Origin of the sequence: Paenibacillus sinopodophylli, assembly GCF_005930355.1 — a bacterium.
GTDB lineage: Bacteria > Bacillota > Bacilli > Paenibacillales > Paenibacillaceae > Pristimantibacillus > Pristimantibacillus sinopodophylli.
The window spans coordinates 57,672-115,342 of the sequence record NZ_VDBO01000010.1; the positions used below are offsets into that span (position 1 = coordinate 57,672).

The 57,671-nt window shown below is 47.0% G+C and carries 48 protein-coding genes (2 of these 48 cut by a window edge); 16 read left to right on the top strand and 32 right to left on the bottom strand.

The window, feature by feature from the left end:
• From pstA to FGT79_RS24095, 5 genes are all read right to left on the bottom strand, one after another.
• Positions 1–417 carry the 5' end (the start) of a phosphate ABC transporter permease PstA gene (gene pstA, locus FGT79_RS24075; protein WP_138755403.1) on the bottom strand. It extends 459 nt beyond the left edge of the window, so only the first 417 of its 876 coding nucleotides appear in the window; its start codon is at positions 415–417; its stop codon lies beyond the left edge, outside the window.
• A 1-nt stretch (position 418) separates the two neighbouring features.
• Positions 419–1,282: a phosphate ABC transporter permease subunit PstC gene (gene pstC / locus FGT79_RS24080; protein ID WP_425465045.1), complete on the bottom strand. Its 864-nt coding sequence runs from the start codon at positions 1,280–1,282 to the stop codon at positions 419–421.
• A gap of 190 nt (positions 1,283–1,472) precedes the next feature.
• The gene (locus FGT79_RS24085) at positions 1,473–2,474 is read right to left on the bottom strand and encodes a PstS family phosphate ABC transporter substrate-binding protein (protein WP_138755405.1); all 1,002 of its coding nucleotides are present in this window, start codon (positions 2,472–2,474) and stop codon (positions 1,473–1,475) included.
• A 100-nt stretch (positions 2,475–2,574) separates the two neighbouring features.
• Entirely contained in the window at positions 2,575–3,834 is a 1,260-nt protein-coding gene (locus FGT79_RS24090) for a methyl-accepting chemotaxis protein (RefSeq protein WP_138755406.1), read from the bottom strand.
• A gap of 308 nt (positions 3,835–4,142) precedes the next feature.
• A complete protein-coding gene (locus FGT79_RS24095) occupies positions 4,143–6,218 on the bottom strand; it encodes a beta-galactosidase (protein ID WP_138755407.1) in 2,076 nt (691 codons plus the stop codon).
• 121 nt (positions 6,219–6,339) lie between these two features.
• Between FGT79_RS24095 and FGT79_RS24100 the strand changes: the two genes are divergently transcribed.
• From FGT79_RS24100 to FGT79_RS24115, 4 genes are all read left to right on the top strand, one after another.
• On the top strand, positions 6,340–7,188 hold the full coding sequence (locus tag FGT79_RS24100; RefSeq protein WP_138755408.1) for an AraC family transcriptional regulator: 849 nt from the start codon (positions 6,340–6,342) through the stop codon (positions 7,186–7,188).
• Positions 7,189–7,333: 145 nt separating this feature from the next.
• Positions 7,334–8,521, top strand: coding sequence for a M20 family metallopeptidase (locus tag FGT79_RS24105; RefSeq protein ID WP_138755409.1), 1,188 nt, complete (start codon positions 7,334–7,336; stop codon positions 8,519–8,521).
• A 27-nt stretch (positions 8,522–8,548) separates the two neighbouring features.
• Positions 8,549–9,307, top strand: coding sequence for a threonine/serine exporter family protein (locus FGT79_RS24110; protein WP_246096593.1), 759 nt, complete (start codon positions 8,549–8,551; stop codon positions 9,305–9,307).
• Positions 9,308–9,331: 24 nt separating this feature from the next.
• The gene (locus FGT79_RS24115) at positions 9,332–9,772 is read left to right on the top strand and encodes a threonine/serine exporter family protein (RefSeq protein ID WP_138755410.1); all 441 of its coding nucleotides are present in this window, start codon (positions 9,332–9,334) and stop codon (positions 9,770–9,772) included.
• 98 nt (positions 9,773–9,870) lie between these two features.
• Here the strand turns inward: FGT79_RS24115 and FGT79_RS24120 are convergent, their stop codons facing one another.
• Positions 9,871–10,734 (bottom strand): lipoate--protein ligase family protein, encoded by an 864-nt coding sequence (locus tag FGT79_RS24120; protein ID WP_138755411.1) that lies wholly within the window; start codon positions 10,732–10,734, stop codon positions 9,871–9,873.
• Between the two features lie 201 nt (positions 10,735–10,935).
• Between FGT79_RS24120 and FGT79_RS24125 the strand changes: the two genes are divergently transcribed.
• A complete protein-coding gene (locus FGT79_RS24125; protein WP_138755412.1) occupies positions 10,936–11,802 on the top strand; it encodes a helix-turn-helix domain-containing protein in 867 nt (288 codons plus the stop codon).
• Positions 11,803–11,859: 57 nt separating this feature from the next.
• Here the strand turns inward: FGT79_RS24125 and FGT79_RS24130 are convergent, their stop codons facing one another.
• The 3 genes from FGT79_RS24130 to FGT79_RS24140 all read right to left on the bottom strand — a co-directional run bounded on the left by FGT79_RS24130 (position 11,860) and on the right by FGT79_RS24140 (position 15,515).
• A complete protein-coding gene (locus tag FGT79_RS24130; protein WP_138755413.1) occupies positions 11,860–12,579 on the bottom strand; it encodes a response regulator transcription factor in 720 nt (239 codons plus the stop codon).
• Between the two features lie 107 nt (positions 12,580–12,686).
• The gene (gene pnpS / locus FGT79_RS24135; RefSeq protein ID WP_138755414.1) at positions 12,687–14,462 is read right to left on the bottom strand and encodes a two-component system histidine kinase PnpS; all 1,776 of its coding nucleotides are present in this window, start codon (positions 14,460–14,462) and stop codon (positions 12,687–12,689) included.
• Positions 14,463–14,534: 72 nt separating this feature from the next.
• Positions 14,535–15,515, bottom strand: coding sequence for a bile acid:sodium symporter family protein (locus tag FGT79_RS24140; RefSeq protein WP_246096594.1), 981 nt, complete (start codon positions 15,513–15,515; stop codon positions 14,535–14,537).
• A gap of 111 nt (positions 15,516–15,626) precedes the next feature.
• Between FGT79_RS24140 and FGT79_RS24145 the strand changes: the two genes are divergently transcribed.
• On the top strand, positions 15,627–16,769 hold the full coding sequence (locus tag FGT79_RS24145; protein ID WP_138755415.1) for a YfbR-like 5'-deoxynucleotidase: 1,143 nt from the start codon (positions 15,627–15,629) through the stop codon (positions 16,767–16,769).
• A 58-nt stretch (positions 16,770–16,827) separates the two neighbouring features.
• Here the strand turns inward: FGT79_RS24145 and FGT79_RS24150 are convergent, their stop codons facing one another.
• The 5 genes from FGT79_RS24150 to FGT79_RS24170 form a co-directional block, all read right to left on the bottom strand.
• On the bottom strand, positions 16,828–17,022 hold the full coding sequence (locus FGT79_RS24150) for a hypothetical protein (RefSeq protein ID WP_138755416.1): 195 nt from the start codon (positions 17,020–17,022) through the stop codon (positions 16,828–16,830).
• A gap of 9 nt (positions 17,023–17,031) precedes the next feature.
• Positions 17,032–19,935, bottom strand: a complete 2,904-nt coding sequence (locus FGT79_RS24155; protein ID WP_138755417.1) for a DEAD/DEAH box helicase — start codon at positions 19,933–19,935, stop codon at positions 17,032–17,034.
• On the bottom strand, positions 19,932–21,539 hold the full coding sequence (locus FGT79_RS24160) for an SWIM zinc finger family protein (protein WP_138755418.1): 1,608 nt from the start codon (positions 21,537–21,539) through the stop codon (positions 19,932–19,934). The genes FGT79_RS24155 and FGT79_RS24160 overlap by 4 nt, the downstream gene beginning before the upstream one ends.
• A 161-nt stretch (positions 21,540–21,700) precedes the next feature.
• Positions 21,701–23,455 carry a sensor histidine kinase gene (locus FGT79_RS24165; RefSeq protein WP_246096595.1) on the bottom strand — a complete coding sequence of 585 codons (1,755 nt, stop codon included), beginning with the start codon at positions 23,453–23,455 and terminating at the stop codon, positions 21,701–21,703.
• Between the two features lie 112 nt (positions 23,456–23,567).
• Positions 23,568–24,242, bottom strand: coding sequence for a tetratricopeptide repeat protein (locus tag FGT79_RS24170; protein ID WP_138755419.1), 675 nt, complete (start codon positions 24,240–24,242; stop codon positions 23,568–23,570).
• A 214-nt stretch (positions 24,243–24,456) separates the two neighbouring features.
• Between FGT79_RS24170 and FGT79_RS24175 the strand changes: the two genes are divergently transcribed.
• On the top strand, positions 24,457–26,031 hold the full coding sequence (locus tag FGT79_RS24175) for a catalase (RefSeq protein WP_138755420.1): 1,575 nt from the start codon (positions 24,457–24,459) through the stop codon (positions 26,029–26,031).
• 181 nt (positions 26,032–26,212) lie between these two features.
• Here the strand turns inward: FGT79_RS24175 and FGT79_RS24180 are convergent, their stop codons facing one another.
• The 6 genes from FGT79_RS24180 to FGT79_RS24205 form a co-directional block, all read right to left on the bottom strand.
• A complete protein-coding gene (locus FGT79_RS24180; protein ID WP_138755421.1) occupies positions 26,213–27,520 on the bottom strand; it encodes a GHKL domain-containing protein in 1,308 nt (435 codons plus the stop codon).
• Positions 27,521–27,946: 426 nt separating this feature from the next.
• Positions 27,947–28,171 (bottom strand): helix-turn-helix domain-containing protein, encoded by a 225-nt coding sequence (locus tag FGT79_RS24185; RefSeq protein WP_006040330.1) that lies wholly within the window; start codon positions 28,169–28,171, stop codon positions 27,947–27,949.
• A 122-nt stretch (positions 28,172–28,293) separates the two neighbouring features.
• Positions 28,294–28,950 carry a class D sortase gene (locus tag FGT79_RS24190; RefSeq protein ID WP_246096596.1) on the bottom strand — a complete coding sequence of 219 codons (657 nt, stop codon included), beginning with the start codon at positions 28,948–28,950 and terminating at the stop codon, positions 28,294–28,296.
• Between the two features lie 12 nt (positions 28,951–28,962).
• On the bottom strand, positions 28,963–29,397 hold the full coding sequence (locus tag FGT79_RS24195) for a GtrA family protein (RefSeq protein WP_138755422.1): 435 nt from the start codon (positions 29,395–29,397) through the stop codon (positions 28,963–28,965).
• On the bottom strand, positions 29,390–30,391 hold the full coding sequence (locus tag FGT79_RS24200; RefSeq protein WP_138755423.1) for a glycosyltransferase family 2 protein: 1,002 nt from the start codon (positions 30,389–30,391) through the stop codon (positions 29,390–29,392). The genes FGT79_RS24195 and FGT79_RS24200 overlap by 8 nt, the downstream gene beginning before the upstream one ends.
• Positions 30,392–30,450: 59 nt before the next feature.
• Complete coding sequence (locus FGT79_RS24205) at positions 30,451–34,254, bottom strand: phospholipid carrier-dependent glycosyltransferase (RefSeq protein WP_138755424.1); 3,804 nt, start codon at positions 34,252–34,254, stop codon at positions 30,451–30,453.
• A gap of 326 nt (positions 34,255–34,580) precedes the next feature.
• Here FGT79_RS24205 and FGT79_RS24210 point away from each other — a divergent pair, with 326 nt between their 5' ends.
• On the top strand, positions 34,581–35,708 hold the full coding sequence (locus FGT79_RS24210; RefSeq protein WP_138755425.1) for a glycosyltransferase family 2 protein: 1,128 nt from the start codon (positions 34,581–34,583) through the stop codon (positions 35,706–35,708).
• A 196-nt stretch (positions 35,709–35,904) separates the two neighbouring features.
• Here the strand turns inward: FGT79_RS24210 and FGT79_RS24215 are convergent, their stop codons facing one another.
• A complete protein-coding gene (locus FGT79_RS24215; RefSeq protein ID WP_138755426.1) occupies positions 35,905–36,987 on the bottom strand; it encodes a hypothetical protein in 1,083 nt (360 codons plus the stop codon).
• A gap of 17 nt (positions 36,988–37,004) precedes the next feature.
• Positions 37,005–38,114, bottom strand: coding sequence for a polysaccharide biosynthesis C-terminal domain-containing protein (locus FGT79_RS24220; protein ID WP_138755427.1), 1,110 nt, complete (start codon positions 38,112–38,114; stop codon positions 37,005–37,007).
• A gap of 302 nt (positions 38,115–38,416) precedes the next feature.
• Between FGT79_RS24220 and wecB the strand changes: the two genes are divergently transcribed.
• The 3 genes from wecB to FGT79_RS24235 all read left to right on the top strand — a co-directional run bounded on the left by wecB (position 38,417) and on the right by FGT79_RS24235 (position 41,387).
• A complete protein-coding gene (wecB, locus tag FGT79_RS24225) occupies positions 38,417–39,544 on the top strand; it encodes a non-hydrolyzing UDP-N-acetylglucosamine 2-epimerase (RefSeq protein WP_138755428.1) in 1,128 nt (375 codons plus the stop codon).
• A 66-nt stretch (positions 39,545–39,610) separates the two neighbouring features.
• Positions 39,611–40,594, top strand: a complete 984-nt coding sequence (locus tag FGT79_RS24230; RefSeq protein ID WP_138755429.1) for a polysaccharide biosynthesis protein — start codon at positions 39,611–39,613, stop codon at positions 40,592–40,594.
• Positions 40,595–40,658: 64 nt separating this feature from the next.
• Entirely contained in the window at positions 40,659–41,387 is a 729-nt protein-coding gene (locus tag FGT79_RS24235; RefSeq protein ID WP_246096604.1) for a glycosyltransferase family 2 protein, read from the top strand.
• Between the two features lie 169 nt (positions 41,388–41,556).
• On the opposite strand, the gene FGT79_RS24240 is transcribed toward FGT79_RS24235, so the two are convergent.
• From FGT79_RS24240 to FGT79_RS24250, 3 genes are all read right to left on the bottom strand, one after another.
• Complete coding sequence (locus tag FGT79_RS24240; protein ID WP_246096597.1) at positions 41,557–42,870, bottom strand: nucleotide sugar dehydrogenase; 1,314 nt, start codon at positions 42,868–42,870, stop codon at positions 41,557–41,559.
• Positions 42,871–42,958: 88 nt separating this feature from the next.
• The gene (locus tag FGT79_RS24245) at positions 42,959–44,254 is read right to left on the bottom strand and encodes a UDP-glucose dehydrogenase family protein (RefSeq protein WP_138755431.1); all 1,296 of its coding nucleotides are present in this window, start codon (positions 44,252–44,254) and stop codon (positions 42,959–42,961) included.
• Complete coding sequence (locus FGT79_RS24250) at positions 44,251–45,243, bottom strand: sugar phosphate nucleotidyltransferase (RefSeq protein WP_138755432.1); 993 nt, start codon at positions 45,241–45,243, stop codon at positions 44,251–44,253. The genes FGT79_RS24245 and FGT79_RS24250 overlap by 4 nt, the downstream gene beginning before the upstream one ends.
• 201 nt (positions 45,244–45,444) lie before the next feature.
• On the opposite strand from FGT79_RS24250, the gene FGT79_RS24255 reads away from it, so the two are divergent.
• The 4 genes from FGT79_RS24255 to FGT79_RS24270 all read left to right on the top strand — a co-directional run bounded on the left by FGT79_RS24255 (position 45,445) and on the right by FGT79_RS24270 (position 48,972).
• A complete protein-coding gene (locus FGT79_RS24255; protein WP_138755433.1) occupies positions 45,445–46,470 on the top strand; it encodes a glycosyltransferase family 4 protein in 1,026 nt (341 codons plus the stop codon).
• Positions 46,464–47,153, top strand: coding sequence for a glycosyltransferase family 2 protein (locus tag FGT79_RS24260; protein ID WP_138755434.1), 690 nt, complete (start codon positions 46,464–46,466; stop codon positions 47,151–47,153). Before FGT79_RS24255 ends, FGT79_RS24260 begins: the two co-directional genes overlap by 7 nt.
• 83 nt (positions 47,154–47,236) lie before the next feature.
• The gene (locus tag FGT79_RS24265) at positions 47,237–48,226 is read left to right on the top strand and encodes a glycosyltransferase (protein ID WP_138755435.1); all 990 of its coding nucleotides are present in this window, start codon (positions 47,237–47,239) and stop codon (positions 48,224–48,226) included.
• The gene (locus tag FGT79_RS24270) at positions 48,223–48,972 is read left to right on the top strand and encodes a glycosyltransferase family 2 protein (RefSeq protein ID WP_246096598.1); all 750 of its coding nucleotides are present in this window, start codon (positions 48,223–48,225) and stop codon (positions 48,970–48,972) included. The genes FGT79_RS24265 and FGT79_RS24270 overlap by 4 nt, the downstream gene beginning before the upstream one ends.
• 53 nt (positions 48,973–49,025) lie before the next feature.
• On the opposite strand, the gene FGT79_RS24275 is transcribed toward FGT79_RS24270, so the two are convergent.
• Positions 49,026–49,751 (bottom strand): YhcN/YlaJ family sporulation lipoprotein, encoded by a 726-nt coding sequence (locus FGT79_RS24275; RefSeq protein WP_138755436.1) that lies wholly within the window; start codon positions 49,749–49,751, stop codon positions 49,026–49,028.
• A gap of 161 nt (positions 49,752–49,912) precedes the next feature.
• Between FGT79_RS24275 and FGT79_RS24280 the strand changes: the two genes are divergently transcribed.
• Positions 49,913–50,920: a ketoacyl-ACP synthase III gene (locus tag FGT79_RS24280; RefSeq protein ID WP_425465044.1), complete on the top strand. Its 1,008-nt coding sequence runs from the start codon at positions 49,913–49,915 to the stop codon at positions 50,918–50,920.
• A 78-nt stretch (positions 50,921–50,998) separates the two neighbouring features.
• Here the strand turns inward: FGT79_RS24280 and FGT79_RS24285 are convergent, their stop codons facing one another.
• The 6 genes from FGT79_RS24285 to FGT79_RS24310 all read right to left on the bottom strand — a co-directional run.
• On the bottom strand, positions 50,999–51,253 hold the full coding sequence (locus tag FGT79_RS24285; RefSeq protein ID WP_138755437.1) for a hypothetical protein: 255 nt from the start codon (positions 51,251–51,253) through the stop codon (positions 50,999–51,001).
• On the bottom strand, positions 51,240–51,554 hold the full coding sequence (locus FGT79_RS24290) for a hypothetical protein (protein ID WP_138755438.1): 315 nt from the start codon (positions 51,552–51,554) through the stop codon (positions 51,240–51,242). The genes FGT79_RS24285 and FGT79_RS24290 overlap by 14 nt, the downstream gene beginning before the upstream one ends.
• On the bottom strand, positions 51,554–51,898 hold the full coding sequence (locus FGT79_RS24295; protein ID WP_138755439.1) for an alpha-helical endospore appendage domain-containing protein: 345 nt from the start codon (positions 51,896–51,898) through the stop codon (positions 51,554–51,556). Before FGT79_RS24295 ends, FGT79_RS24290 begins: the two co-directional genes overlap by 1 nt.
• A gap of 27 nt (positions 51,899–51,925) precedes the next feature.
• Entirely contained in the window at positions 51,926–52,216 is a 291-nt protein-coding gene (locus FGT79_RS24300; RefSeq protein WP_138755440.1) for a nucleoside-diphosphate sugar epimerase, read from the bottom strand.
• 64 nt (positions 52,217–52,280) lie between these two features.
• Positions 52,281–53,675 carry a glycosyltransferase family 2 protein gene (locus FGT79_RS24305; protein WP_138755441.1) on the bottom strand — a complete coding sequence of 465 codons (1,395 nt, stop codon included), beginning with the start codon at positions 53,673–53,675 and terminating at the stop codon, positions 52,281–52,283.
• A 399-nt stretch (positions 53,676–54,074) separates the two neighbouring features.
• Positions 54,075–57,671, bottom strand: partial view of a WIAG-tail domain gene (locus tag FGT79_RS24310; RefSeq protein WP_138755442.1) — the 3' portion only. 1,914 nt of this gene lie beyond the right edge of the window; 3,597 of the gene's 5,511 nt are visible here — the last part of the coding sequence; its start codon lies beyond the right edge, outside the window; it ends in the stop codon at positions 54,075–54,077.

Here is a 57,671-nt window from a genome sequence, read left to right on the forward strand (position 1 = left end):
GAGAAGTCTAACGAACAGGGTTAAGCCAAGAATTCCGTATACAATAGACGGAACGCCAGCAAGCGTACTAATATTCAGCTGAATCAAGCGGGTAATACGGCCCTTCTTCGCGTATTCCTCGAGATAGATGGCCGCGCCTACGCCGAAGATGAATGATATAGGCGCCATAATTAGAAGCATATAGATCGTACCGACAAGAGCCGACTTCATGCCGGATCCATCCGCTTTCCGAGAAGGAAAGTTAGTGAACAAATCAGGCTGTAATCTTGAAATACCGTCGATAAGAATATCAATAATTAGCGCGCACAAGGCAAGTACGCCGATAGAGGTTGCTATGACGAATAAGATATGAAGCATCCAGTCTGTTTTGCGGCGATTCGCAATTTGCTTCCGATTCGCATCTTGAAATATGTTCATCTTAGTACTCCTCCCTGAATTTTCTTGCAATATACTGGGCAAGAATATTGAGTAGGAACGTAATGACGAACAGCGTCATGCCGACTGCGAAGATCGATCCATACTCTATCGTTCCATGTGGCGTATCCCCAAGGCTGACCTGAACGATATATGCGGTCATGGTCTGGATGCTCTCGAGCGGATTTAAGGTCATGTTAGGTGTTGAACCAGCCGCGACAGTAACGATCATCGTCTCGCCGATTGCCCTTGAGAATGCAAGTACCGCAGAAGCGACGATGCCGGAGAAAGCAGCTGGCACGACGATTTTCAGAGCAACTTCAAATCTTGTAGCACCAAGGGCATACGCCCCGTCACGCAAAGTACGAGGAACAGCGGACATTGCATCCTCGCTCAGCGAGCAAACCATCGGAATAATCATGATGCCGACCACGATGCCTGCGCTTAGCGCATTGAACACGCCTGCGCTGTTGAAGATGCTTTGAATAAGCGGCGTTACCAAACTGAGCGCGAAATAACCATAAACAATTGTCGGTACGCCTGCGAGCACCTCTAGAATCGGTTTAATAATCTTGCGAACCCGCTTTGGTGCATATTCAGACAAATAAATAGCACTAGCAAGACCAAGCGGAATGGCGACTAAACAGGCAATAAGCGTAATCATTAGCGTGCCTGATAAAAGTGGAAGGACGCCGAAGCTTTTGGGCGGGATTAACGGTGACCATTTGGTACCAAACAAGAAATCAAAGATCGGTATTTTCTGAAAAAACTGATAGGTTTCTGAGATGAGTGTGACGACGATGCCTATCGTAGTTAGAACGGATACAGATGCACATAGGAACAATAGGATCGGCATCACTTTGTTCATGATGCTAACGCGATTATTTTTGAAATTGTAGTTTTCTTTGCTGAGTGTTTGTTTGTTATTGACCGTTTGCAGCCCTTGCCTTGGCATTGCGGCGTCCTCCTTCTTGCCTTTACAATTCGTTTACATATGTGCCGAGAAAAATGTGATGTCCCTCAAGACACCACATTTATTTCACCCAGCCTGCTTGCTCTTATTGAAGTTTTGCTGCTTCTGCTGCATATTGCTCGTCTGGAAGGGAAACATAACCAACTTCGCCTGCAAATTGTCCAATGTTGTTGATGTAGTAGTCCGCGAATGCTTTCACTTCTGGACGCTCAAGCTCTTTCTTGTTTACATAGATGAAGAGTGGACGGGACAATGGAGCGTAGCTTCCGTCTTTAATGGTATCGTATGTTGGTGCGATTGCGCCGCTTCCGCCGTCAACTGGAACAACTTTCAATTTGTCTTGGTTTTCTTCGAAGTAAGCGAAACCGAAGTAGCCAATGCCGTATTTGCTGCCTGCTACACCTTGAACAAGCGCGTTGTCATCTTCAGAGAAGCTGATTGCTTTATCATTGCGGATACCTGCTTTTTCAAGAATTGCTTCGTTAAAGTAGTCATAAGTACCGGAATCAGCACCTGGTGAGAACATTACGATTGGCTCAGCCGGGAAAGAATCACGAACGTCTTTCCAAGTTGCAACTGTGCTGCCCGTTACGAAAATCTTGTTAAGCTCTTCAACCGTCAAGTGGTCGATAAAGTCATTATCTTTGCTTACGACTACGGACAAGCCGTCAAATGCTACAGAAAGCTCTGTGTACTCGATGCCTGCATCTTTACATGCTGTTGCTTCTTCATCCTTGATTGTACGGGAAGCATCTGCAATTGCGATTTCACCAGCGCAGAACTGTTTGAAACCGCCGCCTGTACCGGATACACCTACAGGAACGCGTACATCTTTATGCTCTTTGTTGAACTCTTCAGCTGCTGCTTCCGTAAGTGGGAACACGGTGCTGGAACCATCGATTTTAATTTCGCCTGACAGTTTGACTGCGTCATCCGCAGGTGCGTTTGTTGCTGTATTATTCGAAGAACCTGTATTTTCTGAACCTGTATTAGCACTGTTTGTATTATTGCCGCATGCAGACGCAAATGCGAGCAACACCACCATTGACAACATCAAGATCCCCTTAAATCCCTTTTTCTTAAACAACTCTACCACTCCTCTTATTTTGTCTCTTAGGGTCATCCCCTGTGCCTCTTATACTACTAGCCGTTTGTAAACCTCGTATTCTGTTTTTGTAAACTCCATGTTAAAAATACGATTGCTGCAGTTTTTCCATTTCTCCGGCGACATGTACCGCTTGCTGAAGTGCTTGTTCCGACAACAAACCGATTTGTTCACTGCTTTTGCGGTTATTCGCAGCAGCTCGGAATAGGCGATTAAAGGCTTCTACCGCCTCGCTCACATGCGCTTCGCTGGCAAGTGTCTCTTCGCGTCCAGCATGTGCCTGTGCTGTCGTCTGACCAATAGCGTCCACAACTGTTCCCGTCAGCTTCGTAATCTCATTCGCGAACTGTTTGGTTTGGGTTGCCAGCTTCATAACTTCACCAGCGACCACCGCGAAGCCAAGTCCATGCTGTCCTGCGCGTGCAGCTTCTATAGAAGCATTAAGGGCGAGCAAGTTGCTTTGATCCGCAAGCTCCTTGATTTGAGAAGATACTTTGCTGATCGAGCCAGCTTCCAACTGCAAGTTGTTCATCCGTTTCTCCTGCTGCAGGGAATGGTCCGCTATTGCTCCGAAAGCTTTCGTAACCTTATCCAACTCATTCTTGCCTGTAAGCGTCAACTCCACCATTTCCACAGACAATGACTCGCCTTGCGAAGTTGATACACGTACACTGCTGACCGCTTCTTCGATTTCCTTCACACGCTTCTCGGCAGAGCGAATCGTATTCTTTTGAACATCTACTGCTTCCTGCTGAAGCATTCTAGAGAGCTTCAGCATATCGGAGACCGTTAATACACCTGCGAGCCTGTTGCTTGCTGTAACAATAACGCAATCGTAGAGCACCCTGTCATGGCGGCTTAATGCACTGTCAATCAACTGCTGCGGCTCATCCTCATGGTCAACAACAAGAGGAGAAGCATCCATCAGCTTTGTAATCGGTTTGTCGTCGTACAGATCAGCGCTGAAACGGTGACCCAGCTTTAAGAAAAAATGGTTTCGCATCATTAATCCGATCGGAGCCCCTTGCTCGTTCGTCACAATGATACATTCGCTTTCTGGATGCTTTTTGAACACCGAGATGGTTTCCCGGCAAGTTCGCTCAACGCCTATAGTCGGAGCTTGTCGCAAAAAATGCTTCAGCTCCACCTTCTGCGAAATTGCCGTCTTTGGAGCCTCGAATGGCTCAACTTCCGTTGGCAGGTCGCTCTTCTCCTCTACTTGCTCGGCTTGCCCGGCCTCCGACTGCAGACTATTTTGTCCGTTAAGTGGTGCGTTCGGATCCATATTCTCGCCTTTCTCATTTACCGAGCGGTTTTCTTTTTCCAGAACAGTAGCTGTCACTCGCCATCACCCTTCCTTCTATTTCCTTCTGAACCCACTATAGGTCGGAAGCATCAACAGTAATAAGTAGAATTGTTTTCGGAATGTTAAATTCGACAATTTTTTATTTAAATCCAGTAAACCCCACTAACGATTACGGGATATGCCTATGCCAAATTAACTATCACCTTCAGCAACGAGTATAGCTGAGGACGCATCCCATCGTTCTCTGCCTTACATTGTTCCTTCATTAGATAAAACAAAAAAAAGACTGTGCGTACCTAAGCAGAAATCTGCAAGGTACCGCACAGTCTATTAATCAATAAGCTTTATGCTTGCGCCGAAGCCCTTTTCAAAACTCGAACGCTATTTGCACCGAGCTCGATTTGGCCGCCAGCAGCAGCACCCGTCAACAAATCAGAATACTCACGTCCATCAAGCTCAACCTTCGTGTCGTTCGCACTGAAATTGGAGACGAACACGTAATCGCTTTGACCATCTGTCCGCAATTGTGCAGTTACGCCTTGCGGAAGCTCCGTATTCAGTACACGCTTAATGCCTTCTTGCTCAACGATTCGTGCAAACAAATCATTCGTAAAGGCCGCTTCATTACGAGAAGCAATATAATACGCTTTGCCTTTGCCAAGACGATTCACGGTCAAAGCTGGACGCCCTGCGTAGAAATCCTCTCCGTATACAGCAAGTGCTTCTGCTCCCTCTAGATGGATAAGATCACATAATTCGCGTGCCGTATATTCACCACTTAGTCCAAGTGAATTGCCATCACTCAGCACAACGCGATTGGAATCATGGTCATGCAGCGAGTCGATCTCCTCCGACCAAATGCCAAGCGTCTTGCGAAGCGGTCCTGGGAAGCCAGACAGGAAACACAAATCGTTCTCATCGACGATTCCACTCCAGTAGGTTGCAATGAAAGTTCCGCCTTGTTCAACGAATTTTTCGATGCGCTCTCCCACGCCTGGACGAACCATATAAAGCATCGGTGCAACGAGCACCTTATAGGAATCAAAGCTGCACTCGGAATCAATAATATCGACCGAAACACCCAAATCCCAGAACGGACGATAATGACGCTTCGCCGTTTCCTCATAATGAAGGCCGCCATTGCGAGGACCTTGTGAATCCTTCACAGCCCAACGGTTTTCCCAATCATAAATAAGAGCAACCTCCGGCTTAACCGTCGTGCCGACAACCTCCGTCAGCTTCTCAAGCGTTTCTCCGAGCTCCGCAACGTCGCGGAATACTCTTGTGTGCTCATGACCGACATGGTCAACGACCGATCCATGAAGCTTTTCACTTGAGCCTCTGCTCTTGCGCCATTGGAAATATTGAACCGTGTCCGAACCATGCGCAACCGCTTGAAGCGAGGATAGCATATGCATACCAGGGCGCTTCAATTTGCTTACAGGCTGCCAGTTCGTCATGCTTGGCGTGCTCTCCATCAGCATGAACGGCTTACCGCCGCCGAGTGAACGGAATATATCATGATTGAAGCCGATCCAAGCTGCCAGCTCGCTATCATCTTCACCATTATCATGCCAAGTTGGATAAGCATCCCATGAAATCATGTCAAGCAGCTCCGTGAACTTCCAATAATTAAGCGGCTCGAAATCAAGCATAAAGTTTGTTGTAATCGGAAGCTCGCTATTTTTTGCACGTAGCGGCTCGATCTCATTCCGGCAGAAATCAACCGTTTGGTCTGTTACGAATCTTCTCCAGTCAACGTTCTGAGCGTGAACCGCTTTCTCGCCGCGCTCCGTCGGGGACTCGATTTGGCTGAAGTCGGTATACGTATGGCTCCAGAATGTCGTCCACCACGCATCGTTAAGCGCGTCGATCGTTTTATATTTATTTTCCAACCAGCCGCGGAATGCATCCTCACAATAATTACAATGGCATTCGCCGCCGTATTCATTGGAGATATGCCAGCCAATAACGGCGGGATGATCGGAATATCGTTCAGCAAGCTTTGTGTTCATAATCGTGACCTTCTCACGGTATACAGGAGAGCTGAAGCAATGATTGTGGCGTGCGCCGTGCAAATTGCGAATACCATTCGGAGCTACGCGCAGCACCTCCGGATACTTCTGAGACATCCATATCGGACGAGCGCCGCTTGGTGTAGCGAGCAAGGCATAAATGCCGTTTGCAGCAAATGTATCAAGAAGCGTATCGAGCCAGTCAAACGTGAATACGCCTTCCTCTGACTCAATGGCCATCCATGCGAATATACCTACAGACATGACATTACAGTGTGCCAGCTTCATGAGGCGAATATCTTCTGCCAGCACTTCAGGGTATTTCTGCCACTGATCCGGATTATAGTCTGCACCATGCAGCATTTGCGGAATTTTCGAACTAATCGGCGGGAATTTCAAAGTCATTTCAGCGACCTCCAGTTTCATCTTGATTGCGATTGTTATTGGGTATACTATAATGATATTCATATTATAACTCGTTCATATCGTTAACTATATAATAGTATTTTCGCATTACTTTAAAAATATGAAACAAGGAGTTGTCATTATCGATACGATGGTTTTTCCGATACTAACAGAGACGGACACGATGCTCCCTGTCTATTTGACAAGTATCGGGCATTGGAGCAACCAAGAGTCGATTGATCGGCCGAATGGGTACCCTCATTTTCAGTGGCTGCAGGTAATTGACGGAAGCGGCGAGCTTCATGTAGGCGATCAGCGAATGACCGTTCGCGCTGGGCAGGGCTTCTGCTTATTCCCGAATGAGCAGCATCGTTATTTCTCCATTCAAGAGCCCTGGGATGTCATCTGGATGAGCTTCCGCGGAGATTTGTCGGATAAGCTGTTCAGGCAAGCTGGAATTGTACAATCCGGCGTCTATTCTACAGCTGATCATGATATGATTGTTACCCATATGAAAAACATTTACGCCATGACGCAATCCGGACGAGCCTTTCTTGGCCTTGAATGCTCGAAGCTCGTTTACATGTTTTTACTCGATTTGATGAAGGTTATACTTGTTAGCTCGAATTCCGTGGAGCAAAACTATTTGAAGCTGCAGCCGGTGCTACATTACATAGAGACGCATTATAATGAGCTCATAACGATCAAGGATCTGGCAGGCTGCATGGATGTAACACCTCAGTATTTATGCTTGCTGTTCAAGAAGTCGCTCAAGATGCGGCCGATGGAATACGTCAACCGTGAACGAATCAATCGGAGCAAGGAGCTCATGTTCCGCGAGAGCGATATCAAAATGCATGAGATCGCCCAGCGCGTCGGCTTCGACTCCCCTAGTTATTTCAGCTCCGTTTTCCGGCGGTTGGAAGGGCTGAGCCCTGAGCAGTTCAAGAAAATACACGGCATGCGCTAGCAGACGAGTGACTGCACAAGCTTAGTATGCTCTGTAAGATCGCATACTTTCTTACCGACACAAACTGAGGCCGCTGTTTGTACATATATGTGTTTACGGGCAAACTTCGGCGCTTCAACTCATAATTAGGAGGTATGCAATCCATATGACGAATAAACAGCTTGTCTTTGATGAAATAGACCAGTACGCAGAGGAATTCCGCTGCATTTCGCGCTCTATCGGCAACCGCCCCGAGCTTGGTCATGAGGAGTTTTTTGCAGCTGAGCTGCTGACTGCTGAGCTGTCAAAATACGGGTTCGAGGTTGAGCGAGGCATTCTAGCTATCGAGACATCTTTCATCGCTGTATTCGATACGGGCAAGCCAGGACCTACGGTCGGCTTCTTATGCGAATATGATGCGCTTCCGGAAATTGGTCACGCCTGCGGCCATCATCTTATTTGCTCGATGAGCGTCGCAGCTGGCGTAGGATTGAAAGCCGCTCTGCTTGACAGTGGACTTGGCGGAAAAATCCGCATCTATGGCACACCTGCCGAGGAAACACGCGGTGCAAAGGTACCAATGGCAGCAGCCAGCTTATTCGATGACTGCGATTTTGCATTGATGGCGCATCCGTATCATACCTTCGAACAGTCTGGCGAATCCCTTGCGATGGATGCGATTCAATTCGAATATAAGGGACTTGCAGCACATGCAGCCGCAAGCCCGGATGAGGGAATTAATGCCCTCGATGCGGTGCTTCAACTGTTCAACGGCATTAATGCCCTACGTCAGCAAATACGGAGCGATGCCCGCATTCACGGCATCATCGACAACGGGGGCAAAGCGCCGAATATTATTCCGGATTACGCCTCAGCGAAATTTTATGTGCGCTCTGCCACACGCGCTTACACGAATGAATTAGCAGCTAAAGTCCTTCGTTGTGCTGAGGGAGCGGCTCTACAAACAGGCTGTACGCTTGCAACCAACGCGTTCGAATACGCCTACGATGAGCTGCTTACGAATGAAGCGTTGTCCGAACAATTTAACGCGAATCTCATCGAAGCAGGCATTAGACCAGAGCAAATTGAAATCGGCAAGGATCACGGCTCACTGGATCTAGGAAATGTATCGGTTCGCTGTCCAGCCATTCATCCGTACGTCAAAGTCGTACAGGAGCGGCTGCTGCTTCATACCGTAGCATTCCGTGATGCCGCGATGACGGATTATGCACTGGATGGTATGCTCTTTGGCGCCAAAATGCTGGCAGCTACAGCTTACGATGTATTTGCTGATCCCGCCCTGCTGGCACAGATCCGTTCGGAATTCGAGCAACAGGCTAGGCGCAGCAATTAATACGCTTACCTAAGGAGGCAGGCCTCATTGAGCCAAAGCATGATCAACAGTCATGAAATTACGCAAATCTGCTTATTAGCCGGCAAAATTATTTTGCAAAACGGCGGAGAAACCTATCGGGTCGAAGATACGATGGTACGCATTGCAGCCGCCTACGGCATTGAAAATTCGCATAGCTTCGTCACGCCAACTGGCATCATATTCGCCATTGACGGCTCCTCGCAAATGACGAAGCTGATTCGAATTAATGAGCGATCAACTAATTTGCTAAAAGTGTCGCTCGTTAATGACATTTCCAGACAAATAAGTACAGGCAAGCTGCCGGCAGGCGAGGCGCACCGCATGCTTCAAGAACTCGATACGCAGGCATTTACCTATCCGTCTTGGCTGAAAATAGTCGCAGCTGCTATTGCGAGCAGCTGCTTTCTCATTATGTTCCAAGGAAGCTGGCGCGATGCATTGCCTGTTATGCTGGCCGGCGGTATTGGCTTTGCCTTTTTCCTTCAACTTCATCGCGTGGTTCCAATTAAGTTTTTCGCTGAGTTTATTACCGCGCTGCTAATCGGCACCTTATCCGTATTTTTTGTCCATAAGGGCTTCGGCACCGATCTGGACAAAATTATTATCGGCTCGGTCATGCCCTTAGTGCCCGGCTTGCCTATTACAGCTGCTGTTCGCGACCTAATGGCCGGTCATCTCGTATCGGGGCTGTCCAAAGGAGCGGAAGCGTTTCTCACCGCATTCGCAATCGGAGCAGGCATCGCGGCCGTACTTTCTTTTTACTAATTCGAATGATGGAGGTGCATCATCATGATGATGCTTGAACAACTGGCAACCAGCTTCATCGCATCGGCTGCCTTCGGTTTGATCTTCAACGCCCCGAAACGAACATTGCTTCACTGCGGCGCTGTCGGGATGATTGGCTGGTTCATCTATATAGCTTGTACGCAGATGAATCTCGATGCGATCCCATCTACCTTAATTGCTGCATTTGTCGTAACAGTCATCAGCCAGCTCTTCGCCAAGCTATACAAAACACCTATTATCGTATTCAGCGTATCAGGCATCATTCCGCTAGTTCCAGGCGGACTTGCATACGATGCTATGCGCAACGTAGTAGAGGATCATTACGACATCGCCGTACAACTGGCCGTCAAAGCTTTTATGATATCGGGGGCTATCGCGATCGGACTTCTGTTCTCGGAGGTCATTAATCAAATTATACGTAAATCAGAACGGAAGCCTGGATAGCGGCAAATGTATGTCACAGGAAGATTGCTCAACATCCCTTCGCGAACAAAGATAGTCTGGGCAAATATGCAGCTATGCTCGCAAAATCACAGCTCCACCTAACGTGCTTCAATCGCATATCTGGAACGAAGTACATCAGCCATAGCTAGGATTTGCGGTCTCGCAGGCAGCTCGAGCTGGTAATCTTCAGTTATCATTCCTGAGGCCAATTGCTGTAACATCACAACCTGCTTGAGCTCATTCACGAAAGCTTGTACCGCTCCGATTCCCGCCTCTGCTCCAAGACCTGTCAACTGTTCCAAGCTGGCTGTGCGATTATCTATAACAAGCGGGAACTCATTCGCTGCTGCTCCAGCAGCAGCCTGATCATAGAACGTACGTACCAACCTCGCCCGTTCCTGACCATCCCCCGCTGCAACGATGAACGCCTGCACAATGAAGGCATGCGTCTGCCTGCGCTGTGCAATCCCGCAAAACTTCAGCCCGTTTATGCTCAGATCAAATTCTCCCGGACAATAAGCACCTTTAATTTCTCCCTTATCAACACGGTATCCCGTTCCTCTGAGTACATGCCGTATCAAGTTGTACATCCGCTCGAAGTCGTTATGAAAGTGAAAGGAATCTACCACAGGCTTAGGCATAATCAAGGAAATATTAATAACGCCTGAATCAAGCGGAACCGCTGCCCCGCCTGAATTACGAACGGCCGTAGACCAGCCTTCAGCCACGAATCGGCGCTCGGCTTCTGCAGCAGACGGAAGCCGGCTGTCACGAAGCCCCATCACAAGTCCTTTCGGATGTCGCCAGATGTGGCAAACCGCAGGTCCACCCTGTCCTGTCTGCCTGCAAAGCAGCTCGTCAAGCGCGAAGGAGTAAAGCACATCCGGCTCATCCAGCTCGTTTATTCGGTCAAGCAGCACTATTTTTCCCAAGTCAAGTTCGTCGATTTGCGTTTGGTCCATTTGTTGTTAACCAGCCTCTCCTGCAATGAATCCGATCATTCATCTTCCTCTCCTATTCTAACGATAATGGAATGATCATGCATCATACACTTGCTTTCAGTCAAAGTATGACGAATAATGCAGCTATTTGTATTGCTAATAGTGAGCGCTTTCCATACAATAAGGGTATTGTCATGCAGCGCCAAAGGGGGAAGCAGCAACATGGAAGCAATAAATGAGAAGGTAGCCTATGAGAATCCATTGCTGTCGCTGCGTATATTTCAAACGATCCGCGATCTCGATGGATTTACCAATTGGCATTATCATAAACAGCTTGAGCTGTTGTTTATTCTAGAAGGTGATTTAGATGTCTATATCAAAGAGGAATGCTATCATCTAACAAGCGGAGACGTTATGATTATCGGTGCATCCGAGCTGCATCGCGACCGCAGCTATCATCTGGTTGATTATATTGTGCTGCAATTCGATCTTGAGCCTTTTTTTGATCAAAGCACGATTCCTTATATGCGCTATTTCTCGGAAACCCAGTTGCCTCTGAGCAAAGCAAATTACATTTTTCAGGAAAATCAAATAGTTAAAGAGCAAACCGCAGCATATATTCAGCAATTATTGAAAGAAGCTGATTGTAAAGAAACGGGCTACGAGCTGGCAGTCAGCGTGCTCATTAAACAGATACTGCTCATTCTGCTTCGCCATGACAGCCGAAAAGTGCTTATAGAGCAAGACAACTTTGACCGCATTCGCCTCAAGCCTGTGCTCGATTATATCGAGAACCACTTGACTGACCGTATTCAAGTCGAGGAGGTTTGCAAAATCGCCAATATGAGCTATTACTATTTCGTCAAATATTTCAAAAAGACGATTGGGCTTTCTTTTACGGAATACGTCAATTATCGGAAGGTGAAGTGGGCAGAGCGAATTCTGCTAACGAAGGATTTGAGCATCTCGGAGGTAGGCGAGAGGATCGGCATGCCGAATATGGCTCATTTCTACAAAATGTTCAAGAAATACAATGATTGCTCGCCTAAACAGTTCCAGCGTAAAATGCTTGTCTGGAATCGGCAGTAGCAGCCATAGCATGCATAACAACCCGTAGAAACCGATAGAAAAAGCTCGTCCTCCCTATTATTTCGGGGTAACGAGCTTTTTTGGCATTACAAGTTTATATCCTACGCCACGGATGGATTCAATTTGCACCGATTGCTGGCCAAGCTCAAGCTTCTTCCGCAGCGAGCTGACATGAACATCTACCGTACGCTGGCCGCCGATATAATCGAAACCCCATACGACATTCATGAGATCATCCCGCGTAATCACCATGCCGGGGCGCTGTACTAGATATAGCAGCACCTCGAACTCCTTAGGTCTAAGCGGAATGGTCTCACCGCCCAGAATAACCTCATACTTCTCAGGATAGATCGATAAATCCCCAGCAGTAATCACTTTCTCCGTCGATTCGATCGGCTTGCTGTCATCGAGCTGTGTCCTGCGAAGCACCGCGGATACACGAGCAAGCAGCTCCGCTACACCAAACGGCTTCGTAATATAATCGTCGGCTCCATGCTTTAAGCCTTGCACCACTTCTTCTTCCGCATTGCGTGCTGTCAGAATAATGACAGGTGTTCTTACCCCGTTCTGACGAAGGCGATTCAGAATTTCAAAGCCATTCATGCCCGGAAGCATGATATCGAGAATGACCAAATCGAAATTGCGCTGCAAAGCGGTTTGCAAGCCTTCACCGCCATGATCAATAACGGTCGTTTCATAGCCCTCTTGGGTCAAATTGTACGACAGAAGCCTAGCCAATGTCGGTTCATCTTCTATTACGAGCACTTTATGCGACATGTTACCTCCAGCTTGGCGAATGGCAGTGCCATAGGCACCGCCTTCGCATATTTAAAACTTTTACACTTAGTTTATCATGGTTTCATGAAGAATAGGTAAATCTTTTTCTATTGCAGTACAGGAAGCTCGATTGTGAATGTCGTGCCAACCCCTACAGCACTCGTTACAGAGATCGTTCCTTTGTGCAGCTCAACTAGATGCTTAACGATGGATAAGCCAAGCCCCGTGCCGCCTGAGCTGCGAGAACGTGCCTTGTCCACACGGTAGAATCTCTCGAAAATACGCGGCAAATCCTTTTTCGGAATGCCAATTCCTGTATCACTAATCTGAATGCGAATGTAATCATCACCGATGCCTTCCACATGCAATGACACCCGTCCGCCCTCGGACGTATAGTTAATGCCGTTGGAAAGTAAATTCATCATGATCTGACGCAGCCGGTCTTCATCCGCTTCTACATACAAGCCTGGCTCTATGCTCATGCTAAGCTCAATCCGTTTGCGCGCAGCCTCCGATTCCATCAGTTTAATCGACTTATCAACGAATGTGTCGACCTCCACAGGGGAGAATACGAGCGGAACACGGCGAGACTCGATCTTGGAGAGCTCCAAGATGTCGCCGATCAGACGGTTAAGACGATCACTCTCATCAAATATAATTTGCAGGAATGAGCGAGCTGTTTCTTCATCGTTCACCGCACCGCCGAGCAGCGTTTCTGCAAAACCTTTTACCGCGGTGATCGGTGTCTTCAGCTCATGGGATACGTTCGCGACGAACTCACTCCGCATCCGCTCCAGCCTGCGAATCGCCGAAACGTCCTGCAGAACGAGAAGCACGCCAGAGAATTCATTGCCTTCAGGATGAATCGGCACTAGATTAAGCTCAAGCAGCCGCTCCTCCGGGAAGTAGAACGTAATTTCCTCGCGCAGATGCTCCTTGCTCTTCAGGCCCTCCTGAATCATTTGAGAAAGCTCATATTGCTGCTTGGCTTCGGCATAGTGACGTCCAACCAGTTCTCGAGCTGAGAATCCGAGCACTTCCTCTGCGCGCCGGTTCATCAGCACAATTTTACCACTACGGTCGATCATTACGATGCCGTTAATCATATTGTCGAGAACGCTCTCCAACTGATTCTCATTCTGCTGAATTCGAGTCATCTGAACCTGCAGACTGTCAGCCATCGCATTAATAGCGTTGCCCAGCTCGCCAATTTCATCCTGCTTCGTCACGTTTACTCTCGCTTTGTAATCCATGTTCTTAATTCGCTTAGCCACTCTTGTAATCTGCTCAAGCGGACGCGTCAAGCTAAGTGCGAGGCGGTAGCTGATAAGCGCCGCAATCAGAAACAGCACAAGCAGGCCTGCAAACAGCAGCAACGCTAATTGATTGATGCTCTCGTCAACCTCTTTCAAGCTCATAGCCAGCCTGATGACATCTGGAGCTTGATTCGGAACGACCTCCACCGGAATGGCTACGTACATCATATTTTGCTTAATCGTATCGCTGGCCCTGATCGCTCTGCCCGATCCTGATTTCAATGCTTCTTTAACTTCAATTCGGTTCAAATGATTATCCATTTCATCTGGGTCACCGTCCGAGTCGCCAAGAACTGCTCCATCATTGCGGATAAAGGTAACTCTTGCGCCTGTGTAGCGCTTTAGCTCCTTCGCTTCTTTCGAGTAATACGGCTGAAGCTCCGACAGCTCGCCCGATTTCCATTCCATTTTGGCCGAAATAATTTGCATCTCACGTACCATATTGTCCTCGAGTGCATTAATATGGTTTTCTTTGAATGTTTTGACCATAAACAACCCTGCTGCTATGACCGACAAAGCAATCATTGCGATCATAATAAGCGTCAGCCTGGTTCGAAAGCTGTTCATCTTGTTCACTCCCCACGTTTTTTGAAACACAGAACACCTTCGTTATTAGCTGTTTTCCCTAATATACAACGTTTATCGTACATGGGTAGCCGCCGTTTCACCACCCTTGCCTTTGTTAAGTTTTTGTAAAACGTAATGATGCACCGTCGCGAGCGGCTGCTGGATAAGTATCGATAGCACCACGGGTACGGCAGCCAGTGGACTGAAATAGCCAAGTGCGAGCACGATGCCAAGCGAAATATTGCGCATTCCCGTAGCATAGGAAACGGTGATCTGCTGTTCATTATTGCGCAGCGCAGCAGTTCCGATATAACCGAAGGCATAGCACAGACCTACTAGCACAATAACAAGTGGCACCAGCACCGCGATATCCTGCTTCAGCTTGTCCAGATGCGGCGCGATCGCCGACGCATTGAGCGCGACAACTGCAACGAAGAATAGCTTCGAGAGCGGTGACGTGTATGGAGCAACAACCTGTTGAATACGCGCGCGGCTGAAATAGTTGAGAGCAACACCTATTATAGTAGGAAGAACGATGATGATGAGCAAATCCATCACAATCGGACCAGCCTTCACCTCTACAGCCGATTTGAAAAACAGATGGATGCCCGCAGGTACGACCAGTGGACTAAGTGCTGAATCCAGCACGACCATCGCCAGCATAAGCGGGACGCTGCCACCGGACATCCCGACCCATAGCACCGTAGAAACACCGATTGGTATAATCGTAAACAGCACAAGTCCAACGACATATGGAGAATCCGCACCGAAGGCTAATATGCCAAGCCCGTAAGCTGCTAAGGGCGAGAGTACATGTGCAATAAGGAAGGTCAGCGCCATAATGCCTGGCCTTTTCATCACGACACGCAGCTGGTCTAAGCCGCAGCCGATTGCCATCGTGAGTGTGATATACGCGAATAGATAGGGAACCGATTGAATAAAGGGCTGCAGTTGAGAAGCAAATAGGAATCCGAGCACCAATGAGCCTGGAATAAGGATAAACATCCATTTTTCAAAATAACGATTAAAGGCCAAACCGAACTCACGCATCATCTATCCCTCATTTACCTCATCTAGTCGTATTTGTACATAAGCTATATAATAGCATAGTCAAACCGTACTTGAGCGGAATCTCTTGAACTTCACGTGCTAAGGAGCCGATATATGAAGAACGGAAAATTCACCAATACGATTATTCGCATGCAATATGTGCCCAGATGGAGCGAGCATGCACCGCGCTTCGAGGACAATGCATCCGCTCACAGCTTCAGATGCGCCGCCTTATCCATTATGATTGGGATCATTGAGGAGAAGATGGGCAAGGAGCCGATCGACAAGCTCAAGCTGCTTGGCAGATGCCTCTGGGGCGATCTAAATAATACGGGCACAGGCTCAATTAAGCATGTCACCAAAAAAGAATCGCTTGTGATGAATCATATAAGAAGCTATGAGCAAGAGCTAAGCAAGGAAATCGTCTCCTATCTCTCGAAATCGCTGCAGCCGCAAGCATTCGACTATATTGTACATGCTCAGGATGATACCCATATCGGTCGCCTAGTGGATGCAATCGACACACTCGATGCTTACTTATTCTGCCACCGAGAATCGCGTTATGATTCGAATCCATTCTTTCATGCCAAGTATCAAGAGCTTGAACAGACGCTTGAAGCTACTGGACTGACCTCGATTCTATGGCTACTGGAAGAATATAAGAAGCAAACAGGCTTATATGAGTTTATCCAATACATCGTCGGACTCGATACGGTGAAGAGATGGAATGGCAGCTATAATCTCGTGCCTGACAATGACGCGACACATTCCTTCCGTGTTGCATCGCTCGCTTTGTTCAACGGCCTGCTCGAGAGAGAGCGCTTCGGCAACAAAACCATTGATTTATACAAGCTGCTTGCTAAGGCTACGCTTCATGATCTGCCAGAAGCGCTGTCTGGCGATGTCGTCTCGAATTTCAAGCATAATAATCCGGATATCAAGCTCGCATTCGAGCAATATGAGAAGGAAACCGCGCTGTTTATGATCAACAAGCTGCCCGAGCTTTTTCATGAGGATATGCTTGAGTTTATTGCCAATAGCAAATCGGATGATTATATAGGTGAAATGGTGGATATTGCGGACAAGCTGGATGCTTTGATCAAAGCTAGCCTCGAAATGCGCAATAACCCTCATTATGCTGATACCTACTACAATCAGCTCGTTAAGGTTCAGCACCGGTACGAGAACCCTTGCGTTATATTCTTTCTTGCCTATACGCTGCATGATTTAACCTATGCCAATCTAATTGGACAATAAGGTAAAAAAATAGCCTGCCTAGGTTATCATTCCCAGGCAGGCTATAAAGGATTAAGCGTTAATCGTAACGCATATCTTTCGTAATTCCTTTAATGACTTCATAGAAACGCTGCCATTCCGGATTGGCTCCCTCATCGCTGCGTTGCTCCGTCAAGGCTTTCTCTTCCTGCTGCAAGGAATGCTCAGCCTCTAACACTTTGGCGCTATCAAGCTGCAGCTTCTCTTGCTTGGCACGCAAGCTTCCATCCACCATTTATACCCCTCATCCCTTTAACCAGCCTTTTCGAAGTGCAAAGAGCTCCCTTAGATCATCGGTCGTCATTTCCGTAATCCATTGCTCCGATTGACCCACAACTTGATCATTAAGCGATTGCTTGCGTTCGATCATCTCATCGATCTTCTCTTCCAGCGTACCGAGCGTAATGAACTTGTGCACTTGAACCTGCTTCGTCTGCCCGATGCGGAATGCGCGGTCAGTCGCTTGGTTCTCTACGGCAGGATTCCACCAACGATCGAAGTGGAACACATGGTTCGCCGCTGTAAGATTCAGCCCCGTTCCTCCGGCTTTCAATGATAGCACAAAAGCACAGCAAGGCTCTTCCGCATTCTGGAACTGCTCAATCATCTGGTCTCGCTTCGCCTTAGGCACACCGCCATGCAAATAAGGTACAGGCAGGCCGAGCTTCTCCTCCAGCATCTGCTTTAATTGATGTCCCATGTCGATATACTGTGTGAAGATGAGACACCGCTCGCCTTCCGCAGCGATTTCTTCACACATTTCAAGCAGCCTTGCCACTTTATTGGATCGTTCGATCTCCCATAGACCGGGTTTTTCTTCTCCGCTAAGCAAAGAAGGATGATCACAAAGCTGTTTAAGCTTCGTTAGTGCTGCAAGAATAAGACCTCTGCGCTGCATCGCCCCCAGCTTATCGAGTTTTTCAAGCAGATCGGCGACCAAATTCTCATACATAACGCCTTGCTCAGCCGTTAAAGTCATATAGGTTTTGAATTCATTCTTATCCGGAAGCGAAAGCTGAATGTTCGGGTCCTTCTTCACCCGTCTAAGCATAAATGGCGTAACCCAGCGCTTGAGACCAGCGATCATCTTCTCATCACGGTTTTTCTCAATTGGAGCAACGACTTCCTTACGGAATTCATTGATATTGCCTAAGTAGCCTGGATTAATGAAATCGTAGATCGACCATAGCTCAGTCAGCCTGTTCTCCATCGGCGTCCCTGTCAACGCAATGCGATGCTCTGCAGGCAGGCGCCGGATAGCTGTCGATTGCTTCGTATACACATTTTTAATATTTTGTGCTTCATCCAGACATAATGCATCCCAATCGACGAGACTCAAATCTTCTTCATCCAGCTGTGCAAGCGAATAAGACGTAATAACCAAATCCGCCTCTGCTACAGATTCGCGGAAAATCTCGCCCTTCTCGCGCTTATTTCCGTAATGAAGCATAACTCGCAATGACGGAGCAAACTTCTCGAGCTCTTTCTCCCAGTTCCCGATGACAGACGTCGGGCAAATGAGCAATGATGGGCCGCTTGTCTGCAGCTTCCGTTCCTTGATGTATGCGAGATAAGCCATGAATTGAATGGTTTTACCGAGTCCCATATCATCTGCAAGTACACCGCCAAGCCCGAATTTTCGCAAGAAAAGAAGCCAGGAGACACCTTCATGCTGATAAGGTCGAAGCTGACCCAGGAAGGATGACGGAATCTCAGCAGGCGGAATTTCTGAAATGTGCTGCAGCTGTGTAAGCCAGGAGGTCAAGTGCTCATTCAGCTCTACCTCTGCTTCCAGTTCAGACTCCAGTTCTCCGGTGTCATCGAGCGGTATGCCCCCTCTTAAATGCATCTCCAGCACATCTCGGAAGGATAAGCCTTTACGCTTGCCCATTCGCTTCATCCATTGCTTGATCTGCGAAACATCCTGCGGATCTAAGTGAACCCACTCCCCACCAATGTGGAACAGACGGCGGTTCTGCTCTGCAAGCTGAAGAAATTCCGCTTCCGATAGATTAACATCGCCAAGCGCCAGCTTCCAATCGAATTGAACAATCTGATCCAATCCGAACATCGGCTGCGCTGCTGAGCCGACTGAAGATTTCATTTTTGCCTTTAACCTAATCTTGCGTGTACGCACAGCCTCCCACCAGCTAGGCAGAAGAACGGGACAACCCGCCTCTAATAAGCGCACACTGCCATGCTCAAGAAAATGCCATGCTTCATTATCAGATAATTGATTCTTGAGCTCCCTATCATTAGTGGCCGATGTCATGTCAGGCAGTGCCGTCGTCCATTTCAACTGTTCCTTAGCGAGCTTGCCTGAAAGCAGCGGCAGCCATCCGCATGGGATGCTGCGTTCGTCGTCTGTATCCGCTGCCCAGTTATCTTCTAATGGATTGAACTGTATGGGAAGCCATGGTCCGCCGTCCCGATCCTGCAGCGCTGGACGAAGCCGCCACACCGTTGACTCCACAGGCTCTACCAGTTGGAGCGCGATCCGGAATGGCAATACATCCTTCCGCAATCCTATCGCGATGAGCCAGTCTTCCTCGTCCGAAGATTTCCGCCTTAGCACCGCTTCACCAGAGGCTGTACCAACATCCTTCCATGCTCTTGCGGCCTGTTCGTTCTCTTCAATCATTTGTTCAATCGCAGCACTAAGCCAATGTTCAATGCCTTTATCGCCGTTGCGATGAGCGGACTCTACGTCCTCAAGCCATTGCTGCGAAAACGCCGGCTCCTCATTCGGAATCGCTATGCGCCATGCCCGTTTGTCGTCACTCCAGCGTTCCCAATTCGGCACGAACCAGCCGTTCAGCAATGCATCCCGCACCTGTCCAGCAAGCCGGATAAGAACGGCGAGGCGATCTGTCCAGTCCACCTGTAGCAGCCTAACATGCTGCGGTGAAGATAAATAATCGCTGGCTAGCAGCGGCGGGACCTTGAGCATCTTCCGTTCACCCACGTTGACTTCCTCAACATCAGCCCCGTACCATGATGCTTTGTGCCATGCAAACAACTGCGTACGCAGCTTGCCATCTGCCGCATCCTTACGATCAACAGCACTTAACCAAATTGCATATCCGCTTTCATCCTCGTTCCAAAATCCATCTACCGTTAGCTTACGCAAACCAGTATGTGTTTTCATGTAACAATTTTCCCTTTCCACAGCTCTTCTTGAAACGCCCGAAGTCGCTGATGCTTACGCACGAGACCGTCAATGTACAGCTGCCAGCGATCCGCGTCTTTATCGGATTTGTACAGCTTCTCCAGCTTTTTGAGCTGCTTAACCGCAATACGGTAACCTTGTCTGTTGCGAGTCTGAATAGAGGCCTCCACCGACTGATGATACATCGGCATAAGTGCACGTGGGGCGAGCTTCGCAATTTCCCTAAGCGCATGAGCGCCAACATCCTCCGGACGAGAACCGACGAGCATTTGCAAATCTGCCCACTCGTCATAGCGCTTCTGATCCAGCCAGTGATCCGATAATTCTGAATAAGAATGTGGGAGCAGAGCCGTCATGTAATCGGTCCAGATTGGCATTTCAGGACGGTCTAGATCTGCTCTGCGGCATAAGGTGACAAACGGCCCAACAGATCTCCCATTCTTACCTTTATATACTCGCTCGAACAAGAATCCCATCCATAGGGAAACAAGCTCCCAGTTTCCTTCCTCCATCCGTTGTGCTGCGCAAGGGTACATAACCTTCTGCGAGCGGTCAAAGGATGTCTGTGAGAAATGCTCAATAGCTTGTGTATCCTGTCTATCCAAAAAGTACATAATGCCAATCGCGGTATGCAGAAACGCTTTATTGATGGTTTCCGGAGCTTCCTCCTGCGTCTGCCTGACCATCGCGTCAAGCTCTCCCTCGAACCAACCGCGATTTTCTGCAAGCTTCTCACAAAAAGCCAAATACATGTATTCCCAATCAAATAGCTGCCGCTCCGTACTAGATGCCCAATGCTTAACGCGGGAAACTAAAGCGTCAGCCCATGCTTCTTCCTTAGGCCCCATTACTGCTGGTGTCAGCTCTGAAACTAACGTATATAAATGCTCAACCCATGGCTCTGCCATACGGATAAATGACATTTCATGATAATATCGACTGAACGAATCGACGGTGTTAATCGCATGCTCTGCTTGTTCAAGGACAAATAGAATAGCAGACGACCAATGCAACCGCTGCAGCGGCTTCTCCCAATCCTTGGATAACCCTTTAAGCGAGGACAACAAAGGTTGAAGTGCGTGAAGAGAGTGTCTGCACTTGCGCCAAGTTTCACCATGCATCGCTTCCATCCAAGATAACCACTCCTGTGCCGTGCCAGCGTCTCCCGGGTCCTGCCTGATAACCGGTGCCTGCTCTACCTGTGGGGATTCCTTCACAACAGGTTGATTCTTAATATACGTACTTGCGGACGAGAGCCCAAGCAAGCGAAAATAGGAGCGTTCGGCAAGCGTATGCCCACCCTCCTGCTGACTGCAATATTGAAAATAAACGGCCGCCATATGCTTGCAGAATCCAGAATATGGACAACTGCATGAGCTATACCTCAAATTGCCGGCATCAAGAATAACGGCATACAAATCTGAACCCTTAACCACACCGTAGAGATGGTCTTGGCTTCCTTCATTGGCACTGGTTACCCTGTCTTCCATGTAATATTGCCAGCCCCGTTTCATGATCGTCGTCTCGACGTGAACATTGAGCTGTTGTTCAATCAGCGCGTGCAGCTTTTCATTGAGGTGCATTACAGATATTCACCCGCTTCCCTTCCGTTCAGTTGCATTCTTACTATTATATCAAGCGGGAACGGCTGGTGCCATCATTTGCAAGCAAAAGCATCATAACCATTTAATTAATAAATAGCCGAATGGCTGCAGATTGTATTCTGCAGCCATTCGGCTATTTCCTATAATGGCATTTTGACAACAAAGGTTAATTTCCCAGCCGGCTCTGCGGTAACGTACACATCCCCTTTGTATTGCTTAGCGATTGCCTTCACAATCGAGAGCCCCAATCCTTGGTGATCCTGCTGCTTAGTAGAATAACCTGCGTCGAAAATTGGCATGGCTACCGCTTCATCAGCATTCTCGCATGTATTCGTAATCGTAAATTCCAAAGCGGCTGCTGTCTGCTTGCCTACAAGTGTGACATGCCGACGATCTTCCCCATATTTCAGCACCTCATCAAAAGCATTATCAATCAGATTGCCAAGCATGCGGTTGACATCAAGCGTCTTAATTCCCATCTCCGTCATATTCAGTCCGGCAAAAGAACAGCTGAAATGGATTTTGTGAATCTCAGCTTGTGAAATCTTGGAACGTACGAGCGCTGCGATGGCAGGATTGCCGATGTTGATAATATCGTTCATAAGCCGAATATCACCAGTCAGCTCCTTCGTGTAGGCAACAAGCTCTTGTGATTTATTCAGCTCCGCAAGGGAATGAATCGTCTGCACATGATTCAAGAAGTCATGTCGTTGCGCCCGAATGGAGTGGAACATTTGATTAATCTCTTCCACATAGGTTTCTTGCGTCACCCGAACGACCTTTTCCCTCGATTGTCTATAATAACGCATGGATACGACCGCAATAAGTAAGCTAAAGCCGGTCACAATTAAAATAATGATACCTAAATTCAAAAACTGCGAATCCAGCTTTTCTTGAATCACATGATAATCAGAGGTCAGCATCAGCACGTAGCTGTTCATTGGTTGACCATCACGGTCCGTAATATTAATACCGCTCTCGTTAGCAAACGTTGGAATATACATTTTGTAAATTTCTTTGCCGTTAATATTCTCACGGAGCGTTACTGTTTCTTTGGAGAAATAAGCTTTGCGCACGAGTTCGGTGTCTTTATCAGACTTTATCGTATAAGAACCATAGAAAATAGGCTCCTGCACTTTATGACCTTGCACATGTCCCTCGGTATTAATGGTTTCTTTCCCGTCTGGGAAAGTCTCTGGATTAACAAAAGCGATTTCCATCAGCGAATCACTGCTTTGTACCGAATTCTCAATCATACGATGGACGCCGGTGGCACTCTCGTACTGCTCCTGTCGATCATAATTCACATAAGGATCTATCATGTAGTTTGTAGCCCCGTCGAAGTAATAGCCCCATTTGTTAATCTGATCTACATTGGTAGCCGACACCTCGAAGGGTCCGCTCCAGAAGTTCGGCAGTGATTGCCCAAGCCAATCGACTGATGCATTTTTATGCTCGAACAGCTGGTTGAATACCTCGTACCAAGGCTTCCATGTCTTCGTGCTCTTATTCTCTTGGCTAGGGTTCGTCGATTTGTAAAGTATAATATCATCTGGCAGTTTTTTGAGAAGCGTAATATGACTAAGCCCCAGCTTGTCGCGCAGCTCGATTAACTGATCCGTTGTAACCTTCTCTACATCTGGGTCTAGTGCATATTGAATGGCAATCGAAGCTGCACGAAGCTCGCGACCAATCTGATTCTGAAACTGCTCAGAACCTTCCCTCGACTGCTCCAGTGAAATTTGCAATCGCTTGGCAGCCGTCACAAGCTCCTCGTTAAACGATTCCTCCAATGTTTTTTTGGTCAGAAAATAATAGGCCGTGTTATTAATTAAAACCAAAACGACGATAATACTGATGGCCACAAGCCAAATATTGCGTTGCATCTCCTGCATCTTGCCCTTCTATCTATTATGACTTTCATTATGTAGCATCCTCATTCAAACAACAATACGCTCACAGCTAACAAATGATTACAAATTCCAGCGTAAAGGGTCTAAACAAATATCAACCGAACCATTTCTTGAACAATAAACGAACCGCCCATTTACGTTCTTGACGCTTCTTGTACTTGGGCAGCATGCGGTAAACGCGAAGTCCCTCTTCCGCCCCCCTTTTTGCCTCGTCTGTATTACCTAGCTTTTTATAAATGGATGATTGATAATGATAAGCCTCGCACGAGGAGGAATTCACCTCTTGGAATGCTTCCAGATAAGCAAGTGCTTCTGATGTGTTACCAACTGCACAATGAGCCGCAAGGCGTAGATAAGGTGCACCGTACTTCACGCGAGGATTAAGCTCCAGTGCGCGCCGTATGCTGGTAATGCCTTTCTCTGCTTCTCCACGATTCAGATAGCTGATGCCAAGGTCATCCCAATACTCAGCTGAATCCTCTAGCACTCTCTCAAGCGGCTCAAGCAACCTTAAAGCCTCACTGTACTTTTTCCGTTCAATTAATAAGCGCGCAAGCTCATGCTTAGAGGAAACGTCATTCGGAGAAAGATTTATCTGCTGTCTTAGTTTTCTGATCCGAGACATTCGTTTGATAGGTTTGAGAATACTTGGCGATAATCCGATAAACCGCCGGTCCAGCAAGTAAAGCAGGATAAGCAAAACGATAATAGCAAGAAACGGGCTGCCGAGCAGCCAATACAGAAATACAAAAAGTCCAAATTTTAACATCTTATCCTCCCAAACTTTTGTGAAAACCATTCCTAGACTTGCTGTGAGTACGTCATTTATTGTTGAAATATGGTTCTATTATACCATATTCCTACTGTTTATTGAGCAATTCTAGCAATTGATTATCCTATTCAACCTATGAATAAGGTTGTACTCCACAAGCCATAATACGTGAGTAGAATTCCATTATCATACAGTTGGAGGATGAAACACCATGTCAACGAATGACACAAACGAGCAAACGCTTACCGACCGGCAAGGTCATCCCATCTCAGACAATCAGAATATCCGGACGATCGGCAATCGCGGCCCATCTACGCTCGAGAACTATCATTTTATAGAAAAAATATCGCATTTCGACCGTGAACGAGTGCCCGAACGAGTTGTTCATGGACGTGGAGCAGGGGCGCACGGCTACTTCGAGTCCTATGGAAGGCTAGGCGACGAGCCTATTGCGGCTTATACGAGAGCAAAGCTATTCCAAGAGCCTGGCAAGCGCACTCCTGTTTTCGTTCGTTTCTCAAGCGTCATTCACGGCGGTCATTCGCCAGAGACACTTCGTGATCCGCGCGGATTTGCTACCAAATTTTATACGGAAGACGGCAATTGGGACCTAGTAGGAAATAACCTCAAAATCTTCTTTATCCGCGATGCCATGAAATTTCCTGATATGGTTCATGCATTCAAGCCTGACCCCGTTACAAATGTGCAGAGTATGGAGCGTTTTTTCGATTTCGTTTCTCAGACGCCCGAAGCGACGCATATGATTACGTTTTTATTTTCCCCTTGGGGAATTCCTGCCAACTATCGGCAAATGCAAGGTTCTGGCGTCAATACATACAAATGGGTAAATGCTGAAGGCAAAGCGGTGCTTGTGAAATATCACTGGGAGCCGCTGCAAGGGATAAAAAACTTGAAGCAGTATGAAGCGGAGCAAATTCAAGGAAAAAACTTTAATCATGCTACGCAGGATTTATATGAGGCTATTGAGCGCGGGGACTATCCTAGCTGGGAGCTTCAGGTGCAGTGGATGAGCGATGACGCGCATGACGAGCTTGACTTCGACCCGCTTGACGATACGAAGCTATGGGACCCGAAGCAATTCCCCATGCTCCCTGTAGGTAAAATGATTCTAAACAAAAATCCCCAAAACTACTTCGCCGAAGTCGAACAAGCTGCATTCGGTACTGGCGTTTTGGTAGACGGTCTTGATTTCTCTGATGATAAAATGCTGCAAGGCCGTACGTTCTCCTATTCGGATACACAGCGACACCGAGTTGGGACAAACTACTTGCAATTGCCGATTAATGCGCCTAAAAATAATGTCGCGACCAATCAAAGAGACGGTCAAATGGCTTTCTACATCGATATCGCACCCGGCCAGAACCCTCATATCAATTACGAACCGTCGACGATGGGCGGATTAAAGGAAGCCGCTCGGTCGGGCGAACCGCATGAACCCGTATATAATGCCAAGCTGATCAAAGAACCGATCGACCGTCAGAACAATTTCGGTCAGGCCGGCGATACCTATCGCAGCTTCGAGAAATGGGAGCAGGACGAGCTTATCGCCAATCTAGTTGGTGCTCTTCGCACATGCAGCCCAGTCATCCGCGATCAAATGCTCAAGCATTTCACAGCGGCAGATCAAGACTATGGCAAGCGGGTGGCAGATGGACTAACTAAGGCAGACCTTCATCCTAAAAACGATCCGCATGTCGGAACGAATCCTGCCAATGAAGGGATAGAGCTTGCTGACGAGCTTGGCCACTCCACAGACGGCTACTGAAAATAACGAAAGAGGCCCCGAAGTTAGTGAGGGCCTCTTTCGTATGCCATGCTTTTGCATTCGAATGATATTGCTTTTCACCTTAACCCGTGCGCTTTCCTTGTCTGCACGTTCGAATGCCGATCCATCTTCTGATCTAAACACAGATCGCAAGGAAACATCTCGGTCACAAGCAGAGCCGTTAAATTCTGATCTCCATCCAGAGCTTCCCGTCCTCAAGACGACATTTCATAACTCCCTCGTACTTCTCGATGGTGCGTTTCACAATGGACAATCCATTACCATGGACACCATCTGCTGCTTGCTTTGTCGTATAACCAGCTTGGAACAAGGTCCCAAGCTCATGATCGGTTAGCGATGTAGGATTCTCAATCGTGAATACATAGATGCTCTTGTCCATTTTGCAGCTCACATGAATAGTTCTAGACAACATCCCTTCGTACACTTCAACCGCTTCGATTGCATTATCCAACAAATTCGAAAAGAGCTTCACCATATCCATAGGTACGATGCGATCAAACCCCTCATAATCGGTATCAAAGCTCACATAGATCCCTTTAGAATGCGCAAGCTCCCACTTACTCTTAAACAATACCAGCATCATCGGATTTTTCACACTTAGTGATAAATGAAGTGCTTTGGATTCCTCCGTCAGATGCTTCAAATAAATATGTGCTTTTTCATATTTGCCAATGTCCATTAAACCATTCAGTACCTGGAAATGGTTCATCAAGTCATGTCTGCTCGATTTGATCGTATCAACTACTTTGCCGAGCTCCGATATGTACATCTTCTCTGACTCCTGCATATCCTGCTTGAGACGAGCCTTATACCATTTATTCAGCAAATAGACGCCTGCGAGCAATAATAGTGCGAATAGAATATCCATAACGAATACATACGTATTATTCTGAATAACCTGTTCACTAATATTGCCAAGCTGGTTCGCTGAAATATCAATTCCGATTACACCAAGCACCTTGCCGCTCTCATCAAAAAACGGCATACCTACTGATAGGTAAGTACCTGTATGCTCGTCTTTGATAATAGCAGTATGATAATCAGAGCCTTTCTTAGCCAATCTTACTTGAGCTGCTGGCACCGTACATGGGAACCCAATCGGAAAATCCTTTATATGGTGTGGATTCGCCGAAACCATCACTTTGGAAATATCGGTGTCATCCAGCACTAAAATGTAGACATAAAGGGAATTAATCCGTTTCTGATATTCCTCCAAAAACTGCTTCAGCTGTTTGTGATTCTCATCATATGTCTTCGTTTGCATGAATGCATGAAAGGTATCTTTGTCCAAATCCTCTGCAATATCGATTGCAATCTCCGTGTACTGCTTCGCAAGTGTAATCTCCGCAGCTTTGCTGGTAGAATGATAAGAAAAATACAGTTTAATTCCAGTAAGCAAGCTTAGCAATGTAACCGATATGACGATAAAATATATCATTCTTTGTTTATTTGATAATTGGATTCTCATTGTTGTAATAGTCTCGTTTCTTCTTTATGTTGAAAGTTAGATATTGGAATTCTGATATGTAATGTTTAGATTATAACAAAAAATAGGACAGCATACTATTATGCTGTCCTGATTTTTAGGATTAATATGTTTGATGACTAAAAAGGATTAGTTGGTTAACTGCTTGGGAGCATAATTTCGTTGGGCTATTTCGTTCTCTAATTTCTATTTATATATAGCAATGCAAGGTCCAAAATCAACATGTTTGATAATTTTGCCCACCCTTGTACGCAGTTTATTCGTTCAACTTTTGCATCACATTGGAAATGTGGTTGCGACCCCATCCCAATGAAAAGATCCTCCTATGGTCGCAACCCTTCAATGCTTGTCACCCAACCAACAAAAATAAGACAGCATATCCCTATGCTGTCCGATTGTCTAGCTATGTTAGATTTGTAATTCACCAAGCTTAATAAGCTCGACAACCGCTTGTGAACGACCTTTTACGTTCAGCTTTTGCATGACATTAGAAATATGGTTGCGGACGGTCTTTTCGCTGATGAATAGTTGCTGTGCAATATCTCTTGTTGTCTTATCCTGTACTAACAGCTCAAATACCTCGCGTTCACGATGCGTCAATAAAAACTTGCTCTTATGGTCGCTACCCTTCAATGTTTGTCACCCCTCCTTGCGCGGGTTTTTATGGTTTAACAAGGTTAAGGGATACAGTCAACTTATACTATGAAGGGGCGATATCATTGGTGCTGTTAAGCGGAGAAATTGGGCGCTGCCGCTTACATTTTGGCGTGGATAATTAAGCGATGCGTTGGATTTACGATGGGATCACATGTAATCAGTGTAAGCAGTTTGTCTTTGTTGTTGTAATTCAAGACAGACACGTCGGTCGGCTTGACGATCGACACTTTATATACGGTATATGTATAAGATTTATCCTTCGTGTCCACGACGATTTTATCGCCGACCTCCACCTCGCCGAGTCGATTAAACAACCTTCCCTTCGATCTCATGCGATGACCCGCAATCGCCGCATTCCCGACCTCTCCAATAGCTGTCGTCTCTTTCAAATGAGCCGTTGCTGCTTTCATGTTCTTCTGTGTTGCTCCCTCGACGACAGGCAGCTTCAACTTGATTTTGTCAATCTTAATTGTGGCTATCGGTACAATCTTCTGTGCTGCAGGCGTGGCTGCCGGGGCATCAGTTGGAGCAATAGTAGGCTCCTCAGTCGCAGCAGACTCCGCATTAAACAAATCCGTAAGCTCCTCGAACTGCTGCTGTGCCTGCTGCTCTGCGGTTTCATCGAAGCTTGCTGCTTCCCAGTCCGCCATCAGCTTATCCTGCTGCCGATTGTCATACCATTCACTAGCCTTAGGATACATAAGAATAAGGAGGCCAACAACAACAAGTGCATACGACAATATTTTTCTCATCATTCCCACCTTCCGCTAGCTGCTCTCTATCTGCGGCTTGCTCGCTGTGAATACCCATTTCTTGCTCCCGTAGAAATTAAGCCCCAACGTAATTACGGTTACGATCGCTTTGGCTACAACCTCATTAAGCCCCCACCATCCTGTAAGGATGGTAAGCAGCAGCAACGAAATACCAAGTAATGTAACGTTCCATACAGTGAATTTGATCCCTCTGCTCATCTTCTGCTTATTCGAAGCAAGTGTATGATCCTTCTGAAAAGTATATCGGCTATTCAGTACGTAGCTGTTAATCATCCCTGCTCCGTAGCCAATGATTTGTGCTATTAAGTAAAAGACGCCGAACCACACGAGCAACGTAAATATCAGAAAATCGATTGCCGTATTAATCAAACCAACCGCGTTAAACGTTAGAAATTGAATAATCAGCTTCTTCGATGCAAATCTAGACATACTCTTTGACCCGATCCTCGTCGTTATGACCGCTTGACTGGCCCACTTCCTGCTTCCGGTAACCCTGCACTTCTCTTACAATGTATAGCGGTCTATTCTTAGACTCATCGTAGATGCGTCCAATATATTCGCCGATGATGCCAAGAAGCATCAGGATAATACCATTAAACAATAAATTAACCGCAACGATGGATGCCCAGCCTGTAATCGTACTGCCCGTGAACAGCTTCTGGAAAATAACGACAAGCAGATATAAAAAACTCGAAATGGACAACGTAAAGCCGACATAGCTTGCTATTTTGAGCGGCTTGTAGGAGAACGAGGTAATGCCGTCTATTGCAAAAGATATCATTTTCTTGAGCGGGTATTTGGTCTCGCCTGCGAATCGTTCCTCGCGCTCATATTCAACCATCGTCTGACGAAAGCCAATCCAACTGACAAGTCCTCGTACAAACCGGTTTTTCTCCTTCAAACCACGCAGTACATCGCATACCTTCCGGTCGATTAGACGAAAGTCACCTGTATCTACGGGAATATCTACATTCGTCAGGCTGCGCAGCGTACGATAGAACATTTTGGCAGTCAGCTTCTTAAACACGGTTTCGCCTTTACGTTTAAGACGTTTCCCGTATACGACCTCGTAACCTTCCTTCCATTTCGCAATCATATCCAGAATAACCTCAGGAGGATCTTGAAGGTCAGCGTCAATGACGACAATCGCATCCCCCTGCGCGTAATCCATACCCGCTGAAATCGCGATTTGATGCCCGAAATTACGCGAGAAATTAATAAGCCGGACATTCGGATCAAAATCACAGATCATAGACACCAGCTCCACCGTCCGATCCATGCTCCCATCGTTGACGAATATGAGCTCATACGATTCATTAGCGTGATCCATCACCCGTTTTAAACGCTCATACGTATGCTCAATTACTTCTTCCTCGTTGAACATGGGAACGATCACGCTATATTTAACATGCGTTGCACTCATCCTTCTACCCCTTTCTCATGCGAATGCACGAGGTTCCTCTGCTGTGCCTGTATCCTTGATTAGAATAACCAGCTTGGGAACCATCGCAGTATATGCTCTACGTACCAGGTCTTCACCGTCATGCCGGAGAGAGCCGGATAATACATGATGAACAATAGGACGGAGCCCGCCAGAAAAAGGTTTCGGACATGTTTAAAGCCAGGCTTCCGCTCTTCCATCACCTTCGATATATAGACTAAGCTCAGAATAATAAATGGCACCATCGCAAAATAGTGATAAAGGAATGTGAGCCGCGTTACGAGCATCCACGGCACGTATTGTGCCAGGAATGCGATCCATATCGTATAGATTGCTTTGTCTTTTCGCTTAATACTTATCCATATGGTTGCTGTCATGGCGAATATGCCCGTCCACCATATAAGTGGATTGCCCATTGCTACAATCGTCGATTTTAAGCCCGCAGCCATATTGTCACCCGAATAATACCATACCGGCCGCTTCATGAATGGCCACTCCCACCACGATGATGCAAATGGATGAGTGGACACAAGTTGGCTATGGTAGCTGAACATATGCTTCTGATAATCAATCAGGCTCTTCAGCGTGTAACCATCGTCCATTACGGTCAGTACGGGTATATAGGACATCGCATAGATCGTAAGCGGCACTACAATATAGAATACGAGACACACGGCAAGCGTAATCACCGTGTAACGCGGAAAGACATTGACAATATGTTGAAGCTTCTCTGTGCTGAATGCTTCTAGCGCTTTCTTGCCGCCGCGCAGCACACGTTTTGCAGACGCATACTCCTTGTAACGATCGAATAAGGAAATGGCCAGCATAATGGCGAGACCTGCTCCACCATAGAGAACAATCCATTTCGAGGCGACGCCGATGCCGAAGAACAAGCCTGCGAGAAACAGAGGCAGCAGCGTTGCGCCAAGCTTAACTTTAAAGAAGCTGAGTGAAACATATTTGTGCATGAAATAAAACATCAGCATGATGAAAAACACGCCATAAACGTCTATCGTCGCTATTCTCGTCTGCGTGAAATGCATGAAGTCAGCGGCAAATAATGCGGTGGCAAGTCCAGCATAGGTGCTGCTCTTGAATAGCCTTCTGGCGAATACATACATAAGCGGCAGCATGGCAATGCCGAATAGCGTGCCGGCTATGCGCCAACCAAATGGATTAAGTCCGAACAGCTTAATGCCAATCGCGATAATGATTTTGCCCAGCGGCGGATGCGTATTCTCATAGGCTACAATATGCTCCATATGCTCATAAGCAGTCCTAGCATGATAAATCTCATCGAAGTAAGAGCCATTCATATAAGTCGCTTCATATTTCGCAAGCTTTTGCTCATCGAACAGAAGTGCTACCTCGCCACGGGTAGAACCTTTGGCAAGCTCATCATTAATGCCTATGATAGGCAGCGGCAGCGGGTTCCCTTTGCCGTAGATCGCAATCTCATGCATAGAGAAGCCTGCCTGCACAGTCGTGACCTTGATATATCTGGCCTGCAGGTCAGCTGGCTGGCTTTTCCACATAAATACGGCAACATGGCTGCTATCCACTTCCATGACATTGTCCCAGTCCGTTCCGTTCTGGCTAAATTCATATTTGAACTTGCCCGTGCCCACGCCACCAAAACTGTTAATTCGATCAAGCTGAACCACTTCTCCAAGATCAACATAGAAGCTTTGCCCCGCAGCCGGCTGCCATGCCGTTTGTGGACCTTTCATTTCTCCAAGTTGGAATAGAGCAACAATCGCATAAATAAGCGTAATGGCGCCCATCAGTATCCAATCCTTGCGTATATAACGATTCGAATCAGCCTTTACGCGTGATACGCTATCTGCTTTGAAGGCAGCTAAGGCTTCATTATCCGCTTTTTCAAGGTCGGTTGGCAGAAATGGCTCTATCGACCTTAGCCTTCCGCGTATATAAGTATCATATCCGATATAAAGCAAGTATAGCAGCAATCCGATATTTCCCAGCGAGCATAACAACACGATTCCGTCAAAAGGAACGTTCGTCGTAACGGCACTGTAATCGAGTACATAAGCGATGTTAATAAAGCTGGTTAACGTGAATCCTAAGAAAACCGTCAATATTCTCCGATCCAGCGTTTGAAGAAACGCGAACACCGCCAGCAGCAGAATAGGGAATATGTAGCGCTCATGCATTTTGGTAACGCCGATATAGACAACAGCAATTAGCACCATAGCGATGAAATACACGCGGCTTGATGCAGCGTCATCCCGCTTGCGCAGAGCGAAGAATGCAGCCAATGCAACAGCAGCAATCACAAAAATCATGCCCCATGTCTGGAATGAAAACAGCAGCCAAATATCCGTTAACGGCTTCCAATTGTCATTGGTTAACATATAAAGATTGAATGCATTCAACGTCGCATATGGATAAGACGATAAGGTACCTTTGTAGAGGTTGATTAGACCCGATATCCCGCCGTTGCCCCAGAAGAAGGGAAGTGCCAGCACAACAAACGTTGCGAAGCCATAGGCTGCGCTTACGGCAACCTTCTTCCAGTCCTTGCGACATATAAACCAAAGCAGAAGCACGGGCATAAAGATAAACGCCTGCGGCTTAATCAACGCTGCAATCGCGTACCATATGGAAGCTCGTTCGATTTTGTTCTCTGCTAAGCCATGAATAGAAAGCACGAGTGCGAGCGTAAAGATGGCATCCACTTGTCCCCATACTGCCGAGTCCGTAATCACCGCGGGATTGAAGAGGTAGAGCACAGCCATTCCAAGAGAAATGGAATAGCCTGCTTTCTTCTTGCCTGCTTGAATAATGAAATAAGCAGCGGCAAGATCCGCTAATATCGCCGGAAACTTAAACAGCAGCAATGCGCCTTGCGAAGCACCATCTAAGGAAAACAGATCCTTTATTAAGCCCAGTATATAGAGAATATAAATATAGCCAGGCGGGTAATCTACAAACATATCGGTATGGTAAAAACCGGAAAGGCCCTGATTCACAGCTTGTTCGGCCCATGCCATAAACAATGCGATATCATTGACATAGCCTTTATTCGTCAACGCAAGCCAAATTCGCAGTGCGAGGGCAATCGCGAACACGACTGCGAGAATAAGACCTTGCGAATGCGTCTTCTCATCCAGCCAACCTCTTTGCCGCACCAGCTTCTTATAAATGAAAACAAACAAAAGGCTGAATATCCCCGCTATCAACAGCAGCGAAAGCACCGAAACAGCCTCAGCTGGAGCATCGGCGGCTTGTCCCGTTTCAGTGGCGACAAGGCTGAAGACATCCACGCCGCCTGGGGCTTTAGAAACCTTCTCTACGCTGACATCGTCGAAATACGCCTTACCTGTATTAATGCTTCCGTATCCTCCAAGGCTTGCACCAAATATAATACTCTTCTGGTCTTTGCCTGACTTCGCATAAAAGTGGACATACGTCCATTTGCTATTCGTGTCCTTTATTTCAGGATAACCAACCGCTACACCATCCACGAAGAAATGAGCCCCAGTTGCATTTGCTCCGATTTGCTCCGTCTTAATGTAACCTGAGAACTTATAGGTCGTATTCGGCTTCACCGAAATCGTCTGCGTCCACCGCGAATGATTAGCTTCTTTATTCTCAATAACGGCGGAATAGGTACCTGTATGTGCTTCTTGGTTAGAAATCGAATAGAAGGTGATATGCTCTTCTTTTAAATATGCATCATGCTGCCAATCTACAGGCGTTTGATCTGTTACTTGTTCGAAACCTGCGTTTGTTAATAGATTGTTTGCGGCATACAAGGAAGCTGGCCAAAGAAGAGTCAGGAGAAGGATGGCGATCAGCGCGCGACTAAACTTATTTATCATCGTTCTTTTACTCACCTCGAATTAGGTATAGGTATCTATATGAATGTCATTGAATTTCGGCGTAATCATAGTTTTCCACTGGATTTTTGAGGCCATAATGACATATTAACTCTAAAGGATTATATCTCCATGGTCAATGCTAATAACGAAAATTACGTCTGCCCCGGCAAGTGTCTTCCTTCTACTCTACTTTCTTCTCTTTCTGCCGCATTCCATTGAAAATCTATGCCCATTTACATCGTTCCAATAGGAGGGTGCCGTGGCTTAACGGGATCAAGGGAATACAATGAAATGGGTAACTAGATATAAGGGAGTGATGTTCCGCAATGGCAGATGTAGGGATTGTTATGCCTGTGTATACACAAGACAGCAAGCTATTTAGAAGAGCGATAAGATCCATCCTGAATCAGAAATACAGAAGCTTCAAATTGCTGATTGTAATTGACGGCGTTACGCCTAATGTTCTCCAAATCGCTAGATTCTACGCTCGCAGAGATAAGCGGGTTCGAGTCATTCCTAGAAAGCAGAACCAAGGTACAGCTACCGCTCTCAATATTGGGTTCGAAATTTTGCAAAGCCAGCCCAGAATCAAATATTTAACATGGGTATCTAGTGACAATTACTATTATCGCAATTTTGTTGGCGTGCTTCGGAATAAGCTGAAATCTTCTCCTCCGAATGTTGGGCTCGCATACGGAAGCTTCGGGCTTATCAGGAACGGCAAACGGCTGGATACGACAAAAACCTGGCTCATCTGGCAAGACCAGCCGAAAGAAAAGCTCGTTGACTTCTATTTCATCGGCTATTCGTTCATGTACAAAAAAGAATATGCAGCACAAATTGTCGGCTGGCAATATACACCTGTTGAGGATTATGATTACTTCCTGCGACTAACCGAAATTTGCGATATCGTCTATGTGCCGAAGCTGCTGATGGATTTCATGCTGACAACGCCGCACAGCAACTCCATGCAAATCGAGAATAACATTGAGAAGAAGCGGAATCGACGGTACATTATGTACCACATCATGCACCAAGCACGTTTGCGCCGGAATATTAGCCCTCTAGTAACCGTCATTGTATATGCATCAGAAGGCTCGGCAGCTTTCACACAAAATCTAGAGACATTATATGAATCGAATATTTCAAACTACAAAGTATCGCTTTATGACGTAACCGCGGACCAATCCATCATTCCGATCATCGCTGACAATCCCGACTCCCGCACCCTATATTACTGGATACCAAGCGGAACGACTGAGCAAGTTATCGCTGAGGGCTTGAAGCAGGCTATTGATACTCCGTATTTCTTCCTCTATCGCACGGAGGAGCCTCTGCCGGATATCTATCACCTTGACAAAATGCTCTACAGCCTCCCGATTGCCAATTATAATCCAACATCACCACAGTTTCTCCAGCTGTATCATACTGGCTCGATTCTCCCTGCAACTTAGGCTAGGTGCTTTCATGCGGTTATCGCTGCGCGAACAAAATCATTCAATCAACTTCATACAGAAACGAAACAGCCGAACTGGATACCTATCCTAGTTCGGCTGTTTCGTTTCTGTTTGCATCATTCATGCCGCCTAACATAGAAAAAGACTGCCCCGCGAGGTCTTCGACCTGGCGGAACAGTCCTGACTGTACCTATTAAACCGTCGTATAAGCGGGCACAGGTGCCGGGCTCCCCAGAAAATCTTCCAATATTCGTTGCTTCATATACGGATCGTAGATAATATCACCGAACAGGGAATAGTAGCCGGCGTTGTTCGTCCATACGTTCTGCATAGCATTGTTCTGCACTTCCTGTGCGAAGAAAAATGCCGTGTTCGCATCATGGCCATGATTAATATAGACCGGATATGGCATGATTTCATGCTCGAGTTGAATAGCTCCCGTCCATATACCTGTCTCTGACGGCTGGAATATATTATGCCTCACGCCGTTTACATAATCGCTGACCTTATAGATCAAACAGTTGAATGAGCTTGAGAAGTTGAAATACTGAGCCAGAATATCAGAAACCGAGTTGTAAATGTAGCCATTCTGACAGATCAGAACCTTCGTTTCCGGTCGCGGTCTGTAATTATACAGCATATCAATATAAGCCTTATGGTACATATCATCACTATACAGATGAAGCTCATACCAATACTTGTAGCCTTCCAATTGTCTAATAACCTCTGCTTCATATTCGCTGCTGGAAATAAATCGAATGTTAGGGGGAAGGGGCGGGTAAGCTAGCAATGCATTATCGATATAAGCTCTCGAGCTGTCATGATAGACGATATACGCTAGATAATGAGGATTGGTTTGGTTCAGTAAACTCTTCAGCGTGAAATTCATAAATACGTCTACTCTTTTATTAATCCATGCTTCTGTAAATTGCGTGTTGGCTTCAGGCAAGGTTAGCGCAGATACTGCTGCGGGCAATGTCTCTCGTACATTGAGGTTATTGAAAGGAATGTAGACAATGACGCGCGTATTTCCTTCATGCAGCTGCTCCTGCGGCTCAGATGGCACTGCTCTTACCCGCCTTACCGTCCTTCTGCTCTTCACCTTTTTTTTGAGCTTCAATGATCTGGACTTTGTCGTTTTCTTGCCGAGCCCTTTAACTTTTCGTTTAGCAGATGCGCCGCGAATTACCTTCACCTTGCGCTTTGCAGCCATTTTTCGTTTCACAACCGTCTTGCCCTTGGCAACCGTTTTACGTTTTACCGTTTTTTTCTTCATAAGCTCTCCCACTCCTTTTATACCTTGCTTGGGTACGTGTCAGGATGATTGGCGTCAAATATTTCATTGGCCCAGAATAATACAATTAAATCGCCGTCTGAGATGTTCTGTATCGCATGCGTATAGCCTGGCGGAATATCAAGAATCGCTATGGCTTCATCCGACAACGTATAAGAAAAAGACTCTTCCTCAAATATATTTCTGAACTTGACGATAGCCTTCCCTTTAATAACGCAAAACTTTTCTACCTTAGTATTGTGGTAATGATGGCCTCTCTCGACACCTTTCACAGTCGTTGAAACGAATAATTGACCTGCATATGGCGATTTGACTGTTTCAAACAAGCTGCCTCTGTGGTCGTGGAAGGTTTGGAGCGGATATGCGAAATCTTGACGGTCCAGGTAGGACAAATACGTCGAGTACAGAAATCTAGTGAACGGGTCTGACAAATCCGGAAGTATCGAATTTTTGCGAATAGCTCTGAATGCATATATTTGGTCTGCCAAAGCTTGTAAGGTGACAGAAAAGGTAGGTGTAATGGTGAAATACACATTTTCGGTAGATTCGGACTTCTCAAGCAAGGCAATAAACCGCTTAATGACATGATCGATATAGGCAAGTTCTATCTGCTGATCAGGATTCGATATCGATATATCCATATCACGGGAAACATGATGGCAGAATGTCGCAACTACTGAATTGTACGCTGGCTTGCACCACTTGCCGAACAGATTCGGAAGCCTAAATATAAATATCGGTGCCGTAGTCTCTTCAGCATATCTGATCAATAGATCCTCTGCTTCCTTCTTGCTTCTTCCGTAAGGATTGTCAGAAGCAGCATGAATCGTTGATGCAAATACGATGCTTGGTCTGTTGTTCATTCGCTTCAACCCATCAACCATTTGCTTCATCAATTCTACGTTTCCATCGTAATCCTCTGTGCGCTCAGGCCGATTGATACCCGCCAAATGATAAATAAAATCGGCCTTTGACAGCTGCTGCTCCAGTTCTTCGCTGCTCGTGCTCCTGCTGCACATTAGAATATTCACATGCGGAAGCTGCCTTAATCCTTCTATTAGATTTTTCCCAAGAAACCCGTTTGAACCTGTAACTAGAATATTTCGCATAACATTCCCCTCTCCGCCATGTTTAACTCGAAAAATCCTCTGTCTAGTATATGTCGGTTTTCTGGCAATGCGAGTCTCCTTGCAAAATAAGGCTCATATCTTCTAGTCTATGAACTAAATCTCTCTGTGCTGGATAAATGACCGACGCGGTTAACTATCCAATAGAATAATATAAAGTAATGTTCGCTCAAACCATAGACGTACAGCCACACTGCAGGAGGTGAGTTCTCATGTAGAATCTTGAGGATCAAATCGTTTAAAGGAGCTTATGGAAAATAAATGGTACCTGGAGGTGGTAATCGGTGAACAAATTGAAAGTGATGACGATCCTGGGCACAAGACCGGAGATCATTCGCTTAGCGTCAGTCATTAAAGCTTGTGATCAATACTTCGATCATGTTTTTGTGCATACGGGCCAAAACTGGGATCCGCAGCTCAATGACGTTTTCTTCGAAGATCTGCAACTTAGAAAGCCGGATTATTATTTGAGCGTAGTCGGCAAAAATTTGGGAGAAACAATCGGCAATGTCATCGCGCATTCGTACACCATAATGCAACAGGTACAGCCAGATGCCGTACTTTTGCTCGGAGATACGAATAGCGCTTTAAGCGCAATTGCGGCCAAACGGCTGAAGATTCCCATTTTTCATATGGAGGCAGGCAACCGCTGCTTTGATCAGAATGTGCCGGAGGAAACAAACCGCCGCATTGTCGACCATATCAGTGATGTCAACTTGCCATATACGGAGCATAGCCGAAGGTATTTGCTTGCCGAGGGCGTTCGCAAGGAGCATATCTTTGTAACCGGCTCTCCGCTTCCCGAAGTGTTCGCAGAGTTCCAGCATGAAGTCGATAACCGGCCTATTCTAGCTCAGCTTGGCTTAGAGAAACAGAAATATATAGTGCTCAGCGCACATCGCGAGGAAAACTTGGATATTGATGAGCGCTTTATTTCATTAATTGAAGGCATCAACCACGTTGCAGAGGAGCTGCAGCTTCCTATCATCTACTCCGCGCATCCCAGGTCTCTCAAAAAATTGCAGGCTAAGCAGCTAGCTCTGCATCCTCTCGTGCACATTCATCAGCCATTCGGTTTCCTTGATTACAACCATCTTCAACAGCATGCATATTGTGTCCTTTCCGACAGCGGTACGCTCAGTGAGGAGTCCGCTATACTCGGCTTCCCCGGCGTTTTAATTCGCACAAGTACAGAGCGGCCTGAGGTGCTTGACAAAGGAACGGTCGTCATTGGCGGTGTATCCGGCAACGATATACTCGAATCCATTCAGCTCGCAGTCGGTATTTATTCGAATAACACCCACGCAAATCCACCCGTTCCCGACTACCAAGACACGAATGTATCCATTAAGGTTGTCAAAATTATTCAGAGCTACACCAAAATTGTTAATAGAGTCATCTGGAACAAATAGAAGCTTTAAGTAGATGAGCAATCACGCAGCACCCATCCAGTCATAAGTATCCAAGGAGGGTTACACATGTTTAGTAATAAAACGATTTTAATCACAGGCGGAACAGGCTCGTGGGGACAAGAATTGACTCGAAACCTTCTAGGAGCCGATCCTAAGGAGATTCGCATCTTTTCCCGTAATGAATTTACCCAGGTTGATCTCAAAAGAAAATTCAACAGTCCAAAACTGAACTTCATGATCGGAGACGTTCGCGATTACGATGCCGTTCATGAAGCTTGCCAAGGTGTCGATTATGTATTCCATCTTGCTGCATTAAAACATGTACCGATTTGCGAATACCAGCCCTATGAGGCCCTCAAGACGAATGTTCTAGGTACCCAGAACATTATCCGTGCCAGCATCGCGCAAGGGGTAGATAAGGTCATTGACGTCTCCACGGATAAAGCGGTAGATCCTATTAACTTCTATGGCATGACGAAAGCGATCGGCGAGAAAATCATTATCAAAGCCAATGATTTAAGTGAAAAAACACGGTTTGTTTGTATACGCGGAGGCAATGTGCTGGGTACGAACGGCAGCGTCGTTCCTTTGTTCAAACAGCAGATTATCGACGGTCAAGAACTTACACTTACCGATATGGATATGACTCGTTTCTTCTTAACGGTACCTGAGGCGATTCAACTGCTGCTGAAGGCTACAGCAGTCGCCGTCGGTGGAGAAACCTTCGTCATGAAAATGCCTGCATGCAAGATCATCGATCTCATTCAAGTACTCAAAAACGTCTTCGGAGGAGCAAATCTACCGGTTAAGGACATCGGGATACGCCCTGGAGAAAAGCTTCATGAAGTGCTCATCTCAACATCAGAATCGCCATACTCCTACAAATACGACGAGCAATACTATGTCATCCTCCCCTCTCATCCTAGCGATCAGCTCTATAACCACTACAAACATCTGCCAAAAGTAACCTTCCCGTACTTCCAATCCGACCAAGATCTCATGTCCTACGATGAAATTGAACGATTGCTTAAAAAGGGAAAATTTATTTAACCATTCCAGAAAAGAGGGAAGATCGAACCTAAATGAACAAACCTAGGTGGTGTGCTTGGTGAGAATGAAAAAGCAGAAAAGAAAGGCAGCGACCGAAACTGGTGTTTCAATGGTTACTTGCACGAATAAACTCCCTTATATGTACAACATTTTCAATAATTACGGCAGGCAGATCATAGAAAACAAAGAGTTGATCATTATCTTGAATAATGATCAGCTCAGCTTAGCCGATTGGCAGGAACGATCTGCTATTTATCCGAATATTACCGTTTACCAATTACCGGAATCTGCAACTCTTGGCGAGTGCTTAAACTTCGCCGCTGAAAGGAGCCAATTTGAAGTAATCGCTAAATTCGATGATGATGATTTCTACTCCCGGTTCTACGTCAGCTCGGCGCTTCATGCTTTGAGAACGACAAAAGCCGATATTATCGGAAAAAGCGCTTATCACACTTATTTGGAAGAGGATAAATCGTTATCACTGCGATTTCCTAATCGAGAAAATGCCTACACGACACAAATTGCGGGGGCAACGCTGTTATTCCGCAAAAAAGTATTTCAACGAGTACGCTTCCAGCATATATCTCTAGGCGAGGACGTTGCTTTTCTTCGGGATTGCCGCTTGTCGCACTTCAAAATTTTCACAACCAATCGCTACAACTATGTGTGCAATCGCAGAACGGATCCAAATCTTCACACCTGGAAGCCATCGAAAGAATATTTCCTCAGCACCGGCATCCTGATTACCCATACCGACGATTATCGCAAATTTGTTGTGCAAGAATCACTGTAAGCTTATAAGGGGCTGTCCAATATGTCCCTAAAATAAAAAGTTGGGCGGAAAACGTAAAGTTTTCCGTCCAACTTTTTTATCTGGATGTTTTTGCAGGAAGGGGCTGTCTAGAAAGTCAGTTAAAGCTGACTTTCTGGACAACCCCTTATCATGAATCGAATAAGTTCTTCTAGCTCCATCCGCCGCCGAATCGCACGATCTTTGCTTTCCCTAACGCTCCGTTCGTTACATTGCGAGTATCATAAATAAACGGAGCATGGTCCAGCAACAGCTGTAGGGGAAGACTCGAATGATCGGTTGCAATAATGACACAATCCACCTGGCTCAGCATTGCTTCATCAAGCTTCACACTCTCAAGCATGATGCCTCCTGCCTGTATCGAGGGAACATAAGGATCATGATACATCACACACCCCGCTTCAAGCTGAAGCATATGAATAAGCTCGATGGCAGCCGACTCCCTGGCATCAGCAATATCCCGCTTATACGCAGCCCCATAAACCAATATTCGCGCACTGGACAACGACTTTGGTGCTAAGTGCAGTTTCAATTGCTGCGTCATATACATCGGCATCATACGGTTCACCGTATTCGATATTTGAATGAAATCGGATTTGATGCCATATTGCTTGATTTTCCAAGCCAAATAAGCGGGATCTACAGGAATACAATGGCCGCCAGCTCCCGGTCCGGGATAAAAGGCTTTAAAACCAAACGGCTTCGTGCTCGCTGCCTCAATAATTTCCCATAAATTTAAGGCAAGCACATCGCAGATCATCGCCAGCTCATTAATAAAGGAAATATTAATTAGACGATAAGAATTCTCCAGTAGCTTTGTCATTTCGGCGGCATCGGTTGTGGAAACACGATGCCGCTGCGTGAAGATGCAGCCATAGAGCTCTTCGATCCTATTCAAGCAGTTGGGCGTAATCCCGCTAATAACCTTAGGAATATCCGCCACACGATAATCCTGATTGCCAGGATCGACCCGTTCCGGTGAATACGCCAAATGAAAATCAACTCCCACAACCAGATCGAAAGCACTTAGAACAGGGAGCAGCACCTCTCTTGTCGTTCCCGGATACGTTGAGCTTTCCAAGATGACAAGCTGTCCCTCGCGGAGCCGACAGCCAATCTCTCGTGCCGCCTGTGTCAGAAAGCTTAAATCAGGTGTACCGTAAGCAGTAAGCGGAGTAGGTACGCATATAATTACAGCTTCTGCTGTATCTATTTGGCTGTATTCCACAGTTGGAGTAAGCCTCTTCGCTGCGATCGCTTCCTGAATTTCTACATCCTTAACCTCAAGGATATAACTCTCTCCACTGCTCAGCTTCTCAATTTTATGCTGATCCAAGTCAATGCCAAGCACATGAAAGCCTTTCCTAGCAAACAGCAGTGCTAACGGCAGGCCTACATAGCCAAGTCCAATTATAGCTACCGTTCGCTGTCTCATTCGAAATAAATCGGTTGATTCCGTGCTCATCCTCTATGATGTCACCTTCTTTCTAGCGATGATAGTCAACTGAAATAGTATATGAAGAAGCTCTATGAATGGATTGGACAATAAGCAGCTAATCATTACTGCCGATACTTTGATAGTAGTAGCCCAGTGCCTTCATATGTTGAGCATTCAGCAGGTTTCTTCCGTCAAATACATTGCCACGTGCCATAACTTGTTTCATCTTCGACCAATCGATACTACGTATGGTTGGCCACTCCGTGCATAAAAACACTGCATCTGCATCCTGCAGCGCCTCCTCCACCTCCATACATACCGCTACAGATGCATATTTCACATCGTTTGGCAGTACGGCTACAGGGTCATAAAGCGTTAATTGTGCTCGCTCATCCAACAGACTTTCGATGATTCGAAGGGATGGCGCCTCCCGGATATCATCCGTATCTGGCTTGAATGCTAAGCCTAGAATCGCTATTTTTTTATCCGAGAAGCTTCCGAGCCGCTCCCTCGCTTTATCCGTCAGATAACTGTGCTGCGTCTGGTTAACCTGCATGACCTTCTCAAGCACGCTAAGCTCGATGTTGTTATGCTTGGCAGTTAGAATTAAGGCAGATACATCCTTAGGAAAACACGATCCCCCATAGCCGATTCCGGCTTGCAGGAAGCTGGGCCCAATACGTGGATCCAAACCAATTCCGCTGGCGACCTCCTTAACATTGACGTTCAGCTTGTCGCAAAGTCTAGCAAGCTCGTTTATATATGAAATCTTTGTTGCTAGAAATGCATTTGAAGCATATTTGATAAACTCTGCTGTACGCGGCGAGGTTACGACAACGGGGCATATAAATGAATGATAGAGTGCTTTGAGCTGATTCGCCGCTCGCTCGCTTGGAGTACCGATGATGATACGATCCGGATTTAACGCATCCTCTACCGCTTTTCCTTCACGCAGAAACTCCGGATTGGACGCTGCATCGAAGGGGTATTGCTGCTCCTGCGCTGCCTTAATCCAGCTAGCAATCAGTTCTTGTGTCCCGACTGGAACGGTGCTTTTGGTTACGACCAGCTTATAGCCATTCATCTTCTGGCCAATCTCTTCAGCGACCTCCTTCACAAAGCGCAGATCGGCGCTCCCATCCGGAAGAGAAGGTGTTCCTACGCAAATAAAGATGATATCGTTCTCTTGTATTGCTTTGTCCTTATCCGTTGTGAACTTCATTTGACCCGACTGTATATGCTTCCTGATCAGCTCCTCTAAGCCTGGCTCATAGAAATGAAGGATGCCCTGCCCTAGCTGATTAATTTTGTGAGCATCCACATCCAGCCCCGTCACCTTCCAGCCAAGCTCAGCAAAAACCATCGCAGTAGTAGATCCGACATAGCCAGTCCCGATTACTAATAGATTCATTCACTTCCCCCTTCTTTCTTTGCCTGCAAACCTGTCATTACGGATTGAAAGCCGATGATCGTGTCTTTCAACAAATAAGGAATATGTTTCAAATGAACGCCGCTTAGCAGGATGCAATTCTCGATGCGGCAGTCTTCAATATGTGAATCAGAACTAATGGAAACATAAGGACCAATTACGCAATTTTTGAGGACACTTCCTTGCTTAATAGATACAGGAGATACAATGGAGCAATTGTCCATTATAACGGAATGATGGATAGCATCCTTGGCCGGCTGCGCATCAAGCATCTGCTTGTTCGCCTGCAGCCATCTCTCAACAGTTCCGACATCCATGTTAAGTTGCTCGGTCACATGATAGGTCACTTGCTTGCCATGATTAATGAGCCATTGTATAGCATCTGTAATTTCGTATTCACCTCTCTGTGATGGCTTGATCTGATGGACCGCTTGAAAGATCGAGCTGTCCAGCGCATAAGCACCTAATACGGCAAGCTTAGACTTCGGCGCCGCTGGTTTCTCCTCCAACTGCAGAATGCGTCCATCTTGCACTTCTGCGATGCCGTAATCGCGTGGATTCGCTACCTCAGCCAGCAGCAAGGAGCCGCTGCTGCCTCTGGCCTCGACGTCTAATCTCAGCTCCGTAAGGCTATGAGAAATGAGGTTGTCTCCCAGCAGCAGCAGGAATGCCTCCTCACCGATAAATGTTTGCGCTTGTTTCACTGCGTGCGAGATACCTTTCGCTTCATATTGATAAATATAAGTGAGCGCAACGCCCCAAATTTCTCCGCTGCCGACCTGCGCGCGAATCATGTCTTCCTGTGATGGATGAATAACGACCCCGATCTCTACGATCGCCTGCTCCTTTAATTTCTCGATACAAGATTGCAGAATCGAAATGTTAGCTACAGGAATTAGTGTTTTTGGAAGCTTTAAAGTGATCGGATACAACCTCGTCCCTTTACCCGCACATAGGATAAGTCCTTTCAAATCGCATCTCCCCTATTAAATCAGTTTCTATTAATCTATTAAATTCCATCTGGTTTGGTGTGGGCCGAGTAGCTCCATACTGCTCGAGTGCAGCGGATTTTTCTCAGCCCAACTAATGAATGCGCCGTGTCGACTTCTGAAAACGGCTCATATCCTAACATGAAATGCCCATAGTTACTAACCTAAGGGAGCTGAGTACATTTGAAGATTGTTCAAGTATCGACAAATACGATTCCAGTTCCTCCCAAAGATTACGGCGGCACACAGCGTGACGTTTATTATCTAACCGAGGAATTGGTTCGCCGTGGACATGAGGTTATCTTATTCGCCAAGGAAGGCTCGACCGCTGGGGCGACTCAAACCTTTGAATATCCTTCGAACAACCCGAAAGAACAGCTCGATTTTATTATAAAGAACATCCCTGAGGACGCCGATTTCATCCATGACCATTACGGGATCGTCGCACAAGCCAATCCACCTATTCCAACGATTCGCAACTCCCATTCAAAAGGAGTCAGCCGCGTACAACTGCCCGTCTACGTGAGCAAAACGATATTGCGGAAATACGGTAAAAACAAAGGCTTCTATGTCTACAATGGCATTCGCGTCGAAGATTATGAATTTAGGAAAAAGAAAAGCGGTTATTTGCTCTTCCTCGGTCGGTTAATTGAACAGAAGGGCGTGCATCTTGCGATCAAGGTTGCCCAAAAAACCGGAAGAGAGCTAATCATTGCAGGTCCGCTCAATGACAGGAAGTATTTTAATGCCAAAATTAAGCCGCACCTGAACAAACGGATCCGCTATATAGGTCCGGTCGGTGGAAGCAAGAAACACGAGCTGCTTGCAGGTGCAAGCTGCGTGCTGTTCACATCTACTTGGGATGAACCGTTTGGTCTTGTTCTAATCGAAGCATTGGCAAGTGGTACTCCCGTGCTTGGCTTCAAGAAAGGCGCAGTGCCTGAGGTGCTGAAAGGTTTGCCCCAGCTCCTCTGCTCGAACACGCGGGTGATGGTGTCCAAGATAAGAAATGCCAAGCGCTTTCCTTCTCCCCACAGGTGTAGACGATACGTGCGGAGACATTTCTCAGACAGCGTCATGACCGATCAATTCCTGAAACTTTATGCAAAGATCATCAAGGGGAACAAGTATAAGCTCATCAAAAACTCTGCATGGAATAAGAGAAAAGCTAAGCTAGTCAAACAGAACGAGGAGATGAACGAATGGTAACCATCATTGCCTGTACGATGAGGTCATCCTTTATGGATAATGTTTTCGCCAATTACGATCGGCAGCTGTGGAAGGACAAACAAATGATTATCGTGCTGAACAAAAACAATATGAATATGGAAGCGTGGAAAGAAAGAGCAAGGCGATATCCGGATAACGAGGTTAGGGTGTATCGGCTCTCTGAGAAATACAAGCTGGGCAAATGCTTGAATTTTGCCATCGGAAAGGCGAAGAACGGCATTATTACAAAGTTCGACGATGATGACTATTACGGGCCGAAATATTTACGTGAGTCCGTCCGCGCACTCAAAAAAGGGAAAGCCCAAATCATCGGCAAACATACCTCGTATCTTTATTTTGAGGAAAAAAAGGCGCTGATGGTGTTTCGCTCTGGCGGCGAACGCAAATATCAGCGCTCCGTCAAGGGAGGAACGCTTCTGTTCCGCAAATCCTTATGGAAAAAAGTGAAATTCCCAGAAAATAAATTAGTGGGCACCGATTCGGGCTGGACCGGCAGGTGCCGCCGAAGAGGCTACAAAATCTACTCCGTATCCAAAAAGCATTATGTATGCGTGAGAAGAAAAAACATTGGCTCCCATACGCAGAAAAAGAGTACAAAACGATATATGTCTCATTGCAAGCTGGTCCGACATACCCGTAACTTTAAAAAATACGTGTCTTAATTCCAAATACCTCTATAGCAGGGAGGCTAGAACAGTGGTATACCTTGTTCCCTGCTGCAATTAAAGAAAGGAGCTGAGCTGCTTTGCGAATTGCCCAAATTTCAAACAATACGATTCCTGTTCCGCCTAAGGACTATGGTGGTACCCAGCGGGAAGTGTATTATTTAACCGAGGAACTGATGAGGCGTGGTCATCAGGTTTTTTTATTCGCCAAAAAAGGAACGACGGCCTGTGCTACCAAAACCTTCTATTATCCATCGAATAATGCTACGGAGCAGTTGGCTTTCATAAAAAAACACCTCCCGAACGACGTCGATTTCATCCATGATCATTACGGAATCGTCGCGAAAGCAAACCCGCCTATTCCAACCATTCGAAGCTCCCATTCGAAGGGAGTGACCGGCGTGCAACTTCCTGTTTACGTCAGCAAAAAAATATGGAGCAAGTACGGCGATAAAAAGGGATTTTACGTGCACAACGGCATTCGGATGAAGGATTACAAGTTCCGCAAAAAGAAAAAAAAGCATCTTCTTTTTCTGGGCCGAATGATGGAGGAAAAAGGGGTTCATCTCGCCATTAAGGTCGCGAAGAAGACAGGTAAGGATTTGATCATCGCAGGTCCCGTCTACGATAAAAAATATTTCAAAACCAAGATCAAACCCCATCTGAATAAGCAAATTCGATACGTGGGGTCCGTAGGTGGTAGCAAAAAGCAGCAGTTGCTCTCTGAAGCAAGCTGTGTGTTGTTTACATCTACTTGGGATGAGCCGTTCGGGCTCGTACTGATCGAGGCGATGGCCTGCGGAACGCCTGCACTCGGCTTTCAGAGCGGAGGTGCTGTGCCTGAGGTGCTGAAGGGAATGCCGCAGCTCATCTGTAAAAACACAAAAGCGATGATCGCGAAAGCAAAACATCCGAAAAAACTTCCTTCTGCAAGAGCATGCAGACGCTATGTCAAAGCCCGCTTCTCAGATCGCGTCATGACCAGCAAGTTTCTGAAGCTCTACAATAAAATTATTAATGAAAAGCAATATAAGCTCATTAAATCCTCAGCTTGGAACGAACTTCGTTGAAGCTTGCGGACGAAGGCGTATCCATGATAGCCGCGACCATTCGTGAGCCGTATATTCATCATATCTTTCGGAACTACGACCGCCAGACCTGGACAACGAAAGAGCTGATTATTATCGTTAATCATAATGCTCTTTCTCTGGCACCTTACAAGAAGTTGGCTTCAGAGTATCCGAATGTATCCGTATACCGGGTGGATGAGCGTAAAAACTTAGGCGCATGCTTAAATTACGGAGCAGAGAAGGCAAAGTACAATTATATCGCCAAGCTTGACGATGATGATTATTATTCACCGCACTATGTAGCAGAAGCGATGCAGCAGTTCTCAAGATCCAATGCAGACATTGTCGGCAAGCGTTCCTGCTACTTCTTTTTCCCGCACCGTTCGAGGCTGCTATTCCGAAGACCAGCCGTTCCCGCAAACAGCAGATGCAAGAAAATCGCAGGGGCAACGATTATGTTTCATAAGCGCGTATTGGAAAAGGTGAAATTTTCGACGAAGCTTATACAAGGCACCGATGTGCGCTTTATACGATCTTGTCTATCAAAGGGCTTCAAGCTATATACAACCTCACGCTACAACTTCGTCGCCTTTCGCCGGAAAAATTCATCCTCTCATACGTGGAAAGTAACGGATGCGAAATTGTTAGCAAGCAGAGGAGCACTCATTATCCGTACGAATACGTTCAAGAAATATATCATTAAACCAGTGACCCTGCTATCCAAGTCTGAGAATAGCAGCAATTAACGAAATAGGCTGCCCGCTTATCAGACTTGCTGATGTTGGGCAGCCCACTTGCTTCAGTCATATATCATCCGTATGTCCTTCGTGCTTCTGCCGTGCATCTGATCTTCACCCGACTTCTTAGGAAAGACTCGCTCGGCCATTGCATTAAACTCGGCTATAAAGCCTTGTATAGGATGCCCAAGCCTCACATCATTCATATAGGCTGTCATTCGCCCAACGAAATCTGGGTTGGCTGACACATACACATGCTCGATACTTATATTGAGCTCTTTTACTTTGTTTGCAATTTGATCCTTCATTGCATCCGTGAGCATGTCCTGCCCTGTAGACAAGCTGCTCATGCGCCTGCTGATGTCCGCGCCTTCTTTCCCTCTATAACCGTTATTCGTACGGCTAAGCATTTTGGAATCAACCTTAGGCTCTCCTTCATCCAGAGATACCGCTACATAAGCATTGTGGTCAGTCAGCATAACGTAAGAGGATTGTACAATGCCAAGGCTGGTAATCTCTTCAGCGATCTTCTCGCTCATTTCCATGCGGTAATTTTTATGAGAGCCAATCACATTGTTACTGTTCAATCTGCGTCCGTTAACCCGATTCATCTCATTCATCTGATCATCGGCGAACCGTTTATTTTGGAGTAAATTACCGTTTGCATCATATCTTATACTGTTCGAGCGGATGTCTTTATTCCCAAGCTCACCGTGATTTTCCATGCAGCCTGCCAGCATCGTGCTAAGCAACACACCTGCAGACAAAACAGCGATTTGTTTGCGCATTTAGCCATCCTCCATGCTTATTGGATTAGGTTCAAGACCCTTGCTTAGCGTTTGCTTGATCCCATATATCTATTCACCTCATTGACAACACATAAGGAATAAAGTAAATTAGTATCAACTACTAGTACTTGGTACTAATTTCGAAAGGAAGTGTGCTCGCCATGATGGATAAAAAAACGTTTGCCGTTCATTCCAACGCAGCTATAACTGCAATCGGTACGTACGTTCCTGAACGAATATTAACGAATGCGGAGATGGAAAAGCTTGTTGATACAAGTGATGAATGGATTGTCCAGCGCACCGGTATTAAGGAACGTCATATTGCTGCTGACAACCAATTCACTAGCGACCTGTGTTTCGGCGCAATCGATAACATGATTGATCGTTATGGCGTGCACATAACCGATGTTGATTATATTATTGTAGCTACCTCGTCCCCTGATGCCGTTTTTCCAAGCGTTGCCTCACAGGTTCAAGCACATTATGGCATCGTTAACGCTGGTGCAGCAGATATTCAAGCTGCCTGTGCAGGCTTTGCTGCTGCGATTCAATTAGCAAATGGACTGTTGCTATCTGGTGCACATCGCAAAATATTAGTGCTGGGAGCCGAAACCTTGTCCAAAATTACCGATTACAGTGACCGTACAACTTGTATTCTGTTCGGCGATGGTGCAGGCGCATTTCTGATGGAGGCCTCTTACAATGGTCAGGGCGACGTTGCCGCTGTGTATACCAAAACGGATGGCGAACGCGGCCATCTTCTTTACCGCAGCAGCTTAGCTTCTGCGATTGGCGAGCATGCTATACAAACAAACGGCTATATCGTACAGAATGGACGCGAAGTCTACCGGTGGGCAATCAGTCATGTTGCTGAAGGCATCCAGCAGTTATTAGAGCGCAGTGGATACACCACAAACGATATCGATTGGTTTATTCCTCACAGTGCGAATATGCGCATCATCGAATCGCTATGCGAGAAGACCGGATTCACACCTCAGCAAACTTTGTCCAGCATCACACAATATGGGAATACGTCCGCAGCCTCTATTCCGCTCGCGATAGACGAAGGCTTAAAGTCAGGTATCGTAAAGCCTGGCCAGCTTATGCTGCTATACGGTTTCGGCGGCGGTTTAACACAAGCTGGTGTCGTACTGCGCTGGTCGCTATAGCACAAGACAAATAAGCCTTATACCCTGTCGTCGCACCTGTTTCATAGGATTTGACAGCAGATATAAGACTTTAATGGTCTAAGATTGACGTTTCTCATAAGCGGCTTGATGTCCATCCTCAAACCCTTTAGCAAACCCTGTATTATAGCCGTTATTAAAGGTTTGGCCAAGCTCTGCCCTCTCGTTTTCTTTATGAGCAAAACGTTTTCTGGCAACAGGCTTGCGGCGATGAAGAACTTTCTTACCCGCTATGCCTCTTCGTCCTGTCGTTTTACGCACGCTCTTCTGACTCTTATTCGTGCTTACAGCCGATTTTCGTTTATTGTTCAACACTGGCTTCACCCCCAAACGAAGCAAAACTTTGAATGGACAATTTCGGTTGAAGCCATGGCTGAACAGGTCTTCCCTTTCGTACATTCCTTCTACGCCATGCAAGACCTGTTACCGTCTCTGCGATCGATTCCTGCATAGCAGTGAGGGTACTGACATTATCCTGTAGCAGCTTGCTCGTATGTGGAGAGCATTCCCCCGCCTCTGCCATGCTCTCCAATATGCGCGCAAGTGCGTTTTGACTTCTTGCAAGCGCAGATAGAAATGCCATTCTAGTTTCCAGCTCGTTCTGCCAGCGGTTCATCAGCTTTTGTCCCCGAACGAAAAGCCCTTGCCTAACGAAGGAAGTCCTTCACCGTAGCCCTCTGTCACTTCTTCCTCCTGCTGAAGTACTGCCTTCATAATAGACACCATGCCTTGATTAAGTTTGGCGATCCCATCAATAACCTCAATGACTTGATCATGCATCTGAATGGATTGCCCCAGCTGTGCTTGCTCCGATCCGAAGCTGTTGCTATGCAAATGATTGCAAATCCAGCTGCGCATCTTCTCGGCCTCGGACGCTTTGGCTTCAAGCATAATAGCTATGTTCCATTGCATATTCGCAGCTGAGCCCAGCATCCGCAAATACGATTGTTCGCGATTCATTGCAAGCAAAGCCTCCTTATCTTCTCATCATTCTTCTTCACTCGGTTCCCTTAACTCGTGGATAACAAAGGTAAGCTGTCCGGCAAGCGTTTCCTGAAACTCAGCCAAGCTGTTTAGATAAGCAATGATGCTTTGGCCTACTGATTGCGTATTATCAAGAATCCCATTAATTCCGCCAAATTCGGGGTCCTCATCTGGAATTGCCTTTACGATTTCAGAGAGCCGGACCGTTATATGGCGCTCCGCCTCCAGCAGCCTTGCAAGCTCTGTGCTCGCTTGAGACATATGATGCATCACTTCCGTAATCGATTGGTGCATGCCGATCCCCTCCTTGCTCCTATAGCATATGCGGACTGTACGGCAGAGGTACTATTCTTGATAGCTACAAAGCTTGTCGAAGTGTTATCGGCGCGATTAGCGGCAAGCCTTCTGGAATAGCATCAAGCTCCTCCTCAGACAGCATGCGGCACTCGTGATTGGGCAAATTCCAGCCCTCTACTGCAAGCCGGCTAATAATCATTCGCTTTTTCCCATTCTCAATATAATAGCTGCTCCCGTTCCTGCTCTCGCAAACGACATGTTCATGAGCCTTCGCTAGATCAGTCAGGTGAAGCCTTTCCGTATACTCGCATACTTTTTCCGCTGCTATTTTCTCACCGACCGTCCATCGCCATAAGTCTAGCTGTGATAAACGGATTATCTTATGGTCATACGACCCCTCTATTGGCCTTCTAATATGCCCTTCGATCAAGTACGCAATAGAACCCAGTCCCTTAACGACCATTTGCTGCGGATAGAACAGAGCTTCTCCAAGTTTGGCCTCTGCCTCAGTCAGTGGTTGCTGCCCGGTATACACGAGCAATGTCTTCTCGAATAGAGATTCTTCTAACCCGCTCCATTTACTATGGAAGTATCGATTTGAGCCTTCACTTTTTCCTGTCGCTATATTCAGCTCGTCGGAAGCCTGTATAGATAATTCATCCGTATTTTGCTCCATATGAATAAAAGCGTCTCTTGCACATACAAGCGAATAGCCTTGAAGCCGGGTTCGATAGCCATAATCATCTGCATCGTATGGTGCTTCGAAGCAGCCTTCATCCAAATAGCCTACTCTCTCAAGAAGTTCGCGCCGGAATAACAAACAGCTGCTAGACAAGCGTTCCACTTGATGCCATTTCGACGAATCACTTTCATTATTCCTTCTAGCAAATTCATGCGTATCATTCAGATCATCCACATGCAGGATGATCTGCTGTTTCCCGCTCAAACCGGAAGATATAGGGCCGACAATACCGATACCAGGCTCGCTATTCAGACAAATAAGAAGATTATCAAGCCAGTTCTCCATCGGACGCATACGGCTGTTCAACAACAGAATAGTCGTACCTTTCGCCATCATGAAGCCAATATTCGCTGCACCGGTATAGCCAGCTGGTTCAGTTAATATTCGATATCGAACCTGTCCGTCCAATTGCTTCAAATAAGATTCGATTCCATCAGTAGACCCGTTATCGACGACGATAATCTCGTAAGGCAAATCGGTAAGCTCCATAATGCCTTCAATGCATGCTTTTACAGATTCAACCTCGTTATCGCTTGGGATGACTATACTGGTTCCATCAAAAAGCGCATCATAGCTTGCTATGCCCGCTTGCACGCCTTGATGGTAGCCCTCGTTCAGTCCCGACTTATAGCGCTCCATCCGTTTTTCAGCATTTTTCCGCAAGCCTGCATTAGTTTTGAGACGTCGGACCGGCCTTTTTTTGCGTCTCATCATTAACCTCTCCAATCCGTCATATAGTCGAACGCTTTAACAACATATTGTATGTAGGGAACACATATCTGTAACGGCAAGCGTACAGCTGATAGAAGCGGCTGCGATGAAAGTTGTAGTGCAAGAATGATTCATCGTGAAACAGTTGTCCCCATCCTCTGACAGCTGCGCGCGTTTCATTCCGAGAAATATAGAGAAAGAATGGCGAAATCATTTCCTTTCCTATATTTAAAGGTGAAACGGCTGTCGCCGTCCTTTGGCGGCACGGCGCGTTTCATTCCGAGAAATATAGAGAAAGGATAGCGAAATCATTTCCTTTCCTATATTTTAAAATAGCTTTCCAGAAAAAAGGACTGTCGCTAAAGGCTCTATCGGCCTATGCTAACAGTCCTGTTATATGGCTTATCCTTTTCCGATTGCAATCCAGTTCATATTTCCACGCGGCTCATGGCTGATTCTCGTGCGTATGATGACGATGGCCGCTCTATCAATCGCCTTAGAATGAACGACAGCATAACATGCTGGATTATCAGTGGTAACCGTCAATACATAACGATTATCTGCAAAAGGCACCTCGAAAACGATAATAAGCTCAACCTGTTCCTCCTGAGCAGCAAAGCTGTAAGGCGCCAGCCCGAACTGTTGTCTCACAACGCCGAAACTAGAGCTGGCTATTACTGGTGTGAAACGGAGTGCAGAAAGTCCAACTGATTGCTTCTGTAAATGCTCTTCACCAATCGAGTCGACAGCAATCTGTTCAGACTGTAGATTCTCCGTGCTTGATGAGAAGCTGTTCAGTAAACCAGGTGCCAGCTTATCTGCCGTAATGCTGCCCTGCGCGATTTGCACTGAGCCTATGCTTCCTGCCGTAAGCTTCGCCCCTGTCACACTTCCGTCTGCTAACTGTTCCGAGCCTACGCTGCCTGCCGTCAGCTTCGCTCCTGTCACGCTTCCGTCTGCTAACTGTCCCGAGCCTACACTGCCTGCCGTCAGCTTCGATCCTGTCACGCTTCCGTCTGCTAACTGTTCCGAACCTACACTGCCTGCCGTCAGCTTCGCTCCTGTCACACTTCCGTCAGCTAACTGTTCCGAACTTACACTGCCTGACGTCAGCTTCGCTCTTGTCACGCTTCCGTCAGCTAACTGTTCCGAGCCTACGCTACCTGCCGTCAGCTTCGCTCCTGTCACGCTTCCGTCAGCTATCTGTTCCGAACTTACGCTGCCTGACGTCAGCTTCGCTCCTGTCACGCTTCCGTCTGCTAACTGTTCCGAACTTACACTGCCTGACGTCAGCTTCGCTCCTGTCACGCTTCCATCCACTAGTTGCGCCGTAGCTACGCTGCCATTCGTCAGCTTCGCTCCCGTCACGCTTCCGTCTATCAGATGCGCCGAGCCTATGCTGCCGTTCGTCAGCTTCACTCCTGTCACGCTTCCGTCCGCTAGCTGCTTTTCGCCTACGCTACCTGCTGTCAGCTTCACTCTTGTCACGCTTCCGTCTGCTAGCTGCCCTTCGCCTACGCTACCTGCTGTCAGCTTCGCTCCTGTCACGCTTTCGTCTGCCAGCTGCCCTTCGCCTACGCTACCTGCTGTCAGCTTCGCTCCTGTCACGCTTCCGTCCGCTAACTGCGCTTCGCTTACGCTGCCTACCGTTAGCTTCGCTCCCGTCACGCTTCCATCCACTAGTTGCGCCGAACCTACGCTGCCATTCGCCAGCTTCGCTCCTGTCACGCTTCCATCTACCAGTTGCGCCGAGCCTACGCTGCCATTCGTCAGCTTCGCCCCCGTCACGCTTCCGTCCGCTAGCTGCGCTTCTCCTATGCTGCCTACCGTCAGCTTCGCTCCTGTCACGCTTCCGTCCACCAGCTGCGCTTCTCCTACGCTGCCGACTGTCAGCTTCGCCCCCGTCACGCTTCCGTCCGCTAGCTGCGCTTCTCCTATGCTGCCTAACGTCAGCTTCGCTCCCGTCACGCTTCCGTCCACCAGTTGCGCTGAACCTACGCTGCCTAACGTCAGCTTCGCTCCTGTCACGCTTCCGTCCACCAGTTGCGCTGAACCTACGCTGCCTAACGTCAACTTCGCTCCCGTCACGCTTCCGTCCACCAGTTGCGCTGAACCTACGCTGCCTAACGTCAACTTCGCTCCCGTCACGCTTCCATCCGCTAGCTGCGATTCGCCTACGCTGCCTAACGTCAGCTTCGCTCTCGTCACGCTTCCATCCGCTAGCTGCGATTCACCTACGCTGCCTAACGTCAGCTTCGCCTCCGTCACGCTTCCGTCTGCTAGCTGCGCTTCGCCTACGCTACCTAACGCCAACTTCGCTCCCGTCACGTTTCCGTCCACCAGCTGCGCTTCGCCTACACTTCCTAATGTCAGCTTCGCTCCTGTCACGCTTCCGTCCACCAGTTGCGCTGAACCTACGCTGCCTGCCGTCAGCTTCGCTCCTGTCACACTACCGTCAACAAGCTGCGCTGAACCTACGCTGCCTACCGTCAGCTTCGCTCCTGTCACGCTTCCGTCCACCAGTTGCGCTGAACCTACGCTGCCTGCTGTCAGCTTCACTCCTGTCACACTACCGTCAACAAGCTGCGCTGAACCTACGCTACCAACCGTCAGCTTCGCTCCCGTCACGCTTCCGTCCACCAGCTGCGCTTCGCCTACGCTGCCAACCGTCAGCTTCGCTCCCGTCACGCTTCCGTCCACCAGCTGTGCTTCGCCTACGCTGCCAATCGTCAGCTTCGCTCCCGTCACGCTTCCGTCCACCAGCTGCGCTTCGCCTACGCTGCCAACCGTCAGCTTCGCTCCTGTCACACTACCGTCAACAAGCTGCGCTGAACCTACACTGCTTACCGTCAGCTTCGCTCCCGTCACGCTTCCGTCAACAAGCTGCGCTGAACCTACGCTACCAACCGTCAGCTTCGCTCCCGTCACACTACCGTCAACAAGCTGCGCTGAACCTACGCTGCTGGCCGTCAGCTTTGCCTCCGTCACGCTTCCATCCGCTATCTGCTCACTCCCGATCACATCTGCGGCAAGCTTCTCACGTGTAATTGAGCCGTCGTTCAGTTGCTCCGTTCTTACACTGTTTGCTGAGAGCTGTTTACTGCCAATCGTGCCTTTCTTCAGCTTACTACCCGGAATGGTCTCGTCTGCCAGCTTATCGAATGAAAGCACATCGCCAGCTAGATGAGCAAGTGTAATGGTGCCTTTACGAATATGATAGCCTTGAATCGTGTCTGACTTCAGATGCTTTCCGGCTAGCGATTCGAGCTGAACATGCTCACTGGAAACGGCATCCTGTGCCAGCTTCGACCTCGTCACGGATTCATCCTGCAATGCCTGCTCTCCCACGCTGCCTGGGGTCAAATGTGCTGCAAATACCGCATGCGACTGAATCTGCTTGGCGCCGATCGACAGCTCTGCTATCTTGGCAGAAGTAACTGCTCCCTCTTCCAAATGGTCGGTTCCTATTGCTTCTAAACGCAGTGCCTCCGCACCTACAGAGCCATTCTGCAGATGACTCGAAACGATGCTGCCGGCCGCGAGCTTATCAGAGGTTACCGAATCATTAACCAAATGGGCACCGTGAACTGAGCCCTCTGACAAATGAATACCGAGCACCACCGCGTTTCCAATATGGCGACTGTGTATAGCTTCATCTGCGATTTGCTTCGATTGTACTGCACCAAATGCCAGCTTCGATGACGTTACTACATTATCCTGCAGTGAATCAGGCCCTACCGAATGCTCTGCCAGATGACTAGATCCGATTGCCCTTGCTTCAATGTGAGCCGAACGAATGGAATCCGGTTGAATATGCTGAGCGCTAATTGACTTGATAGCGATATGACTTGGAAGAATCGAATGAGAGGACAGCTTGCCGCTTGTCACACTTCCGTCAGCCAGCTTCGCTGACGAAACACTGAGATCAGCCAGCTTATCAGTCGTTACAGATTCTGGAGACAGCTTGAGTGAATTGACCACATGATCCGCCAAATGATG

Excerpts from the sequence above, each read along its gene's own strand:
- FGT79_RS24235 (WP_246096604.1), top strand. The coding sequence starts at position 40,659 with ATGAAAAAGCAGAAAAGAAAGGCAGCGACCGAAACTGGTGTTTCAATG.
- FGT79_RS24130 (WP_138755413.1), bottom strand. The coding sequence starts at position 12,579 with ATGTCGCATAAAGTGCTCGTAATAGAAGATGAACCGACATTGGCTAGG.
- FGT79_RS24300 (WP_138755440.1), bottom strand. The coding sequence starts at position 52,216 with ATGCACCAATCGATTACGGAAGTGATGCATCATATGTCTCAAGCGAGC.
- FGT79_RS24115 (WP_138755410.1), top strand. The coding sequence starts at position 9,332 with ATGATGATGCTTGAACAACTGGCAACCAGCTTCATCGCATCGGCTGCC.
- pnpS (WP_138755414.1), bottom strand. The coding sequence starts at position 14,462 with ATGAACAGCTTTCGAACCAGGCTGACGCTTATTATGATCGCAATGATT.
- FGT79_RS24175 (WP_138755420.1), top strand. The coding sequence starts at position 24,457 with ATGTCAACGAATGACACAAACGAGCAAACGCTTACCGACCGGCAAGGT.
- FGT79_RS24145 (WP_138755415.1), top strand. The coding sequence starts at position 15,627 with ATGAAGAACGGAAAATTCACCAATACGATTATTCGCATGCAATATGTG.
- FGT79_RS24140 (WP_246096594.1), bottom strand. The coding sequence starts at position 15,515 with ATGATGCGTGAGTTCGGTTTGGCCTTTAATCGTTATTTTGAAAAATGG.
- FGT79_RS24195 (WP_138755422.1), bottom strand. The coding sequence starts at position 29,397 with ATGTCTAGATTTGCATCGAAGAAGCTGATTATTCAATTTCTAACGTTT.
- pstC (WP_425465045.1), bottom strand. The coding sequence starts at position 1,282 with ATGAACAAAGTGATGCCGATCCTATTGTTCCTATGTGCATCTGTATCC.
- FGT79_RS24160 (WP_138755418.1), bottom strand. The coding sequence starts at position 21,539 with ATGCACCTCAATGAAAAGCTGCACGCGCTGATTGAACAACAGCTCAAT.
- FGT79_RS24180 (WP_138755421.1), bottom strand. The coding sequence starts at position 27,520 with ATGAGAATCCAATTATCAAATAAACAAAGAATGATATATTTTATCGTC.
- FGT79_RS24125 (WP_138755412.1), top strand. The coding sequence starts at position 10,936 with ATGGAAGCAATAAATGAGAAGGTAGCCTATGAGAATCCATTGCTGTCG.
- FGT79_RS24100 (WP_138755408.1), top strand. The coding sequence starts at position 6,340 with ATGAAACAAGGAGTTGTCATTATCGATACGATGGTTTTTCCGATACTA.
- FGT79_RS24220 (WP_138755427.1), bottom strand. The coding sequence starts at position 38,114 with ATGCGAAATATTCTAGTTACAGGTTCAAACGGGTTTCTTGGGAAAAAT.
- FGT79_RS24155 (WP_138755417.1), bottom strand. The coding sequence starts at position 19,935 with ATGAAAACACATACTGGTTTGCGTAAGCTAACGGTAGATGGATTTTGG.
- FGT79_RS24275 (WP_138755436.1), bottom strand. The coding sequence starts at position 49,751 with ATGCGCAAACAAATCGCTGTTTTGTCTGCAGGTGTGTTGCTTAGCACG.
- FGT79_RS24105 (WP_138755409.1), top strand. The coding sequence starts at position 7,334 with ATGACGAATAAACAGCTTGTCTTTGATGAAATAGACCAGTACGCAGAG.
- FGT79_RS24290 (WP_138755438.1), bottom strand. The coding sequence starts at position 51,554 with ATGAACCGCTGGCAGAACGAGCTGGAAACTAGAATGGCATTTCTATCT.
- FGT79_RS24230 (WP_138755429.1), top strand. The coding sequence starts at position 39,611 with ATGTTTAGTAATAAAACGATTTTAATCACAGGCGGAACAGGCTCGTGG.
- FGT79_RS24295 (WP_138755439.1), bottom strand. The coding sequence starts at position 51,898 with ATGAATCGCGAACAATCGTATTTGCGGATGCTGGGCTCAGCTGCGAAT.
- FGT79_RS24210 (WP_138755425.1), top strand. The coding sequence starts at position 34,581 with ATGGCAGATGTAGGGATTGTTATGCCTGTGTATACACAAGACAGCAAG.
- FGT79_RS24205 (WP_138755424.1), bottom strand. The coding sequence starts at position 34,254 with ATGATAAATAAGTTTAGTCGCGCGCTGATCGCCATCCTTCTCCTGACT.
- FGT79_RS24200 (WP_138755423.1), bottom strand. The coding sequence starts at position 30,391 with ATGAGTGCAACGCATGTTAAATATAGCGTGATCGTTCCCATGTTCAAC.
- FGT79_RS24260 (WP_138755434.1), top strand. The coding sequence starts at position 46,464 with ATGGTAACCATCATTGCCTGTACGATGAGGTCATCCTTTATGGATAAT.
- FGT79_RS24305 (WP_138755441.1), bottom strand. The coding sequence starts at position 53,675 with ATGATGAGACGCAAAAAAAGGCCGGTCCGACGTCTCAAAACTAATGCA.
- FGT79_RS24240 (WP_246096597.1), bottom strand. The coding sequence starts at position 42,870 with ATGAGCACGGAATCAACCGATTTATTTCGAATGAGACAGCGAACGGTA.
- FGT79_RS24095 (WP_138755407.1), bottom strand. The coding sequence starts at position 6,218 with ATGACTTTGAAATTCCCGCCGATTAGTTCGAAAATTCCGCAAATGCTG.
- FGT79_RS24170 (WP_138755419.1), bottom strand. The coding sequence starts at position 24,242 with ATGTTAAAATTTGGACTTTTTGTATTTCTGTATTGGCTGCTCGGCAGC.
- FGT79_RS24150 (WP_138755416.1), bottom strand. The coding sequence starts at position 17,022 with ATGGTGGATGGAAGCTTGCGTGCCAAGCAAGAGAAGCTGCAGCTTGAT.
- FGT79_RS24245 (WP_138755431.1), bottom strand. The coding sequence starts at position 44,254 with ATGAATCTATTAGTAATCGGGACTGGCTATGTCGGATCTACTACTGCG.
- FGT79_RS24165 (WP_246096595.1), bottom strand. The coding sequence starts at position 23,455 with ATGCAGGAGATGCAACGCAATATTTGGCTTGTGGCCATCAGTATTATC.
- FGT79_RS24120 (WP_138755411.1), bottom strand. The coding sequence starts at position 10,734 with ATGGACCAAACGCAAATCGACGAACTTGACTTGGGAAAAATAGTGCTG.
- FGT79_RS24190 (WP_246096596.1), bottom strand. The coding sequence starts at position 28,950 with ATGATGAGAAAAATATTGTCGTATGCACTTGTTGTTGTTGGCCTCCTT.
- FGT79_RS24215 (WP_138755426.1), bottom strand. The coding sequence starts at position 36,987 with ATGAAGAAAAAAACGGTAAAACGTAAAACGGTTGCCAAGGGCAAGACG.
- FGT79_RS24280 (WP_425465044.1), top strand. The coding sequence starts at position 49,913 with ATGATGGATAAAAAAACGTTTGCCGTTCATTCCAACGCAGCTATAACT.